Origin of the sequence: Kamptonema formosum PCC 10802 (genome assembly GCF_000332335.1) — a bacterium.
Lineage (GTDB): Bacteria > Cyanobacteriota > Cyanobacteriia > Cyanobacteriales > Oscillatoriaceae > Oscillatoria.
Genome location: NZ_KB235948.1, coordinates 5,304,871 through 5,361,853 on the forward strand (window position 1 = coordinate 5,304,871; position 56,983 = coordinate 5,361,853).

The window sequence follows — 56,983 nt, forward strand, 5'->3', positions numbered from 1 at the left end:
GGGGTGAGGGGTGAGGGGGCGGGGGGTGAGGGGGTGAAAAGTCGAAGCCCTTGCCCTTGCGTATCTTGTTCGAGTAACTTTTAATTGTTAACGGACAGCCCCTCTGCGGTTAAATAGAAGTACCGTCTGGTCAATTCCGGCAGCGTCGCACCGGCAAACTCAGCCCCCTCAACGGAAGCCCCCATTAGCGTTGTTTCGCTCAAGTCCGCTTCGCTCAAATCGGCCCGGTGCAGGCGAGCCCAATTCAAGTTAGCCTTGTAGAGGCTGGCTCGCCTTAGCTTAGCGCCGGTCAAGTCCGCCCCAATCAGACTAGCCCAGCGCAGCTGAGCCCCACTGAGATTGACAGCGATCAGGTTGGCTCCTTCCAGGTTAGCCCTGCTCAGTTTGGCTTCGCTGAGGTTGATGCCGTTGAGATCGCACCCGTTGAGGTCAACTCCATTCAAAAATGCCCCTTCGAGATTCACACCCATCAAGGTAGCTCCGTAGAGCATAGCGCCGCTCAGTCTAGCGCCGCACAGGTTCGCCCAGCTGAGGTTGGCTCCTGTCAGTTTAGCGCTCCGCAGGTTGACGGCTTGCAGGTTAGCCCCGCAGAGATTGGCACTCCACAGGTTCGCCCCTCGCAGGTTAGTCCCCTCGATAGTCGCACCGCTCAGTTTTGCCCTGGGCAGTTTTGCCTTCACCATGAAGGCACCGCTGAGCACCGCTTTGGTGAGATCGGCCTCAATCAGTTTCCCGTCGCCCATTTTGACAAAACTCAGGTTGGCCCAATTCAAGCAAGCCCCACTCAGGTCTGCTTTGGTGAGAGACGCTCTGCTGAGATTGGCTCCCCGCAGCAGAGCGCCGGTCAGGTTAACCCCCACCAAATTCGCTCCCCTGAGATCTGCCCCACTGAGATCTGTCCCAGCAAAGTTCCTCTCTCCTAACTCGTAACGCTTCAGCAGCTCCCGCACTTCCATTTTGTGTTTACTCCCCTACCGCTCGCAATTTATCTCTGAAAGAACCGGCTCACATCCAGCCGCAAACTACTTTCCAGCCCTTTTGCCCGCTCTCAACCCAGCTCTTACCGCTTTTTAAATAAAAATTTAATATCTGTCTTTAATAAAGATTTTACAACAGCCTGCCCTTAGGGTGAGTGTGCGCGCACGATTCTGTTACAAATTTTTTACCGCTGGCCGGTCTGGAAGTGGGCCCGCAGCGGGTTGGGTGCCGGTGTAACGGATCTCAGGAGCAATGAGGATCGCCGAGGGGCGCTTGGGGCGAGAGGATCTCAAGGAATTCGGTGCGCCTTTTACAACAGCCAATCACCCGGATTGTTTTCACTTTCAAAGCGTAAAACCTTTATGGAAAGCTTTGTTTACAGGCTGCATCTTATATTTTTAGTTTTGTACGCTCAGCTTACCGTCCTAAATGGCGATCGGCAAATTGCCCTGCGCCTGAATGGCGCTAGCGCCTTTCACTTCAATCTGGCACCTATCGCAGACACTCATTTGGGTCGAGAGGGTGCCGGTCTGGTTCGTGAGGCTCCGAGACCCGATATCAATTTTGATAGCTCCTGCTGGCTTCATTTTAAAATCCACAGCCAGCGCTTCTGCGGCACCGAGGGCGAGGACACTCCTGAACACGATGCGCTCTCTTCTTCTTTCTTGGCGCTCTACCCTGCGGCAAGTGGAGCCGCGCGTCTATGGCGTTTTGGCGGTTCATAATTTAGAGCCCACATCAATTCGCCAACAGTGTCACAGGATTCTCAAAATATCTCAAATTATATTTTCCTCCATAAAAAGGATATCAGAAGTAGGTTGAACGCGCAAGAGGGTAGAAACCCCTTTTTGTAAATCCCCAAGGGGAAGTGGGGTGCCTTGAGAGCGCACCCCACAGCCCTGACGCTACGGGCGGATGCGCAGTTTGAGGCGAATGGTGCCGGTGACGGAGTTGGGGACTCCCCAGCGACTCAGCGCCCGCTTAATGGGATCGAGCACCGCTGCATCTTGCAGCGTCGAGGCTCTGTCGTCGAGCACAATTCGCCCGACTCGCCGATTGCGGACTGGAAATTCCAGCACGATTTCGCCGCTGACTCCCTGAGGGAGATTCACGTTTTGCAGGTACTGGGTTAAATCGGCAACCGCACTGCCCTCCAACCCATCGGCACTGATAATTTCAATCCGACCGGCAGCTTGGGCCTCGGTCAGGGCCGGCTTTGGTTCTGCCGGCTGTGCCGGCTGTGGAGCGGGGCTGCTGTAAGTGACACCGGCTGCCGGTGGGGCGCTCAGAGGCCGCACAGCTGAGGCGGGAGCCATCCGTGCGGCTGCGCGACTGGAGCGCTCCTCGTCAGCCGCCGGCCCAAAAATTCCCTCATAGCTGACGCCTTCCGGCAGCTCCACCGGCACCTGCACTCGCTGGCGCGTCCCGTCCGGACTGACGCGCACTTCCTCACTGACTGCAACAAAGGCGGTGTATTGAGACAGGAGCCGGTAGCTGAGAGCAGTATCCGTCAAAGCGTCCACGCCGGATTTAGTTTCATTGCCAAACATTTGACTCATCAAATCTTTAATTCGCCACCGGCCCCAGAGCCCGGCGATCGCAGGGTTGCCGGCACCGCTGAAATCGACCTTGAGCGTCTTTTCATAGCGCTTGCCACCAGCCGCGACACCAGTGATTTTCAGCTGCCCGCCGGTGCGGTCTGGCTTGCGCCCAAACAGCACCAGGGGCTGGCTGGCAAACAAATCCGGGGCAGCCCCCGGATAGATATCAGGCTTGCCACCGGCACCCTCCCAGCTGACTCGCACGTCCGCCAGCACAGGATTATTAATCTGGCGGAAAAACCTCTCGGTCACTTCCTGCGTGGGTTCATTTTGCCGTATAATTTGCGCAGTGCCCCGCCCCACTTCCGCAAGCCGGTTCAGCAAAAATCGGTTCACCGAACTGCCCACACCGAAACAGTAGAGCCGGTTTCCGGGCTTCAGCCCGCGCTGGACTTCGGCAATCACCTCGTTTTCATTGCCGATGTAGCCGTCGGTGATCAGCACGGCGCTGCGCAGTCGCCCTTCCTTGGCGGGGGGGAAATTCAGCACCGCCCGCATGCCATTGAGCAATTCCGTACCGCCTTTGGCGTCCAGGCTGTTGATGTAGGCCATTGCTTTCTGGCGGTTTGCCGGCGTGTTGGGCAGGGGTGCCGGTGACAGCTGCTGCGCGGTATTCGCAAAGTCAATAATCGTAAAAGTATCGTTAGGATTCAGCCCGTTAATGAACTTGCGCATCAGTTCCTTGGATTTAACGAGTGGGTCGCCGGCTTGGGAGCCAGAGGTGTCCATCAGGAAAACAACATCTTTGGGGACAATTTCGCTGGTTTTGTACTCGACTGCGGGGATGAGGTAGACGGCGAAATGCCCGCCCCGGCTGTCGGCTTGCGTGAGGACGGTGGCGCGTGTCGTGTCGCCGGCGACTTGATAGCGCAGGATCAGGTCTTTGTTGGGGATGGTGTCTTCTTGGGCGATCGCGACGCGCACGAGATTGCCGGTGCGGTCGGTGCGGATTTTGTGGGAGGGCGATCGCACGTCTGTGACCGGCACGCCGGCGTCAATTTCCACAGTGACGCCGATGTCGTGCCCAGAACGGGTGCCGGGAGGCAGCACCGGCGGGGTGATGCGTTCGGCGTCAGGAACGCGGTCGGTGTTGCCGCCGGGACGGTCGGTGGGGTTGCCCGGGATGTAGCGAGGGCCAACGACCATCGGAAAGACGAATTCGTAGTTGCCGCCTTCAAATTTTAAGCTGTCGGTGTAGCGGATGGTGACATCAATTTGTTCCCCCGGTTTGATGTTAGCGAGGGATTGGGTGAAGATGTTGTCGCGCTCCTGTTCTAAGAGGCCGGCGGTGCGCCCTTCGCGGAGAGCTTGTTCGTAGATTTTTTGGGCTTCTTCTCGTCTTTTGATGTCGCCTTTGATGATGCGGTTCCCGATTTTTATTTCCATGTCGTCCACTGCGGCTTCGTCGGGAAGCGGGAAGACGTAGACGGCTTCTAGGGGGTCTTTGAAGGGGTTTTCAAAGCTTTGGGTGACTTCAACTCGCGAGAGGTTGCCGGCAATTTTGGCTTTGACTTCTGTGTGTTTGAGGGGGAATATTTCTTGTTTACCGTCTTTGGAGAGGACAAATAAGCCGCCGGTGGCGCGGTCTGGTTTGGTTGCCGGTTTGTTGGTGGGGTTGGCTTGGGTTAGGCGTGCGGGTGCCTGGGGGGATTGCCGGGGGGGTGGGGCGGCGGTTCCGAGGGTGCCGGTGAGTAGTGCGAGGGTGGGGAGCAGATAGGCTAATTTCATTGAGGGTTGGGTAGATTGAGCGGGTTTTATTTAATATGACATGGCTGGGGGGGGAAGGTTTCTGGGTTGCGTTTTTTGTAACGGAGGGGTTTGAACCGCCATAGACGCGAAGCGGCTTCCCGCAGTGCAGGACGCCAAAGACGCCAAGGAAGGCGGGGGGTGAGGGGTGGGGTTGTGTGCCACCGGCACGGTTGAGGGGGAGTTGAGGAGTGCTGCTGTTAGGATGGTAGGTGATTGCAGAATCAGCGATGCGGTGTGGGAGGGGAAGGTTGTATGTCAGAGGAGAATTCTGTAGGGAAGTTGGAGGAAAGGGGAATGGGGGTGCCGGTGTTAAGATTGCCGCCGCTGGAGAGTGGCGACCGGCTGACGCGCGATGAATTCGAGCGGCGCTATCAGGCGATGCGGGATGTTAAGAAAGCTGAATTGATTGAAGGAGTGGTGTGTTTGGGGTCGCCGGTGCGCATTGTTAATCATGGCAGACCGCACGCTAAGATGATTCTTTGGTTGGGAGACTGCTGGGTGGCAACGCCTGGGGTGGATTGGGCTGACAGTACGGCGGTGCGTCTGGATCTGGACAGTGAGCCGCAACTAGATGCGCTGCTGCGATTGGATGAAAGCGCCGGCGGACAGTCGCGCACCAGCGAGGATGGCGATGTGGGAGGTGCGCCGGAATTGATTGCGGAAGTTGCTGCGTCTAGCGCTTCGATAGATTTGGGGGACAAGTTAAGGGCTTAGCGCCCCAACGGGGTGCGGGAGTGTATAGTGTGGCCGGTGTGCGACCGGCGTCCGGATTGGTTCAGCTTGAGGGAAGGGGAGTATGTATCTCTTGAAGCGGATGCGGAGGGGGTGGTGCGCAGTGAGGGTTTTCCGGGTTTGTGGCTGTCAGTGCCGGCGCTGTTAGAGGGAGATTTGAGAGGGTTTTGGCGGTGTTGCAGCAGCGGGTGAACACACCTGAACACGGGGCGTTTGTTGAGCGGTTGAGAGGGAGTTAGTGGGGCGATAAGATTGGCGATTTTAACCTTTGATACCCTGGAATTTATTTATCGACGAGATATCTTGAGAGATTTGCCGGCGATTCCTTTGCGCCACCGGCACCTTCCCATTCGAACTGAACCGCAAGAGCCAGCACGGGCATGGGAGGTGCCGGCATTTGCAGGGTGCCGGTGATATTATGTCCGGCAGCACTGTTGTAGGGGCGGGTTTATAGCAGTAGCCACTTAGATTAGAACATTAGACCTTCAGGCTCGGCGGACGCCGTACCTACGTCTATATCGCAGTAAGCATTTAGGAAACCTACATTTCGGCCTCCCTTGCTCCCCTGCTCCCGAAGCTTCTATTGTTCTAACCAATATGACTGCTGCTATATCAATTCTTTGAGCTGCGCTGTAAATATCTAAGGCGTTACCCGCCCCTACCGGGGGTGGGGCGGTTTGATTCATATTCGCAATTGTGGGGGGCGGGTTTATTGATATTCTGCTCTGTGCGGGTTTGATCTCGGCTAAACCCGCCCCTGCAAGCCAGAAATATCTTGGCGCTCACCCGCCCCTACAAGGCTATGTATACAAAACCTATGGAAGCGGACATGATATCAGAGGGTTCTCGCTCCCCTCAGAGATTGAGGGCAGAGGGCAGGCGAGACGCCGCGCCTGCGAATATAGCTCGCAGGGACAGGCATCTTGCCTGTCCCAATGTCCCTGAGGGTCGGAGGGAACGCCTTGTCTGTAGAACGCCCTAGGTGTCTCTACAGTCTATAATATAGACACACAGACCCAATTAGTAATTATTAAAGCTGTGCCAGGAGCTAACTTGAATAAAGCTCAGCAGACTGGATTGCTGGGAGTAAACCGTATAGCGCACCAGGAGCTTATTCTACTGCCGGTGCTGAAAAATGCCCTGAAAAATTTTGTTCTTTTTGAAGAGGGCAAGAAATTGTATCCGGGCGCGAACAACCTGCTGGAAGCTTATGAATCCGATTATTCTCTTACTTTTATGAGAATCGGCAATTTTCTCCGTCTGGGGACGGAAATTGAAGCTTTCACCCGCTCCTACTATATGGAAAAAAAGGGGCTGGCATCACGGGCAGCGCTTGAATTGCATTTCAAACGACTTAACTGTCCGGAAGTGGTCTTTCAGCGGGTGTTGCCGGGCTCCAATCAATCCCTCGCCAACCTCTACAAAACAGAACTGGGAATCGACCTCAAAACTATTCCCACCTTTAAGTCGATCCAGGAATACTTCGTCCACCGGCATCTCTACACCCACAACAACGGGGTCCTAGATACCCATTACCTGAAAAGAATTGAAAAGGTGATGGGCGCAGAGGAGCGAGATCGCATCGAAAGTCAAGCCCTCACGGCTGCCGGTGGGCGAGATATCAATGAGGCGGAAGTTTTTTGCTTTTACCCCATTCACAAACGCTTTACACCTTTGATTCAAGACATAAAAACATTTATCAAAAGTTTGCCTTCCTAATTCTCTCGACCGGCTACAGGGGAATTTCACTCATGACCCAGGATGGCCATACGATGGCGCTTGCTGTAAACTGCCGGTTGGGGATGTGCCGGCACGCTCACCAACACCAGCAAGATCGGAGACCGGCAGCAGAATTCCCCAAACTTCTTGACAAAAAAGCAATTCTGTGGTAAGAGATGCGCTGTAGTGGGAGCTACCATCTCAGACAGAGCGACAAAAAGCGCTCGCCCAACTCCTAAAATCCCGACCCGCACCCAAAAAGGATAAAAAAATGTTATAATAAAAGATCATCCGTCACTTGGGATGCCATCCCACATGAATAGTCCCTAACCCATAGCCACTAGCTCGCAGCCACTATTTTAATATTTCGCGTCGCGTATTGTTCTCAAACAGGAGATGTAGGATAAAATATGTATTCCAGTTTAGAGCGTGTGCCAACTATCCTGGCAGTAGATGATTGCCCCATCACCCAAAAACTAATCGCCCATGTCCTGGGCAGCTATTACCGAGTTCTGGTGGCTAGCAACGCACGAGAGGCACTAGAAAAAATTTATAAGGAACCAATTGACCTGCTATTATTAGATGTTTCCATGCCCGAAATTGACGGATTGGAACTGTGCCGCGCCCTGCGCCAATTGCCCCAGTTCAACCGGCTTCCCATCATTATGCTAACCGCACGCAACAAAGCGTTTGACAGAGTAATCGGCAAGATGGCAGGCGCTACCGAATATTTAACCAAACCCTTTCAGGCAGATCAATTGTGTCAGATGGTGGGGAAGCTTCTCGATGCCGGCGTGCCGGTGGAGTGAGAGAAGACCTCCCCACTTGCCGGTTGAATGAAGAGCGCCAGCTCGACCTATTTTGGATTTTGGATTTTAGATTTTGAATTGAAAAATGGCCTGAAAGCTTTTTAATCCAGAATAAAAAATCCGATGTATATAAACTTGGTATTGCGAGTATTTTCAGTCATTTCGGGGTGCGGTCGCTGAAAAATCCGGCTGCCGGTGTAATTTTTCAAGTTAGGCTTGGCCACAAAGCCAAGCTTGTGCGGGATGGGGTGCGAAAGCGTTCGCCCCCTCGCTGAATGTGCTACAATACAGATGCCAGGAGGAAAGACCATGAGTGCAGTCATTTCCGATGACATCCTAAAGGCAGCAAGAATGTCAGAAGACGAATTAAAGCGAGAAATTGCCATTCTGCTCTACCAGCAAAAGAAACTCAGCACCGGCAAAGCCCGCCGCGAGCGCCGGCATGCATTTCATCGAGTTCCAACAGGAACTCTCCAGACGCGGGATTTGCGTCAACTGCGATGTCGAAGATTTTCTTTCCCGACCTCAATAATCTGCGAGAGTGGGGTGACTTGTGATGAAATTCCAGGGGGTTGGGAGTTCTCCTGACAGCCCAACCCAGAGAACTGATACCAAGTAGGAATAGATAGTATTTTATCCAGCGAATGAAAAGGCTTTACTGCCGCATTTTTCAATTCCATTATCCAAAATCGAAAATCCAAAATTGGTATGATTGCCGCCATCAAGCCGGTGATGGACGATCTAATTACGCTGGCTGGTTTCCGGGCTAACAATCAACTGTACGCTGATATAGCAGTATGCACTTAGGTTAGAACATTAGACCTTCAGGCTCGGCGGACGCCGTACCTACGTCTATATCGCAGTAAGCATTTAGGAAACCTACATTCCGGCCTCCCTTGCTCCAGAGCTCCCGAAGCTTCTATTGTTCTAACCAATATGACTGCTGCTATATCTTGCGGGCTGCGGGAGAGTAGCTGAAGACGCCCCGCATACCGGCAACAAAAATTGCCACCCAATCTTGACAAACTTCCAATAATGCAGTATAAATAGCCGGCACTCCCGCCCAAGGACACCAGCAGGTCGAGGACTGCTGCGACAGCAGACCGGCATCCCCGAGCTGCGGTTACTCTTCTGGCTGATTGGCTTTCACTCTGCGGATGGGAAAATTAGCAATCAGCGCCGTCGCCCGCTGGCTGCTTTCCAGAGAAAACTCCAATCCATCCATCTCCAGTTCAACATACCTCGACACTACTGCCAGGATTTCTTTCTGCATCGACTCAATCATCTCGGGGGAGAGGTCAGCCCGATCGTGGGCGATAACCAGTTTGAGACGGCGTTTGACTTCCTGACGACTGTTGTTTGCACCGGCTCGAAAAAAAAGTCGTTCTAGAAGTTCGCTAATCATGGGTTTTGCGGGGGTAGACGGGGGAGGAGCCATTAGACAATCTTCGAGGAGAACAGCTTGCGAATCCAGGCGAAAAAGCCCTCATTAGTGTTGGACAGGTCAAGAAATTCCACCTTCTCACCTTCCAGGCGTTTGGCGATGTGGTCAAGCGCCGTGCCGGCGAGCGAGACCGTTTCTGTCAATACTAAGGGTTCCCCCCGGTTCGTAGAAACGATCACCTTCTCATCATCGGGGATAATCCCAATCAGCGGAATGGCCAGAATTTCCTGCACGTCCTGCACCGACATCATGTCATTCGCTTGCACCATCCCCGGTCTCAGGCGGTTGACAACCAGGTTAATCCGCTTGATCCCCTGAGCTTCCAGCAAGCCCACCACCCGGTCGGCGTCGCGGACTGCAGCAATTTCCGGGGTAGTGACAATCAGCGCTTCCTTGGCGGCCACAATCGCATTTTGAAAGCCCTGCTCAATCCCAGCCGGACTGTCAATCAAAATATAATCGTACTTCTGGGCCAGCTCGTCAATCAGCTGCTTCATTTGCTCCGGGCTGACGGCATCTTTCATCCGGTTTTGAGCCGCCGGCAGCAGCACCAGTCGGGGCTGGCGCTTATCTTTCACCAAAGCTTGATCCAGCCGGCACTCGCCGGCGATCACCTCCACTGCCGTGTAAACAATCCGGTTTTCCAAACCCAGGAGCAAGTCCAGATTTCTCAGACCGAAATCCGCATCCACCACAGCAACCTGGCGGCCCATTTTAGCCAGAGCCATTCCCAAATTCGCTGTGCAGGTGGTTTTGCCCACCCCTCCCTTACCCGACGTGATGACAATAATGCGACTCATGAAACCGTACAACTCACGAACAGACTGCTGGTGAACAGAGACTTTGCCTTAACTAGACCCACAGAGCGCAGCAAAATCCAACCAACTCATCAAACTGGTTTTTCCAGGATAGAGGCAGTTGAATCCATTGTGCCGGACTCCTCAATTTACCACAGACAGCGATAGCAAATCACTTTGGCTCGCCCCTCAGTTGATTTTTGACAGCAGCTGGCTTCTAGAAAAATCAGCCGCCCTAGTGATGCGAATTCCCTGCCCGCTCACATAAGCCACTTCTGGATGCTGCAGCCCCGGTGGCGGCTCTGGTGCCCGGGCCAAAAAATCGCCAATCCGAAGCTGGGTGGGCTCCATCTGCAGCGCCATAATCACGCAATCCGTCTTCCCGCCGGCACCGGCATGAGCCAAGCCCCGCAGACGCCCCCAAATCAGGATATCTCCGTCCGCCACGATCGATCCCCCTGGATTCACGTCTCCCATCAGGACCACAGTGCCGGGATGGCGGACGTCCACCCCAGAGCGGATGGTCGTTTCCAGATAGAGGGCGTCTGCCATTGGCGCAGCCTGCGCAATCCGTGCCGGCACCAGCGACGCCGGCGAGGAGAACTGCTCCACCGAGTAGCCCGCAGCGGCGGCGGCGACAGCCGTCTGGCGGCGGGTGGTGTGGACTCGCGCCAGCAGCAGTCCGGCTTCGCTGAGGGCGTCCGCCAGGGCTTGCAGCTGGCGGGCGTCCAGCAGCCGGTCTTGCGCCACCAGGCACACTTCTGTGTGCGGCTGCCAGAAGCGCTCGCTGGCATTGAGCCTCAGCTGCATCTGCTGCCACATATCAGGCCAATTGCTTGCCTGTGGCCCATTCGAGCCGGTGCTCTCCGCTTCTGGAGGCAATATTAACAGCAGCCGCCCCCCCTCAGTTTTGAACCGCACTTGTGGGTTGCGATTGCTTTCGGGAGGGGTTTCGGGATCGCTTAACACGAAAGGAACAGAGGAATCAGAACTCATTCAGGTTTCCCTTCAACTGGGTTCCCCAGGGAGTGGGGAGCGCATCGAGAAAGACTAAGTATCAATCTTATCGAGAATTCAGCCATCTTATCATCTCATCCTAGCGGTTCGGGCAATAGAGGATGCCGGCGGCAGGTCTGAGAGCCGGTGGCCATCTCCCCAGCGCACAGGCATCCTGCCTGTGCTATACAAGAGACTATCGGGAGCCGTTCTCACTTGCAAGGAGCGCTTATGCATATCGGTCGTGTGGCGATTGTCGGCGGGACTCACGGAAACGAATTTACCGGTGCCTACCTGATAAAAAAATGGGAAAAGCACCCAGAACTCCTAAAAAAAACCTCTTTTCAAACCCTGGCACTGCTCGCCAACCCTCCAGCCTTTCAGGCAGGGCGCAGATATATTGACCGGGACTTAAACCGCTGCTTTACCCTCACTGACCTGCAAAACCCCACCCTCTCTGCCTGGGAAGACAAAAGAGCCAAAGAACTCAATCAACTCCTCGGCCCCAAAGGCCAACCAAAATTGGCAAAATTTGATTTTATCCTGGACTTGCACAGCACGACGGCCAACATGGGCCTGACTGCCATCCTTCCTGGCCCTCACTCCTTTTACCTGCAACTGGCAGCTTCTCTCAGTTCCATAGAACCCGCCATTAAAATATTATACTATAACCTCAACCAAAGCGAAGATTCCTACTATTTGGAATCCATCTCAGAACGGGGTTTTACCCTCGAAGTTGGCCCCATCCCGCAGGGAACGCTTCATGCCGGCTTGTTTCAAAAAACAGAAGCGCTGGTTTACGCTATCCTGGATTATCTAGAAAAATATAACCTGGGTCAACTGACCCCAGCCAATTCCCCCCTCACCCTTTACCGGCATTTAAAAGTTGTGGACTATCCGCGAAACAAAAATGGGGAACTAGAGGGCATGGTTCACCCGCAGCTTCAGGGCAGAGACTATCAGGAACTGAAAAAAGGCGACCCCCTGTTTCTCACCTTTGAGGGCGAGACGATTTATTATGAAGAGTCCGAAACCGTCTGGCCGGTGTTTATCAATGAAGCCGCCTACTACGAGCAGGGTGCCGCCATGTGTTACACTAAAAAAACCGAAGTTTATTTGTAGGGTGCGTTCCGCACCACCGGCAACTTCACCGGCAGCGCTGTGCGGGGGAGAGCGGGCCAGAAACCCGGTTTCTTGGAGAAACCGAGTTTCTGCGCTCACACATTACCGGCATGGCCCCCGGCTTCTGTTATCGGGCATGATTGCGCCACAAAAATAGGCACCCTCCACGTTGGTGTCCCTGAAAAAAGCGCTGCTCAAATTAGCATCCGTCAGGTTAGCATTTTTCAAGTTGACGCGAAACAGGCTATTGCTGCTCAAATCAGCTTTTGACAGGTCGGCCCCCTCCATGTTAACATCTGTCATCCCGTCAGACCTGAGCATAGCGCCGGATAGCTTGGCATGACTCAGGTTGGCACCCTTCAGGTTGACATCAGTTAAATTGGCACCGGTGAGGTTAGCAATTTTCAGGTTGGCATTTTTCAAATCGGCACCCCTCAAGACAGCACCGCTCAGGTTAGCACTCGTTAAGTCGGCACCAATTAAGTTGGCATTACTCAGGTTAGCACCGCTGAGGTTAGCACCAAATAAGTTAGCTTCCAGCAGCTGGGCGTCTGTCAAGTCCGCCCCCGCCAGGTTAGCCCCCACTAACTGACATCTTATACACCTTTTCGCAGTCTGCAATTGTTGAATAGGGCTGGCGTTTTGAGCCGGCGTTGAAGCAGCTAAGCTAAGAATGGCTGCTAGGGCAAAGATAGTTAGAGTTTTTAGTTTCATAATCCGAGAGCTGGACACACCGGTCGGAAAAACTTGCATTTTAGAATAACCTGCTTTTTGCTGAAACCGCAGCAGTTCCTGGGTGGGGTGCGTTCCCCACACCGGCGACAAAGTAAAGGGCATCTCAGTCATGCGGAACGCACCCTACTATACTTTGCCGGGTGCGCCTTGGAATTCCTTTTATAGCGGTTCTCAGTTGCATAAACTGCGGCCTTTGAAACCCGGTTTCTTTAAGAAACCGGGTTTATCAATACCTCGCTAATATGAGAACCGCTATCATAAGTCCTGGCGGCGCACCCTTTGCTTCTAAAGATGTTTGCTCAACCGGCGGTAAATAGTAGCCAGCGCACCGGCATCGCCCACATTTCCGGGGAAAAGCACCACCGGCAAGTTAGGAAATTGCGGGTGATCTTCTGGCGCGCGCACCACTGAGCAGCCGGCTAAAATTTGGCCCAGGAGCCGCGCCGCCCTCAGCGCCAAGCCCGCACTCAAAACATCATTGGAAGTAATTCCCCCCTTGCTGATTAAAAATCCAATATCCGCCGGCATTGAGCGCACGATATCCATCAGCAGGGCGGAAACCGCCAAACCGAACTGCAGGCGCACTCCCACACTGTCAAAAGTGAGTTCCTGCCGGCTCGTATAAACCACCGGCGTAAAGCCGGCGGCGTGAGCTTGATCAACCCTGTCCAGAGTTGTGGCGAGGATCTCGGATCGCGCTTGCTCCGACTCGTCGAGCAAATGGGCCACATCCACCTCAATCCCCACCACACCCGGCTCTCGCAGCAGGTGTTCCAGCTGTTCCGTGGACTTCTTGACGTGGGAGCCGACGATCGCCGCACCGGGTTTGCCCTCCCGCACATATTGGGCCATATCCTCAGCCGCCACCGGCTGCGGTCCGAGATTGGCGAGGGAGGTCAGGATGCTGGCGGCGCTGCGGAAAAGGAAGCGTTTGCCAAGGCTTGCAGATTGTAACACATCGGCGGCAAATTTGTCAAGGTCTGCCTGGGTTTCGCCATCGACGACGCAGCACTGGTTGCCGGTGAGAGAAGCCAGGCGTTCGGAGGTGCCGGTCCGGATGTCGGAGAGCAAAAATCGCTCAACCGCGCTGGCGGGGATTCGCCCAGAGGTTTTTTCTCCCACATAGTCGGGGAGGTAGCTGTGCCGGTAGCCAAAGACGGAATCGCGGGCGAACTCGGTTTCGTGCACCGGCACCGGTGCGCCGCTCACCATCAGGTAGTGCACGCTGTCGCGGGTGAAGCGCCCCCCCTCGAAAAATGCCGGCACGAGGAAATGGGCGTCAAACGGGCCAAGTTCAGAGGCGATCGCGTCGGTTTCCACGGGGTAATGCCCCCGCAGGGTGGAGTCGGAACGGCTGACGACGAGGAAATCCCGGACCCCTTCAGCCGCAATCGCCTCTTTCAGGTTGTGGCAGACTTCTCGCGTGACTGCGGCGGCGCGATCTGGGGTGAGGGCTCGCGTATTGGTGAGGACAAAGAAAATTGGCGACTCGTCGCGCAACCCCAGGCGCAGGGTGTCCGCATCCCAGCGGGTGAGCAGCAAGCAGCTGTGGACAGTCTGGGAGCCGGTGGGATCGTCATCGAGGACAATGATTTTGGGTTTGCTGGTCATGTTTCAAGTGAGCGCGACGATTGCAATTTTCTCATCTCCTCTGCTTGAATGCCGGTGCCCATTTGCTTGGCTCGATCGAGAAATTGCCCGCACTCACTGGCTCGATGGCGTGTCCCCTCGTTCCCAGGCGGGAGCCGGCTTGCCGAGGGGAAGGTAGAAACCCGGTTTCTTAAAGAAACCGGGTTTCTGGGCCATCGTTCATCCAATTGAGAACCGCTATCTAATACCAGAAACCGGGTTTCGTTGGATTATAGCCCAAAGAAACCCGATTTATTACGGCGATCTCTAGCTCAAACGCTGGTCTTGTAACTTTCTCATTTCCGCTTGGGCGCTGACCGCAATCTGCAGCGCTTCATTCAGCAGTTTGCCATGCTCGCTCGCCCTGTCGCTGACTTGCAAGGCGGTCAGAGCCGTCAGGTTATTGGCAAATAGTTCGGGGTTGCGAGCGATGAAGGATCTGTGCGCCCGGAGAATTCTCTCAGTTCTCAAAGCCCGCACTAAATCCTCTCGCGTCAGTTCCAGGGCGGCAATCACCTTTTCCCTGTCTGTTAAACTGACTTCTGGATTGCCGGCGGCTTCTAGCTGGTCGTTGATGTCTATGGCTTGAATGACATCATTATACCGCTCCACATCCTCAAATAAATTGACAAGAATTTTGTTTCTTAGGCTGAAATTTATTTTTTTCACATCCTCGCCAATTAAGGCCAGAGACGCTAACACATAAGTGGCTATCAAGAGGGGCCGGCTCTCGGGGAAGAGGTAATTTAAGAGAATTCCGCTGACAGCCATTAAAAAAATGATTAAGAGGCTTTGGGCAATTTCCGACAAAAACGTGGGGGGGGTTGGGGGAATCAAGACATTTCCAACCCCCACGCCGGTGAGTCGTCTCAGTTCTCCTTTAGTGATTTGCAATCCTTGCAAGTCAGGTCTCACAGATGGGTGTCCCTCTCCTACGCTAATCTTGACGCTCCCTGTTTCGTCTCTGGGTGCCGGTGTTCCGGCTCGGTGTGCCTGTCTCTACTCTAATATTATAAGGTGCGTCAGCTGTGCCGCACGCTAGTGGTGATGGCTCGCCCTATTGCTGGCACACCCCATACCCAGCCCACCCGGGGCGAGGGGAAAATTTTTAGTTTTTCCCCCTCTCCCTTGATGGGAGAGGGGGGTTAGGGGGGTGAGGGTGAAGATATTTGCAAAAATGAGATGCTCCCCCCGACTTTCTCTAAGTATAGCGAGCCACCGCCGGCGATCGTCTGGGGCGGTGTCCCCAGCGCCAATGCCGGCTGCCCAGCAACCGCCGGCTTGCGGGGGGTGCCGGTGTGCCGCCCACTGCGCAGCACAGGTGAATGCCATCCCGATTCTATTATAGAGCGGTCCTCAATGATTTGTGAAACCTGTGGGGGCCAGAAACCGGCTTTCTGCGCTGTCACAATTCAAATATAGCGGTTCTCAGTTGGATGAACTGCGGCCCAGAAACCCGGTTTCTTTAATCCCCCGGGTTTCTCAGTACCTTTTCATCCAAAATCCGGGCATCCAAAATCCAAAATCGGGATCGGTTTGTCCCGCCAGCCGCAATTTCCAATGCAGCCGGCTGAATCTAATCAATAAGGCAAGATATTACCGCCCTACGCGGACTCCATCGCTTTGAGGATTTTTAGATAGAGGTTTTCTACTCTTTTGGCTTGAATATCACCGAGAGAGGCATAGTGGCGCAAACCAGGAGTCCCATTGATTTCCAGGACGACATAATCTTTCAGCGGATCTGCTATATTGCCGGTGATAATATCCACCCCGCACAATCTCAGCCCCATATCTTTTGTAATACTGACTGCCAACTTGTAAAAGTCTGGATGGATCTCCTCTGTGACATCTACAGCTTCCCCCCCCGTTGTTAGATTTGCATTATCCAAAAGAGACAGCTTAGCGCCTTCCGGGAGGACACTCTCCCAATTCAGATTCTGTTTTTGCAAATTGTTTTGAATTCTATAATCCTCAATATCTACCCTAGCCTTTCTGCTGTTTGTTGCAAATGTCTCCTTTCTTTTTAGGGCAAGTTCCAAAATGCTTGAGGTTCCGTCCCCCAACACAAATAAGGGAATCCTCTCATATGCTGCCATTACTTCATCATCCAGTACCACAATCCTGTAGTCTCTGCCTGAATAAAATCTCTCAACGATTAGAACTGAATCCTTTAAAAAAATTTTTTCAGCGGTTTGATAGTATTCAATTTGGCTGTGAACCTTTGTGACGAGCATTCCTTGCGTGAGGCTGTTGGGCTTTACAATTACAGGAAAGCCAAGGGTTTTAGCAAACTTGAATCCGTCATCTATATTCCTCTTGGAGTTGGCCGGCAGTCTTTCATTGACTTCATCGCTGAAAAAAGTTTTCCCCTCAGGGACATTATATCCCAATGTCTTGAGAAAAGAACTGGCAAAACCTTTATCGGTTGATATTTCTACTGATCCCTGATAATTAATATTTAAAATGTGATGCCAGAAAAAACTTTTCTTGCCATTCTTAAAAGTAATCTGTCCGCCAAAACCGTATTCAGGTTCCCACAGGACTGTAGCTCCTATCATGGGGGCCAGCTTCTGGATTATTTTTGGTACAAATTGTTCTTTTGTCATTGTCGTTTTGGTTGCGCGTTCGATATGGCCCAGGTACATTAAACATCTTGGCAATATCAATATACCACATCCAGATTTTAATGCAAGCACTTCGCGGAACAAGTTTTGTCAGCGCCCCCACCGGCACCCGGCGGCGATCTGCCGGCTCCAGAACCCGCCCCCGCAACAAGCGCGAGATTGTACCACTTGACCGCACTTCGCAACACAGCCGGTGGCAACATTCCAGACGCGCCACCGGCAGGGCCCATCAGCGGATGGCCGTTATCTATTTTCCAGAAATTCATCTACCGTAATTCCCGCCTGTCGAATCAAACTCCTCAGCAACCCTGGTGCTAGTTCTCGATGATTGGGAATTGACAGGATTGGTTTTGAGTCATGCCAAAGAATCATGTGGCTGCCTGTTTGACGATCCAGTACATAGCCAAACATTTCAAACATCTTGACAGCCTCCATGCCGGAAATATTTGATAACCGTCCCATTTATACTACAACTTCCCCGATAAAGGATTGAGATTCCTGGGGGACATACGGCTTGCCATGCTTGGCTCGCACATCAAGATACCCCCTGATGGCATCTTTGATATTTTCTACCGCCTCATCTAGCGTCTTGCCTTGGCTCAGACAGCCAGGAAGCTCGGGGACCTCCGCAACATAGCCTTCGTATTCGGGGTCAAATGTAAAAATCACTTTAAATTTCATAACAAATTCACCGATTTTCTTTTCTGCTGAAACAGTTCTAGCTCTACAGGTAGAGTGAAGAGATTTTCTCTTTATAGCCCGTCCAGGAAATTTACGGTAAGGCTATTATAGCGCATCCAGACTTTAATGCAAGCACTTCGCGGAGCGCGTTTTGTCAGCGCCCCCACCGGCACCACACGGCGAGCCGCCGCGCCGGCACACCCAGTCCTTCTTTCCCCTCACCCCTCCGCAGAGAGTTGGGGGTGAGGGTTGGGGTGGGGGGTGGGGTTTTAAACCTGCCGGTGCATTCCATTAAGAAACTCTCTCCTCGATTCAAGTCGGGAAGGCATTATAACACAGCGCGCCAGCAAATCCAAATCCAACTCCGGCAAAAACTCGCTGCGAGAAAGTTGCTCATACTCCTCCCCGCGAAGCCGGTAGAGAGAGAGCCGGTTATCTTCCCAAAACCAGACCTCAGCGATCTTCAAACGCTTGTACTTTTCCAGCTTATTGATGCCGCCACTGGTAATGACTACCTCAACGGCCAAGTCAGGACGATCTTTTTTGTCCCCTATATAATAGGACTCATCAGGCTCAAAGGATACTTCCCTGCTTTCATCCTCACGAGTCGCACTGCCTACAGGGATGAATTCTATTTCCCTCTCAAAAAAGTAAAGCTCCAGCAAAATAGCTATGTTTTTTTTCAGGTTTTCGTGTGGCTCTCCAATCGTCATAAGCTCCACCCGCCCATCCAGATAAGATATCCGCACACCAGGCACATTTCCAATCACAGCTTGAATCTCCTTGAATTGCTTCCAGCTGTGACGCCCTGGCAAGACAAACCGCTGTTCTTTGACTGCAATTATTTGTTGGGAAACTGGTGCCGTCATACCCTTAGCGCTCCTAGATTGAGGTGCCAGAAACCCGGTTTCTTAAAGAAACCGGGTTTCTCAACTCCATTATAGCTTAATGCAGCAACTCAATCGCACGCTTCGTCAGCGCCTCAGCAGTCAGCCCATTAAACGCCATCAACTCACCGGCACTGGCAGTGGTTTCTCCGCGCTTCCACGCGAAAGTGTCCCGCTTGCAATTCGCGCGCAGCAGCACGGGTTCCAGCATCGCAGAAGCGCCGCCGGTGACCGCAATCAGCGCGTCGCCATCAAACAGCTGGGCAAACCCAGCATCATCCAAAAATCCGCCATCCGCTTCCGAACAAGTATCCCACGCAACATCGTGCGGGCGGTAAAGCCGGCGGGGGCTGACAACGGAAACAATCCGCACGCCAATCCCCTCAGTTTCCAAAAATGCCGCTGCTTCAAACACCGGCATCAGCGTCATGTCGCCAACAACTGCAAACACAACTTTTTTGTCGCCCGCCACCTCTTGCAGCAGCACCGCACCGTCGCGCAAAGCTTGGCGAGTTTGCTCAAAAGTCGTGCGCACCGGCAGCGGCGACTTGCTGGCAGTAATCACAACCCCCTTATTCTTTGTCGCCAGCGCCCACTCGTAGCAAACTTGGATGCTGTTGGCATCGGGAGGGAACAGCGGGAACACATTGCCATTGCGCATCATCGCCGCAAAATAAGCCTCAATTTCCGGACGCTGGTGAGTCCACCCATTGCGCCCTTGCTCCAGCGCACCGGCAGTAAACAGCGTCACCGTAGAAGGAGTCGGGCGGCGCAATTCTGCCATCGCTTGCGTCACCGTCTGCCAAATCGGCAGCCCGTTAATGGCAAAAGATTCATAAGAGCACCAGAGACTGCGAGCGCCCATCAAAGCCAAACCCACAGCCAAGCCGGCGCAAGCGTCCTCACTCAGCGGTTCGTAAACTTGCCCGTTGGGGGTTTGATTGTAAAGCTCATCCGCCGTAGGGTGGATAATCTTCAGGGCTTGGTTAATATTAGCAATTCCCGAAGCTTCATTGCCGTCAGCATTAGTGACGAGGAAGCTGCGGTCGCTCTGGCCAACCTTAGCCACCAAACGCCCCATTGACGTAGTAGCAACCTTCGGATCGCCGCCAATCGCATATTCTTCCAGAGGCAACTCACCCAATTCTGGCAGCGGCAGCACAAATTCCGTCACAGCGGTTTTGGCAGCCGGCCCACCCCCGGCACGCTCAAAATTCGTGCGCACCAACTGCCAACCTTCCGGCGCGAGAGCGCGCCCTTTCAAAGCTTCTGCAATGTGCGGCGCATCGAGCGTGTCCTTGGGATAGAGGTTGTGAGATTTCGCCCCCCGCGCGTGCACGCCGGCACCTTTCAGCTGCTTGATGATAAACGCCGTCCGCGTGCCGCTCAGAGCGGATTTAGCCGCTTTGTCAGCAGCAACGAGCACAGTTTTGGTAAATTCCAGCCGTTTTTCCAGGGAGAAAGCAGTGCTGTCCACATAATCGCCCGGCTGGTTTTTATCGTCAAACTCCTTAGCATCGACCAAGATAACTTCTTCAAAGCCGTTGCCTTTCCAGTAAGCGATCATTTCTTCGCTGGATTTAGTGGAAACCATGCTGTGGTGTTCTTGGCTGTAGCCGTTCCAAACCAGCACCGGCAGGAAATTGGTCACGCCCGCATAGGCGGTGTGGAAGTGCGCCATGCTGCTCATCACATAGGGCTCGCCCATACCGCCGTCGCCGATAGTGAAGGGGAAGAGTTTGTCGCGGTGGAGGAGGGCTGCGGCCATTGCGAAGTGCTGCCCCTGTCCCAGGGGGCCGGCGGGGGCTAGAATGCCGGGGATGTATCCGGAGAGGTGTCCCAAAAGGCCGTGCTTTTCCCGGAAGCGATCGCGCAACTGCTGCACGGTGAAAATCCCCATGTCCTCCAGGGAGCGGTCGAGGAACATGGCGCTGTAAAAGCCGGGGGCGTGGTGGCCCACTTCCGTAAGAATGTTCTTGTAGCCCAGCATGACGAGGGCGGCGTGAGCTTCCGCAGAGCTGGCAAATCCGCCCGGGTGTCCGGAGGCTTTGCTGCCGGTGATTTGCAGGGTGAGGTAGCGCAGGGCGTCGGCAGCCAGGAGAGTCTGGAAGGCAGCGGCAGGAGCTGCGGGGTCTGCGATCGCAGCGCGGCCTTCTGCGATCGCGGGGGCTTGGCCGTAAGTCTCGAACCCGGGAAGGGCTTCGCCGAAATATTGAATCCCCTCACAAAATGCCGGGGAAGCTTGGGTGGCCGCTTGGGTCGGTGTGGTCATGCTGAATACCCTAAATGACAGTAATGCTGGGAGCGATTTAACAAATATTTTATGGGTTTTGGGACTTCAGAATTTAAAAAGCTAATTAATCTTGCTTTTGCTTCCGATTAGAGGGCGCTATCGCTCTCAATCGGAAATTTTCCTGGGAGGGGGCGGGGAGTGGGGAATGGGGTGATGGCAGTTGGGTCCAAAGGCCGGCACGTTTCAATCCCGTTTCCGGGATTGCTGCTGGCCACAAATCTTCTCCTCCTACCCCCTGCTGAAATCATTGTCGCATTGATATGGGCTGCGCTTGCACAACCCTTGATGCGGAGCACCGGCACTACCGCAGGCATTGCACTTAACAGACGGCATCTGGGGAGTTATACTGGAGTTGCCCGCTGACGCCGGTGCGCGACAAGCTGCTGCCAGCCCTGGACTGGGGGATGACCCAGACTGTGATGGCCATTTTCCCACTGCCGCAACTTCCGCTCTCTGTCAGGTTTCGCGCTCGGTTTGCCCCCGGGGATCTGATTGCCTTTCCTCGCGTCACCAGATGGCTGGATGGGGATTGCGGGCGGCCAGTTTGCTCTTGTAACGGTGCGGGTTCCGTGTGTTTATTGCACCGGCTGATCCGGATCTCTCTTAGCCGGCTCGCTCAAGAGTCGGAGCGGTTTTTGTGCGGGCAATTTTCGCCGTTGGAGTATTTGCCGTTTGGGTTGGGGGTGAGACAAGTGTGTCGATCTGGCGCGGGCTCAGTTGCGCTGGCTCGCCGGCGCAACGCGGCTGACCTGGCGCGGGCTCACCGGCAGGTAGTGTGACGGTGGCGGCGGGTGCGCCGCCGCAACAATTGGCCCTCTTGCGTGCCGGTGTGCCGCCGGCTCGCCAGCCACCCCTTCTTGCCGGTGACGGCACTCTGCCAGTGCTGATTTTGGAACATAAAATCCGAGTGAACACTGGCTCTATTGTGAGTTGAGCGCAAAGTTTCTTAAAGATACAGCAACGACTTGCCGCCGTCCCACGGCTAAAATACACAAACTTATCAACCGTAAATTGTCGCACTTTCCGCCCCGGTTCCCCGTGGCGCTCCTGCGCGCGAGCCGGCTCACTTGCGCGGCTCCGAGAGATCAATCAGAATAAAAAAGGCAGACACAAAACTTAAGCTTTCTCTCATATTTATATATACTTTCCGTTAATGAGCGCCCTCCCCTCTCCCAATGGGCTGCTGCCTGAACAGCCACCCTTCGCTTCCCCCTCACCGCCCCTGACTCGCATCCTCAACCGCCTGCAGCCGACGCCGGAAACCATTGTCATGATTTTGGCAGTGCTGATTGGCGGCAGCACCGGCATGGGAGTCGTCACCTTTCACTACCTGATCCACCTGATCCACAGCCTGACGATGCAGGATTTGATGGGAGTGATTTTTCCTTGGGGCCCTTGGACACTGGCCTTAGCTCCCACCCTCGGCGGAATCATCATCGCCCTGATGCGCTGGCGCTCGCCAGACTTTGGCCCAGGCATTTCCTCAATGATTGCAGCTGTCGAGCAAGCATCGCGCACCGTGCCCCTCGCCCTCAGACCGGTCACAAAAATGGTGGCTGCTTCCGTTTCCCTGGGAACCGGCGCGTCCTTAGGGCCAGAGGGGCCGAGCGTAGAAATTGGAGCCAACTTCGGCATGCTCGTGGGGCAGGCGATCCACGTCTCCCAAGAGCGGCAGCGCTTGCTCCTGGGTGCCGGTGCCGCAGCCGGTTTAGCCGCTGGGTTCAACGCCCCGATTGCCGGCGTGTTCTTTGCCGTGGAAGTCGTGCTGGGCACAACCTTTGTCACCTCAGCCGTCAGCGTCGTGCTGCTGGCGGCGGTGGTGTCGGCTTTAATCGCTCAGATTGGGCTGGGTTCGCAGCCGGCTTTCACCCTGCCGGACTATGCTGTCCGCTCACCGCTGGAACTGCCCCTGTATGTGGGCTTGGGCTTGTTGGCCAGCATCGTCTCCCTCGCCCAAACCCAGTCGATTAAGTTCGCTCGGCGCTGCTTTCAAGGGGATCTGCCAGGGTTGAGCTGGTTCCGCCGGGTTCCGAAGTTCATCCATCCCGTAATTGGCGGAGCCTGCGTCGGCGTGGTGGCCCTCAAGTGGCCGCAAATCATGGGCATTGGCTACGAAACCATAGAAGCCATGCTGCAAGATGTGGAGTTTTCCCAGCAGCTGCTGCTAACCCTCCTGGGACTAAAGCTGGTGATGACAGCGATTAGCCTCGGCAGCGGATTAGTCGGTGGCACGTTTGCCCCATCCATGTATCTGGGGGCGTCTTTAGGCTCAGCTTACGGAAAAATCCTGCCGGCTGTTCTGCCAGCAATTAGCCAGAATATTGCGGCACCGCCGGCTTACGCGATGGTGGGCATGGCCGCCGTGCTGGCGGCGAGCGCCCGCGCTCCCCTGACATCTATATTATTGCTCTTTGAGCTGACGCGAGACTACCGGATTGTCCTGCCCTTAATGGCTGCAGTGGGGCTGAGCGTCTGGCTGGTGGAGCGCTTGAAGCCAGCCCAGACTGACAGCGCGAAATTCCAGCAGATGGGGCTGAATATCGAGCAAGATTACAATCGGGAGCTGTTGCAGAAAATTACGGTTGCGGAATTGATGCAGCCCGCTTTGCTCCTGCCTGCAACCATGACGGTGATTGAGGCCGGTCTGGCTTTGACGAATAATAACTGCCACAGCGGTTTGGTGATTAATGAGGCAAAAAGGCTGATTGGGATTATTACGTTGCGAGACGTTAATCGCGTCCTCTCACGAGTTAAATCGGATTCTCTGGAGAGTTATTTAGCCCACCAGAAGATTGCTGACCTCTGCACTACTGACATCTTGTTTGCATACCAGGACGAGCCGGTGGCTGAGGCCCTAGACCGCATGGCAGCGCGAGGCTTGCACCAGCTGCCGGTGGTCGATCGAGACAATCCTTATGAAGCTTTGGGGTTGCTGGACGAGCAGGGAATTTCCCTGGCCTCTCAGCTGGCTGTGACGCGAGATGTCATGCGGGGTTACTGCGCCTTGCCAGCACTCCCTGAGAAAGAGCAGGAGGTGGAGCGAGTCAAGCAGCCGGTGTGAGTCTAAGAAACCCGGTTTCTTTAAGAAACCGGGTTTCTCAGCACCTCGCTATATTAACGGATAAAATACCATACCGCCGACAGGCGGGAGGCGTCAGCCCCAGTTTTTTTGACTGCCCCACTTTTCAGGCGTCCCCGTCAAGTGGCACTTCTGTGCTAGAGAGGAGCCACTGCAATCAGGGAGCCGATACTTTTTTGCTAACAACCTTTAACAGTCGCTAACAAATACTGTAGGGGTGGGTTTATCAAAAATGTCTCTGGGAAGTTGAGATGCTGGTAAACCCGCCCCTACTTTAGCTCTCAACCAAGGCGTATCAGCCAATGCCCGCAGTCAAATCCCACGATCACTATACATGAAAGCAATCTAGATCCCATTTACCACTTTATAAAGTTAAAGAAACGGGTATCTAAACTCAGGAAACTCAGGAAAGTCCACCCACCTTTGGTTTTTAGGTTAAGATGGCTCCCTATTTTAAGGCAACCGTCCGCCTTTGGTTCTCGGGCTAGTGCCGGCTGCCTTAAGCAAAGTATAGCATACAATGGCTAAGCGGAACGCTCTCAAGGGCTGCTGCTGGTAGCCCCCCTCAGAAGCGGAACTGTGCCACTGACTCCGTGTAGTGGATGGGCAGAACACACTCGAGATTCTCGTGGGGGCGAGGAATCAGGTGGTAGGAGAGCAAAAGCTGCTCCTGAGTGTTCACTCTTTTTACTGACTCAACCCCAGCCGCCACTGAGGTTTGCACCTCAGAGACATCCCCCCGGACAATCACTGTGTAGCGGGCGCTGCTAACCTTTTCCATCCCAACCAGCGTCACGCGGGCGGCTTTGACCATCGCGTCAGCCACCGCCAGCGCCGGCGGAAGACCTTTTACTTCAACCATGCCGACTGCAAATGGCATAGCGCTTTTCTCCTGAATCAACGGCATCTGTCAGTCTAATTGTACGATTCACCGGCTGCGGAAATTCACTAGGCACAGGGACCGGCACGCTTTCCTGCCCCTACAGCGCCACTCTTGCCGGCCTATGCCCCGCAAGCTGGGCCACTAACGCGCCCGATACGCTTGCCAGAAATAGAAGCCGGTCGTGGCAAAGATGGGAGCATCCCGGTTGTGCAAAGAAGCCCATATGAATGCGACAATGATTTCACCAGGGGGCAGGAGGAGAGGATTTTTGGCCAGCGAATCTTTGGAAACGGGATTGAAACGGCACAAACCCCACACCCAGTCCCTCCGCCTTGCCCAAAGCCACCTGGACCGTCCCCCACGCCACCCACGCAAACAGGCCGATCAGTTCCGCCTTCAGCCAGCTCTTGCAATTCACCAGCCAGCCGGTACTGTCGCGCCGCATTCTCCGAGGTGATTGGCACCGGATAATTAAACGTGTGGGGGAACCGGCTCAGTACCGTCAGCCCCATATAAATAGCAGCGCTCAAGGCGGGGAACAGCCAGAGTATGGCCTTGGCACCCCAGCCATCCGGCATTCCCGACAGGCCAAAATGAACCGGAATCACCGGCGGAAGCGCTTTCCAGGATTGGACTGGGAGGGCGACGCTCAGCACCGTGCCGGCAGCTGCTACAATGTCAAGCACTGTCGCAGCCGGTGAGCGCGGGATGGAGAGGATGGGCCGGTTTGCTTGCTTGTCCGTCACAGTCGGAATGATGGCTTGGGCGTCGGTTTATACTTTAAAGATAGCCAATTGACATTCCCACCGGCAGCCGGCACCCTTGAAGTTTTCCCATCTAAAATCTAAAATCTAAAATCTAAAATCTAAAATCGGTTAGAATCCAAAGCAGGTCATGCAGAAAATATTGTTTTCGTCCCTGCCGGTAGCCACCTATGATTGCCACAGAAAAACAGCAGCGCAACTGGAAACCAATTATTAAGCAATTTGAAGCCGCCGTCGGGAAAACCGGCGTCGTCCAGCGAAAAGAAGAGTTGCTCACCTACGAGTGCGACGGACTGCCCAGCTACCGCCAGCGACCGGCAGTTGTCGTCCTCCCCCGCACCACCGAGGAAGTGGCAGAAGTCGTGAAAATATGCGACCGCAACCAAATCCCCTGGGTGGCTAGGGGTGCCGGCACCGGCCTGTCGGGAGGTGCCTTGCCGGTGGAAGACTGCGTGCTGGTGGTCACCGCCTTGATGCGGAAAATCCTCAAAGTTGACCTGGAAAATCAGCGCGCTGTCGTCCAACCGGGGGTGATAAATAACTGGGTGACGCAAACTGTCAGCGGTGCCGGTTTCTACTTCGCCCCCGATCCGTCCAGCCAAATTGTCTGCACAATTGGCGGCAACATCGCTGAAAATTCCGGCGGCGTACACTGCCTGAAATACGGCGTCACCACCAACCACGTTTTAGGGTTAAAATTGGTGCTGCCGGATGGTTCAATTGTAGATGCCGGCGCGGAGATTCCGGAAATGCCAGGCTATGACCTCACCGGCGTGTTTGTCGGTTCCGAAGGCACCTTGGGCATCGCCACAGAAATCACCCTGCGCATTCTCAAGACCCCGGAATCGATTTGCGTGCTGCTGGCAGATTTTACCAGCATTGAAGATGCCGGTGCCTCCGTTTCCGACATCATCAGCGCCGGCATCATTCCCGGCGGCATGGAAATCATGGACAACCTCAGCATCAACGCCGTGGAAGATGTTGTCGCCACCGGCTGCTATCCCCGCGACGCGACTGCTATACTGTTAGTAGAAATCGACGGCTTAGAAGTGGAAGTCGCCGCGAACAAGCAGCGCGTTGCCGAGATTTGCAAGAAGAATGGGGCGCGGAACATCACAACAGCAAGCGACCCAGAAACCCGCCTGAAACTGTGGAAAGGGCGCAAAGCGGCCTTTGCCGCAGCCGGACACATGAGTCCGGATTATTACGTACAAGATGGGGTAATTCCCCGCACGCAGCTGTCGTATGTGCTGACAGAGATTGAGGCGCTGTCGCAGAAGTACGGCTACCGGATTGCGAATGTGTTCCATGCCGGTGATGGCAATCTCCACCCACTGATTCTTTTCGACAATTCAGTTCCTGGTGCGCTGCATGTCGTGGAAGAATTGGGCGGAGAAATTCTCAAGCTTTGTGTGCGAGTTGGGGGAAGCCTTTCTGGGGAGCACGGCATTGGGGCGGACAAGAAGTGCTACATGCCCGATATGTTCAGCGAGACGGATTTAGAAACCATGCAGTGGGTGCGGGAAGTGTTTAATCCTAAGGGGCTAGCAAATCCGGGGAAGATGTTCCCCACGCCGCGCACCTGCGGGGAAGCCGCACGCGCTAAGATGGCGAAGAAGATTGAGGGGGCGGAGGTGTTTTAAAAGGTTACTTTGTTTTAAAACGCTACCTCGTTTGGGAGGCTCCGCCTCCCCCCCCCCTCTCCGTCAACAACCCTCGTTCCCAGGCTCCGCCTGGGAATGCCTATTGGGAGGCTCCGCCTCCCCCCTCCTTCCCCTGACCAACTCTCGTTCCCAGGCTCCGCCTCCCCCCTCCTTCCCCTGACCAACTCTCGTTCCCAGGCTCCGCCTGGGAATGCCTATTGGGAGGCTCCGCCTCCCGTCACAAATCGAGCAATTCCACCGGCAATACCCCAGGCTGACCGATGTAATTGCGATAGCTGGAATACCGCCAGTGAGCCGGCTCGTCTACATAACCGCGCCTGACTGGATTATTGTGAATATAATCCAACTTTTGTCTAAACATTTCTTCACTCAGGATAGCCTCCGGATGAAATCCTTCTTGCCAAACCTGATAGTCTTGGTCGGTTTTATGTTGGAGTTTAGAGAACTTGAGCTGTTCTAGTATATGATTGGCCCGTTTGGCTTTAAGTAAGTCAATGATAGACCGCGCCGTGAAAGACTTAAAATTCCCGATTTCTTTTGACAAATTTGCAGCCGCTGCGAGCAGGTGGAGATGGTTTTCCAGAATCACATAACCGTACAGTGCCAGACGGTGCTGGCGTTGCAGAAAGGAGAGCGAGTCTAGGACAATCTGTGCTAGCTCAACTTGGCCGAACAGGGGCATCCAATTGACTGCTGTGCAGGTGATAAAATGGGAATGGTTTTCTAGTACGTGATAGCGGCTGCGTCCCATTGTGTTACCTTCCTCTGAAAATCGGTGAGGCAGAGCCTCTAGAATAGCGTTCCCAGCCTGAGGCTGGGAACGAGGGTGAGGGGGAGTCCCGGAACGAGAGTGAACGATTTTGCGTCACTTGGGGGCGCTTATCGGGGCTTTTCCCAGGGTTATTGAGCAATCAGGAGGCAGAGCCTCTAGAATAGCGTTCCCAGCCTGAGGCTGGGAACGAGGGTGAACGAGGGTGATAGCGAGGGTGATATGTTAATGAGGGGTTATGCAGACGGATTGGCTCTAAAATCCAGATGGGAGTCTTTGCTGCGGGAGTTTCAGGTTGAGAGAAGCGCCGGCAAGAAAGTCTTCTTTGAATTGGTAGCAGCCTATTGCAGCGAATGCCGGTTTTATCACACGCTGGGGCATATTCAGCACGTTTTAAATACAATTGAAGGGATGTCAGCGCTCGCCCGAAACTTGCCGGCAATACAGTTTGCGGCTTGGTTCCATGATAGCATCTATGACCCGAAGGCGCAAGATAATGAGGAGAGAAGTGCTGAATATGCGGCAGCGGTGTTGATCGATTTAGGGGTGCCGGCTGGTACGGTAGAGGCGGGGGCTGAGATGATATTATATACCAAGCGCCATGAAGCGCCGGTGGGCGATACTGACAGCTACATCCTTCTAGATGCGGATTTGGCTATCTTGGGGGCGGATGAGGGGGAATATCGGTTTTATGCGGAAGGGATTCGGCGAGAGTATTGCTGGCTGTCTGAGGGAGAGTACCGGCAGGGGAGAATCCGCGTGTTGCAGAAGTTTTTGCTGCGCGAGAGGATATATTATACGGAGCGCATGTTTGCGGAATTAGAGGGAAGGGCTCGGCGGAATGTGCGGGATGAGATAGAGGGTTTGAATTTGTAAAAGATGGAGGGAGATTAAGAGGCAGAGCCTCTAGAAAGGCGTTCCCAGCCTGAGGCTGGGAACGAGATTTAAGCCCGCGCAGGCGGGCTTTGTTTGTATAGCCGCGACTTCCAGTCGCCCGGTGAATAACGAATGGCGTCCCCCACAAATGAGCCAAGGGACGAGGGGTATTAAAAGCCCGCGCAGGCGGGCTTTGTTTGTATAGCCGCGACTTCCAGTCGCCCGCTGAATAACTGCAGCGCTTTCAACCGGCTCTCACCTCACTCAACTGTGCGGCACCCCACCGGCAGCCTCACACTAAAGGTCGTGCCGGCACCCAATTCCGACCGCACGGAGATTTCTCCGCCGTGCAGATCCACAGCCCTTTTGACAATTGCCAGCCCCAAACCCGTCCCCGGAATTTTGCCGACATTGGCAGCCCGGTGGAAAGACTCAAAAAGGTGCGGCAAATCATCTGAAGGAATGCCAATCCCTTGATCCGCAATCTCAAAAACAGCCTCACCACCCTCACAGGAAAGTGACAGCCGCACCGTCCCTCCTTCGGGAGAATACTTAACAGCATTCGAGAGCAAATTGCCGAGAATGTGGCGCAACAGTTTTTCATCCAGGCAAGGGAGCTTTTGCCCTCGGTGGCAGGGGTAGGAGCCGGCCTTGTGCCCGCCCCGAGCGCGGGAGCTTGAAGAAGTCCTCTTCAGCGCTTCTCTGTCCTCCAGAACCCCTGCAGCGAAACTCTGACTCACAAAGCTGATACTGTGCCCGCAGCCGGCACTCAATTGCATCTGTTCCAGCAAATCGCGGCAGAAAGCTTCCACATCCACCGGCGCGGGGTTGAACTCCAGTTTTCCCGCCTCCGCCCTGCCAATCACCAGCACATTTTCTAGCAAATCAGTCATCTGTCGAGCCGCTACCTTAATCCGGTGGAGATAGTCGCGCTTTTTCTCCTCAGTTGCCAGACTGCCGAAATTTTCCAGCAATTCAACAGACATAATAATGCTGCAGAGCGGGTTGCGGAACTCGTGAGACACCATCGAGACAAAGCGGGACTTGAGTTCGTTGAGCTCTTTTTCAGTTTCCAAAGCCTTGCGCAGTTCGGCGTCTGAGTGCTTGCGCTCAGTGATATCCTCCGCAATGCCGGCAATTCGATAAATCTCACCCGACTCGTTGCGAACGGGAAAAGCGCGAGAGCCAATCCAGCGAACTGACCCATCGGGGAGCACAATCCGATATTCTTTCTGAACCGGCTCTCCCTGCGGCAGTTGCTCGACCGCATTTCTGACAGCCTCCCGATCTTCAGGATAAACCGCCTCCAGCCAAGAAAGCGGCTCCTCGTACAAACTCTCGAAGCTGCGACCCCAAATTTCCTTGTAAGCGGGACTGACGTAAAGCAGCTGCTTGCTATCCGCCGATCTGATCCAGAAAACCTGATGGATATTTTCCGCCAGCTGGCGGAAGCGCTCCTCGCTAGAGCGCAGCGCCAACTGCGCCTCTACCCGGTGCGTGATGTCTTCCACCACACCCAAAATATACAGGATCTCCCCCGCCCGGTTGCGGATCGCCATCAAAGAAAGATTCACCCACAGAATTTCTCGGTTCTTGGTAATGTAACGCTTCTCCAACTGAAAGCTGTCAGTCTCCCCCTGAAGCACCTGCTCCAGAAAGGGCATTTCCGCTGACATGTCTTCCGGATGAGTGATATCCGCAACACTCAGCGCCGCCAGTTCTGACTCCGTGTAACCCAACATCTCGCAGAACGCCCGATTCACCTTCAACAGGCGGAAGTCCGCGTCAGCGAGAGCCATCCCAATCGGGGAGCGCTCAAAAATTCTGCGGAATCCTTGCGCTTCCGATCTTCTCTCTCGCTCCGCTCGCGCCGCCACAAGGGCTGCGCCGGCCCGCTCAACCGCAAAAGCCATCTGGCTAGCGACAGTTTCAGCCAGCTGCACTTCTTCTTGACAAAACTCGCAGACTGTGCTGTAAAAAAGCGCAAAGTTTCCCAGCAGCCGGCCTTGAAAGACCAGGGGAAAGAACCCGACAGCTCGAATCCCCTCCTGCAGCAGGACCGCCCGCAGAGGCTCCAAAGATATCTGCGCTCCCACATCAGAGATCAGCAGGGATTGCGGGTTCCGAGCACCAACCCTGGCCAGAAAATAATCTTCAACAGCCTTGCGACACCGGTCGGAAAGCCCGCGCCACTGTTGGAAGCGCCCGACGCCATCATCCTCAACCAGCAAAATGCCGGCACCAGAAACCCCCAGAGAGTCCTGCAAACCGCTGAGTGCGGCTTCGTAAATCTCCTCAATCGGTGCCCCTCGGCTGAGGGCACCGGCCACTTGATAAAGCGTCTGGAGTTGGGTTTTGCGCTGGCGGAGGGCCTCCTGCGCCTGCTGCCGGCGGGCCATCTCGAGCAATAGCTGCTCCTTCACCCGCCTCAGCTCAGCGGTTCGCTCCGCAACTCTGATTTCTAGTTCGTCATACGCCTTTGGTAACGCCTCCTCCCCTTGCGTGAGCCTTGTGATGTCGCGGGCAGAGCCCTCAACGGCGATCGTATTGCCGGCGAGGTCGCGCACCGGCACGCTGCGGTTTTCCATCCAGATCACCCTCCCGTTTTTATCTATCCAGCGCAAAACAAGCACCCCGATCGAGATCTCCCGACTGCACCACTCCTGCAAAAGCCGCCGGCGATCGGCTAGGCGCAATCTTCCAATCCAAATTGGAATCGGCGCAGTCCTCCACCGGCGTGTGGCCCGCGAGCGCTTGTACCGCGCTCGCTGATGTACTCTTTGCCGCGAGTGGGAGTCAGGCGATCGCCATAAATAATCTCTGGGGCGCTGTCAGCTAGCTGTCGGAAGCAGGCGGCAGTTTCTCGCACTTGGGCGAGTGCGGAACGCTTTTCGTCACGCAGTTGTTTCGCTCGCAGCGCTGGCGCGACTGCGGGCCCGAGTTGCGCCAGCCGGTCTTTTGGCAGGCAGTCAGCAGCACCCCGCTTCACGCACTCTACCGCAACTTCGGCGTTCCTGCTGCCGGTGAGGCCCATCGAGGGAATGTCTTCGCGGCTCTCCTGCAATACCAACTTAGGACAGATAGTATTTTTTCCAGGGGCTGGAAAGCCTTTACAGCCGCCTTTCTCAATCCAAAATCCCAAATCCCAAATCCAAAATTGGCATAAAAGCTGCATTGGCGCATCAGAGCCGTCAAATTGCGGCATCTCGCACTCGGCTTCAATCGCCTCGCAACTCCCACCTAGCAGAGCCGGCAAGTCCGCCTCGGGTTCGAGGCGCACCCAGTCGGGACCGCACCGGCACCGGCGCAGTTCGCCTATCATCAGCTCGGCGTCTTCTGGCGAATCCTCAACAATCAAACTGCGGATGGGAGTGGACATCATGTGCGATTGTGAAACAGAACTGCGATCTCTCGCTGTTGGTTGGTGGGGACAGCAGCTCCAAGCAAGGCTCGGCTAATATCGGCCAATCACAAGCCGGCACTGCGGATCGCTGCTGCTAACTTTTATGGAGTGACTGAGCCCCAACCCTTAACCCCCAGCAGCGTGGCGGTAGGACGGCAGCCCAGACGCACCGGCAGCCGCACAGCCGCACGGAAATTTTTCATCTCCCCCGGGCTTGATGTGCGGCGATCGCTCCAAAACGAATATCAGGCTAGCCCTTTTATTCTTTATGGTGTCAGAAATCTTACCCGTCTCAACCCGATTAAACCTGTATAGCCGGTAACTGCGCTCGCCTGCTCGGCCTCTGCGCTGCCTTTTGGGCAACTCTTGCGCGGCTAGTGGCTCGCACGCCCGCACTTCCCCTAAAATGCTTTTAACTGCGACCCTCACCGGCACAATCAAGATAAAAATCTTTCTCCCCCTCTCCCCCTCCCCCCTTCTACTGTCAAGACAGAGATTATCACCTTGGTCACTCAAACTCCCCTCGCCCCCCAACTCGAAAGCATCGCCGGTGCGGCAGGCGTCGTGTCCCGCGCACAGCTAGAAGCGCCTCTGGCGAACGCACTCGCTCAAACCCTCACCCCAAACACCCAGATTGACTGCACCGCCAAACCCAACACCCAGGCGGAACTTGCCGAAATCATCGCCCTAGCTCACCGCAACCGCTGGGGCGTCTTGCCCTGCGGCAGCGGCAGCAAGCTCAGCTGGGGCGGCCTTGCAGGCGGTGCCCGCTTCGCTGTCAGCACCGAGCGCCTCAACCAGCTCATCGACCACGCCGCCGGCGATTTAACCGTCACGGCGGAAGCGGGGATGAAATTTGCCCACCTGCAACAAATTTTAGCCAGCCTCGGTCAATTCCTCGCCCTCGACCCGGCGTTCCCCCAAATGGCCACCCTGGGCGGCATTGTGGCCACCGGCGATTCCGGCTTCCTGCGCCACCGCTACGGCGGCGTCCGCGACCAGCTGATCGGCTTTTCCTTCGTCCGCTCCGATGGCCAGATTGCCAAAGCCGGCGGGCGCGTCGTCAAAAATGTTGCCGGTTACGACCTGATGAAACTGTTCACCGGCTCCTACGGCACACTTGGGATTATCTGTCAAGTCACTTTTCGCGTTTATCCGCTGCCGGCGGCGTCGCAAACCGTAGCGCTCACCGGCACTCCTGACGCCATCGCCCGCGCCGCTCAAACCCTGCTAGGCTCCGCTCTCACTCCCACCGCCGTTGAGCTGCTCTCTCCCCAACTGGTGGCTTCCTGCCTCGGGAAACCGGACACCGGCTTGCTCGTCCGCTTCCAGAGCATCCCGGAAAGTGTCCAAGAACAGTCAGCAAGGCTGCTGGAAGTTGGCCAAGCGCTGGGGCTGGAAGGCTCCACCTGTTTGGGCGATGGTGAGGCGCAGCTGTGGCAAAAATTGAGAGAGCAGCTGGACGCACCGGCAGCAGAGCCAGCCATTCTTTGCAAAATAGGAGTCAGACCGAGCTTAGCTGCCGGTGCTCTCAGCCAGCTCTTGGCTCTTTTATCCCCGTCGGGTGCCGGTGCGATCCACGCGGGAAGCGGACTGGGGGTGTTGCGGTTTGCCGGTGAAAACCTCACAGAGCGCGTGTTAAAAATGCGGTCTGCCTGCCAAGAAAAAGGCGGATTTCTGACAGTGTTACAAGCGCCGGTTTCGGTCAAGCAACAGCTGGATGTCTGGGGTTACACAGGCAATGCACTTGATTTAATGCGGCGGATTAAGCGGCAATTTGACCCCGAGAATATTTTGAGTTCCGGTCGTTTTGTGGGGGGGATTTAATTAGCCTCGTTCCCAGGCTCCGCCTGGGAACGCACAGCAGGAGGCTCTGCCTCCAGTCTCCCACTCCCCACGCTGAAACGATCAACCGGCAATTGTCGGGGCGGCAGAGCCGCCTCCATCTGCATTCCCTGGCAGAGCCAGGGAACGAGATCAATGCGGGTATAATAAAAGAGGGTATCGGCGTTTATCCTTGTACTTCTGCGGTAAAAATCACCTCTGTTGAATCTGATGCAAACTATAGAAAATCCTGCAACCAACCCAGAGCCGGAAAATCTCAGCGGGTTTGATGTCAAGCACCCTCCGGAGCCAAAACTGATTGATACTTGCGTTCACTGCGGGTTCTGTCTGTCTACTTGTCCGAGCTATCGGGTGATTGGCAAGGAGATGGATTCGCCGAGAGGGCGGATCTATCTGATGGACGCGATTAATGAGGGTGAGGCTGAACTCGGCAACGCCACAGTGCCGCATTTTGATTCTTGCTTGGGGTGTCTCGCCTGCGTGACGGCTTGCCCGTCTGGGGTGCAGTATGATAAGCTAATAGGGGCGACTCGCCCGCAAGTTGAGCGAAATTATGAGCGCTCTCTGCCAGACCGGCTGATTCGCGCCCTGATTTTTAATCTGTTCCCCTATCCCAGCCGGCTGCGCCCTTTGCTGGCTCCTCTATTTTTATATCAGAAATTGGGGTTGCAGAAGGTTGTGCGCTCCACCGGCTTGCTGAAAAAAGCATTCCCCCGCTTGGCGGCGATGGACTCCATCCTGCCAGAAGTGACGCCCGACACGTTTCATGAGCCTTTACCGGAAGTGATTCCAGCGCAAGGGGAAAAGCGCTATCGGGTGGGGGTGATTATCGGGTGCGTGCAGCGTCTGTTTTTCTCGCCGGTGAATGAAGCGACGGTGCGGGTTTTAACGGCGAATGGCTGTGAGGTGGTGATTCCGAAAACCCAGGGCTGCTGTGCGGCGCTGCCGGCGCACCAAGGGCAAGAAGAACAGGCTCAAGCTCTGGCGCGGCAGATGATTGACAGCTTTGAAGATACGGGCGTTGATGCTATCATTATAAATGCTGCCGGTTGCGGGCACACGCTGAAGGAATACGGTCACATCCTGCAAGATGACCGGAAATATCGGGAAAAAGCAGAGGAATTTTCAGGCAAGGTGAGAGATGCGCAAGAGTTCCTGTGCGAAATCGGTTTGACGGCAAAACTTTCGCCGCTGACGGATGGAGAGTTGAAGGTCGTGTATCAGGATGCCTGTCACCTGTTGCACGGGCAGAAGATTAGCCTGCAACCGCGCCAGCTGCTGCGGCAAATTCCGGGGGTGAAGCTGCGGGAGCCGGTGGATGCTGCAGTGTGCTGCGGCAGTGCGGGGGTGTATAATATGATGCAGCCAGAAGTTGCGGATGAGCTGGGCCGGCAAAAAGTTGAGAATCTGCTCAATACGGGTGCGGATTTGATTGCGTCGCCCAATCCGGGGTGCTCGCTGCAAATTAAGAAGCACCTGCAGCTGCAAGGGAAGGAGATTCCTCTGGCGCACCCGATGGAATTGCTGGATTGCTCGATTCGGGAGGTGAAGCTTCAGACAAGTTAAACGTAAGAAGGCAAATTATATCTGCCTTGGCGTTTTGGGGTTGATTGCTGCAAAAAGTGAAAGCGTAGAAACCGGGTTTCTTCCAGAAACCCGGTTTCTATCAAACCGGCACCAAAGTCGTCTTAACTTGCGGCTGGCGCTCACCCGCGATCGCCATCGCCATACTTGCCGGTGCCGCTAAAGTCAAACCACGGCGCACCGGCTTAACTGGGCGGCTGTCAGCCATCGCCATTTCATAGCGCGACACAATTGTAGCCAGTGCCAGCTTCATTTCAAACAGAGCAAAAGCCATGCCAATGCAGCGCCGGTTCCCGCCGCCAAACGGCAAATATTCATAAGGAGAGAATTGCTTTTCCAGAAAGCGCTCAGGCTTGAAACGCTTCGGTTCCGGATAGATATCCTCCCGATGGTGAGTCATGTAAATATTGCCAATTACCACCGCACCAGGCTCAAACTCCCAGCCCCCAATTTTTACCGGCGCTTTCACTTTCCGGGGGAAAGTCAGCATCGCCACAGGGTAAATGCGCAGGGTTTCCGAGCAAACCGCATTGAGATAGGGAAGTTTAGCCACTGCATTTGGGTCTAGATCACCGCCGAGAGAATCTAATTCACTCAGAAGCTTCTCGCGCACATCCGGGAGAGTGTGAATCCAGTACAGCGCCCAAGTGAGAGCAGACGCAGTAGTTTCGTGACCGGCAACAAGCAGAGTGATCAACTCGTCGCGCAACTCCCGATCTGTCATCGGCTGACCCTCTGCATCTACTGCAGACATCAGCAAAGAGAGAATATCAGTGCGAGAGGGATCTGGCTGTTCCCGGCGCTGCTGAATTTCAGCGTAGATGAGATTGTCAATTTGCTGCTGCTGGCGGAGGAAGCGCCCCCAGGGACTCCAAGCACCTAAATCCCGCTGCAGCCAGGGCAAAAATAGCAGGGCGGAACTCCAGGGAGAGCTGATAGAATCAAGCATGGAAGTGAGAAGTGAGCGCAGTTGCTCAAAACGCTCGCCCTCGTGCATGCCAAATACAGCGTCTAAGATAACCCGCAGGGTGATTTCTTGGGTGGCGGAACGGACTGGGAAGGGTTTGCCGGCACTCCGCTGGGAAATCACTGCCAGAGTGATGTCGCAGATGAGATTGCCGTAAGCCCGCATGCGCTCGCCGTGAAAGGGCGGCGTCAGCAGCTGGCGCTGGCGCTGGTGGCGAAAGCCATCCAACAAAATCACTGACTGATCTCCCACCAGAGGTCGCAAAATCCCGTTTACCTCACCGGAGGCAAACAGCTTGGGATCTGCGGTAAAAAGCTCTTGAATTGCCCGCGGGTCACTCAACATGACAAATTCAAAGGGTCCCAACCTGGCTGTGAAGGTGTCACCGTGCGCTTTTGCCGATGTCTCCAGGTACTCCAGGGGGGAAGCAATCCACTGGAGTTGCTGTATCAAGGGTAGCGTCTGTGGCCCAGAAGGCAGTTTCATACAGGCTTTACTTTTTTTAAAGGATTTTCCCTTTTTAAGCTAGCAGAAGTTCCTGAAAATGGGTAGGGATCTGGGAAAATCTGCCGCCCGATTTGCAGTAAGCGCTAAAGTGCTTATTTAAAAGTGGGGTGTGAGGACTTTAGTCCTCAGTGCAAACCGGGGGAAGAGAAAATGTTTGTACTGAACCCTTTAGTGCTGATCCCGGTGCGATCTCGCCGGCTACTTCCCATTGCAAGGGAGAAAGAAACCAGGTTTCTGAATAAAGTTTAGTCGTTAGCGGTCAAATTTTCAATGGCTTGCCCCACTTTTTCTAATAAGCTCGGCTCTGGATTGGCTTCTCTGTATTCTTCTAAATTCTCTCGGTAAGCCTGCTGCATACTTTGAAGGCTCTCAGCGTCTTCTACTGCCTCTTCGTAAGCCTCTTGGCGATTTTCAGGCTGCCGGTCGGGGTAGGTGGGGGCGACTATTTCCGTCCGGTCGGGCTGACGGTCAGCGGCGGTCGCTGCATACCCGGGCTGAGCGGAGAAAAGGAATAAACCTGACAGGCTGATTAAACTCCCTAGAGAGAGCGCTAGAGAGAGAATCAAAAAGCTCTTGCGCAAGGTTTGTCCCAGAGATGATAAAATACGCTGCATGTAAATTGTCTCCTTGCTTTTTGGGAATTTGTGCTTGGTAGATATAACAAGCATCTTACGCGCCGGTAAAGAGCAGCTACCTCCATCGAAAGGTAGATTAAAGCGATCGAACTCCCGTCGGGGGCAGCAGTCCGGAAACCGAATTTGGCCGGCTGCCGGCTCGCAGCGGGCAAAATTTTCCAAAAAATTATAGATTTTGGGGCTAAAAATCCTGTTGTTCGCCGGGGCGGTTTTATAAAAATTATCTGCTTTATGCGGGCATTCCCCCTCAACCCTGTGGGGCGGGGTTATAAATATTTTCTGGTTTTTCCAGACATTTCTAGCTGTAGGGTGCGTTCCCTCTAGGAGCGCCCAACCGCGCCAGAAACCCGGTTTCTTAAAGAAACCGGGTTTCTCAGCATCTCACTAATATGAAAAACGCGATATATCTGTCATCAAACGCAGCTACAGCCACTGCTGCTGAATCTTCACGCTCCGACTTTGCATGATCTGTTCAAACAAATCAGTTGGCAGCGCCCGCTCCACCGGCCACACTCCGGGCTGCTTCAACTGGCCAGAAAGCAGCAGTTCGGCAATCGTGCCGGTGCCAATGCCGGTGGCAACTGCAGCGCTTTCATGTACGGCGGACGACACAAAACAGGCCGGTTTGCCATCCTTGCGACCGGCAACTTCAGCGCGAACCGCCACCCCAGTGCCGGTGAACAGATTCGTAACAGCCGTCATCCGGTAGCTGACGGCGGATAAAAACTCAATAACGCCCTCATTCTTCAGCCAGCTTTTCGGCCACCAGTTAGCGACCATCCAGGTCATGTGATTGTAAAAATCCGGAAGCGTGCCGAATTTTGTAATCACCGTTTTGACGGGAAAAGATTCAGGCAGCGTCATGGATTCTGGCATATCAAACCAGTAGACGCCGGTTTTGCCATAAGGCGGCGGAAACTCAACCGTTTCCCGCTCGCTGTAGGGCGTAACTTGCTGCCACTTCCCATCCACCCAAACGTCAAACGGCTCTTGCAAACCCAGAAAAGTCGTGCGCATCACCGTCACGCCGGCACCGCCAGAACCCGCCACCACATAAGTCAGGTGAATGCGTTCCGCCTCAGAAAGCTGTTCCACGCCTTGGCGCACCAAGCTGTTAGAAACCCCCGGAAAAATGCCGGTGTTGACAATCGCCGTCACACCGGCAGCTTTGGCCGCGTCGCCGAGGGCCAGAGCTCTGCGAGTAAAGCCACGACTGTCGCTGACATCGGCATAGTTGACGCCAAGCTTAATGCAAGTCTCCAGAACGCTGGCATCGCGGTGGTGAAATGGGCCCGCACAGTGGACGACCAGGTTAGAAGAAGCTATCGCCTGGCGCAGCGCCTTCTTATCCGCCAAATCCAAAGCCAGATACTGGACTCCGGGAGCTGGCATCGCCTCCGCCCCAGTCGCTGGACTCCTGCCGGTGATGGTAATCTGCGCCTGCGTGTGGGTGGCCAGGTCTTGCGCGACACTGCTGCCAATCCGCCCTCGCCCCCCAAGAATCAAAACCCGGTCTGTCATGGTTCGAGAATCGGTAACTCTAAGTTCAGTTCACCATTTTGCAGCCAATCGGTTCATCTGTAGAAAGGATGACTTTGTTAGAGTCTTGGCAAGCGTAAAGGTCTACTGCTTGCAGAGTCCGGTACAGGCCGTGAAGGGCGGCTTCCCGCTCGGGCGTCCCTTGCGGCAGCCGGTGCGGGGCGGCTTTCCCAAGGCTAGAGTGCGGTAAGACCGCTTCTGGAAAGGAAGGGTAGCCGTTTGCCCACTTAGGGCACGGACGTAGGACAGGCGTCTCGCCTGTCCCTGTCTCTACTAACAAGTGAGATGCCTTGTATTAAACTGACTGTCTATTGCTATATGTAGAAAAGCTATTTGTCACGCACATTACTCATACCAACCGAAGGAAACGTCGCCGGCACCGGCATCTTACAGGAATGGCTGGGCGCGAGGGAAGAGCTTAACAAGATATGGAGTTTGTTGGACAAAGCGGACGAAACTCTGCCAGCGCCAATCGTGAGTATTTTAACAGATTTGACAGGACGCAAGCTGCCACCGGCACTTGCCGGCGACGCACCTGAGTTCGGTGAGGTATTGAGGGCGAGCGGGGAGGGGCGTTCTGCGCCCTCATGCGGAACAGCTGGTGGCCCACTGAGGGGAACAGGAGCTGAGTTGGACATCAGCCTCCCGGAAGCACCTCACCCCAGCGGCGGGCCCGCCACAGGACAGCTCTCCTTTTCATGTCTTAACCTGCAGACTGCATAAGTTACAGGTGCGGGTTCTATATATAAGGAGAAGCATACAGAAAACGACTGAAATTGATAGGCTGTCCCTATGGCTACTGACTACGTTCTATTTATACACGGTGTTAATACCCGCCCCAAAAATGATAAAAAGCCCAACTTTGCAGGCAAACTGATGGAACTCATCCAGGAATGCCAGGATAAGTTGACAGCCCCCCCAAATGAACTGAAAATGAAGTCCCTAGATTGGTATGAGGTGATGCTGAGCGCCGAGAACAATCTCCTAGAGAGTTTCCAGCAATCGCGAGATTGGGATAAGTTCTGGTTTAAAGACTTCCGCAAAGCAGTAATCTTGCCGTTCGCCGGCGATGCGGTTCTTTATACCAGCCGCTATATCGGTTCGGAGGTCGTCAGAAAACTAAAAAACCAGGCAGAAATTTTATTCGATAACCATTACAATCCAGAACAAGACCGCCTGCATCTAGTCACTCACAGTTGGGGAACAGTCATCCTTTTTGATATCCTATTTGCAGGCCGGTGGGATGACACAGAAATTCCCGGATCTCAGGATGTACGAGACATTCGCAACATGCTATTTGGGGTGAAACCCAATCCCACAAATGGCATTCGCATCGCCAGCATTCACACGATGGGCTCGCCCCTTGCTCTCATCAACCTGATGAACATCAAGGGCGTAGAGAAGCAAAAATATCCTGACAGCCCGCCACAGTTCACCCACGACATTACTAAAAACTTGAGAGGTCTGCTCGAGAATCTTTATAACGCTTGCCAACAACCGCTGTTCTGGAAGAACTACGCTCACCCGGGCGACCCCATAGCCTACCCTCTAGTTCCTGTCCTCCCCAATCTGCTAGATGGCCAGAGCAAATTCCTCCATATTGAAGACAAGATCGTCAGCGGTAGCGGATGGTCACAATTGGCAGCCCAACTGGTGTCCGACACACCGCTAGCCTTGCTGATAAACGGCCTGAGCGCCCACGACAGCTATTGGTACAGCCCGCAAGTAGCAGAGGAAATCTTCAAGACCATTCAGCAGGCCCCTTCTTCTAAGGAATCGCAGGTTTCTCGTCCCTTGGCAACAGCTGGTAATTTCAACCGCTAAAGTTCAAGGATGGACGCAGATATAGGAATTCCCCTCGTTCCCAGGATCTGCCTGGGAACGCTGCTCGCTTAGGCTCTGCCTCCTGTCTCCAACAAGTAGCATTATTAGCCTAACAGCTTAGTGCTATAAAGGGCGCTATAGCGTTTATATTTAAGTTGCCAAAGGGCAGGAACCCGGTTTCGCGGCCCAGAGCTTTAAGAAATCTTAAAATCCAGTGTTAAATGCGGCCTTTAAGCAACTAATAAATGCAATTTCGTGGGCATTATCTAGACCCCATAATTAGGAAAATTAAAGAATGAAAAATCCTGAATTTTACTGCAATCAATAGAAGCAAACTTTTACCTCAAAATATTGTTGAAGCTATAGTATTTTTATAGACATAGCAGCAGTCATATTGGTTAGAAGAATAGAAGCTTCGGGAGCGGGGGAGCAAGGGAGGCCGGAATGTAGCTTTCCTAAATGCTTACTGCTATATAGACGTAGGGCAGGCGTCCCGCCCCCCCTGAAAGTTTAATGTTCTAACCTAAGTGCATACTGCTATAAAACCCCCTTTACGTCCGGGTTTTTAATCCAAAATCCAAAATCTAAAATCCAAAATTCGTATCAGAGAGTTCTGAGCATCGTGAGCGCGTCTGAGCGACCGGCTCCTGCGCGTGGGAGAACACGCGAGGGCAGTTGCGTCCAGGCATTCCGGAAATCGAAACGTCCGGATCGGTTCCCGCGCCGGTCGCTCTTTTCGCCGCACTCCGCCACCTCCCTTCCCAGTTCCCACACCCTGCGATCCCGCTCTCCCCGCCTGCCCGCTCCCTTTGCATCTCTTAACATAAAACCTGCGGAATTTGCGCACGATACCAGCAATTAAAGGATTAAGTGCCGAAAAAATACTGAAATCGGCGAGGAGCAGCAATGGCTACTGACTACATTCTGTTTGTGCACGGCGTCAACACCCGTCCACAGGGGGACTTTTTCACCTACAGCACCCGTCCGAATCCGCAACAGTCCACCTTCGCCTCGAACTTGATCGCACTAATCGAAGGCGGCAATAAGGATTTGAGCCTGACTCTAAAAATGGAGAGCCTCCACTGGTATGACGTGATGTTGGGTGCAGAGCGGCAACTGCTAGATTGGTTTTCTGCCTCGCCAGATTGGAATAAATTCTGGTTCAAAGAGTTCCGTCAAAAGCAAATCCTGCCGTTCACCGGCGATGCCGCTCTCTACATCAGCCGCTATATCGGTTCCGATGTTGTAGAGAAGCTCAGAGAGCAAGCTGAGACATTCTTGAAAGGATGTAACCCAGAACAAGACCGCCTGCACCTGGTCACTCACAGTTGGGGGACAGTCATCCTCTTTGATATCCTATTTGCGGGCCGGTGGGATGATCCAAAAATCCCCGGCTATGAGAGCGTGCGAGCCATTCGCAGTATGATATTCGGCGTCGCTCCCACGCCAAATTATGGCATTCGTATCGCCAGCATTCACACGATGGGATCGCCTATCGCTATCGCCAATCTCATCAACGTCAGGCGGATACAGAAAGATTCTGGTGAGGAATTGACAGATGATAAAATAAAGGAAATATTCACCCACGATATTACTCTGGGCTTGGAGAAGCTACTGCAGAGCCTTTTTTACGCAAACGGGAACAGAAAGCTACCGTGGCGGAACTTCGCTCACCCTGGCGATCCCATCGCCTACCCTCTGGCGACCGTCATCCCCAATTTGCTAGATGGAAATAAACAATACCTCGACATTCAAGACACACTCACCAGCGGCGGCGGATTATTAAAATGGGCTGCGCAATTCGTAAGCGAAACATTTCTAGCCTTAGTCAACGGCGGCAGCGCCCACATGAGCTATTGGAAGAGCCAGCAAGTCGCTGAGGAACTCCTTAAAACCATTCAGCAGACCCAAAAATTTTCTCGCTCCCAGCTAGTAGGAGCGGGGGCAATTGCGCCCCCCCAAAACGAGATGTAGGAGGCTCTACTTCTCGCAAGTGCCGGCAGTATAGCAGTAGCCACTTAGATTAGGACATTAAACCTTCAGGGCAGGCGTCCCGCCTGCCCTACGTCTATATCTCAGTAGTAATATGGGTTAGGACAATAGGAGCTTCGGGTGCGGGGGTGCAAAAGAGGCAGAAATGTACTAACCTAAGTGCCTACTGCTATAATATCGTTTCGGGCTGTTTGGGACTTGTTATAGAAATTTTTGATTTTAGATTTGGGATTTTGGATTGAAAATCCAGACATCAAGGGGCTTTTTAATGGCCAAAATTCTCTAGTGTTTCTCATATTAGTGAGGGACTGAGAACCCCAGTTTCGTAGGGGCGTTGTGGCACGACTGCCCTCTTCCGGGTATCTGGGCTGGAGTTCATTCAACTGAGAACCGCTATAGCGAGTCTAAATGATTTGCGCAACTGCTGGGGGCCCAGACTCCCGGTTTCTTTAAGAAACCGGGGGTCTGAAATTTACACGAAGGTTATTGAGGCGCTCTATGTCGGACAAGCGCTCCCTCCGAGCCAATCTCTTATTCCCTAGAGAAACGAGAGAAACAGTGATTGCCGGCAGCCTAGAGAATTCGGAATACAGATTCTACCGTTGATTTGAGAGACTTCTGCGCATCCTTCAGCGTCTGGGCAATGGGCTGCTGCGCGTGCAAGAAAACGCGAGCGCAGTTGCGTCCCGGCATTCCGGAAATCGAACCGCCCGGATGGGTTCCCGCGCCGGTGAGGAACAGACCCTCAATGGGGGTTTTGTAATTAGCCAACTCCGGCAGAGGGCGCAAGAAAATCATCTGCTCGAGCGTCATGTCGATGTGGTAGTGGTTTCCCTTGAAAGAACCCAGACGCGCTGACAGTTCAGCTGGGCTTTCCACGCGGCGGGCTATTATAGCGTTCTTGATATTCGGCGCATATTCTGCCAGCTTGTCAATACAGCGATCTGCAACTTTGTTCTTCAATTCATCCGTCCAGCCGGTGCCATTCAGCCCAGTCCCCTCCGCACCGGCAACCTCATAGGGCGCAAAAAACTCAATCCAGAGCGTGTGCTTGCCCTGGGGAGCCATCGAAGAATCGAGCGCAGTCGGCATCACCACATACATCGAAGGGTCAGAATCTGGAATCTTCCCCAAAATAGGCTCAGAGTGAGCCAGTTCAATTTGCCTCACCGAATCCGCAATCAGAACAGAACCGATCAGGTACTTATCCTGATGGTTGTGGTGCGGGAAGCGCAGCGGTTCAGAAAGCGCCAAATCTATCTTCAGGAGGCTGTCATTATTGTTGACAATCCGGCGCTCGAGCCGCTCTCGCAAATCCGGATCGGCGGCGTCGGCATCGCTGGCGTCCATCAAGTGCAAAAACAGCCGTTTGGCGTCAATATTAGAGATAACGCCCCGCGTCGCCCGGTATTCCGTGCCGCCCCTGACCCGCACGCCGGCAGCTCGCCCGTCATCCACCAAGACTTTCTCAACCGTTTGCTCAGTGAGGACCGCACCGCCCGAGCTTTGCACCAAATTGAGCAGCGCCTCAGTCAGCGCGCCGGTGCCGCCTCGGGGTCTGGCCATACCCGGATTGTGGCGCATCGCCATCATAATCGCACCAATTGCCAGGTTTTTTTGCGAGGGAGGCGCACCGAGTTCTGACGCCAGTCTGGCGAGTGGCGCTTTGATAAACTCCTCATCAAACCACTCGCTGAGCAGATCCTCAGCGCTGGTGAGCATCGTGCGGAAAAAGTCCAGCGTCTTGTCGGGGGAACCGATGACCGAGAATAAATCTTTCAGCTTTTTAATGTCGTAGTTGCCAGCGATATCTACCACTGATTTTGGCGGCGCGTTGAACATGGGAATCATAGCGCCAATCGCCCGCTGCCAGAAATCCGTGTATTCGCGGTATTTGCGGGCGTCGCGCTCGCTGTAGCGGGCAATTTCGGCACAAGTCGCCTCAACAGAGCGGTGAGCTAAAAAGTATTTGCCATCCGGATGCGGGCAAAACACCACAGGATCGCAGTACAGATATTCCAATCCGTACTTGGTCAGCTCTAATTCCTCCACCACCGGCCCCAAGTGTATAAATTCGTGGTCAATAGCGCAGAGGTTGAACTTAAAACCGGGTGCTTCCTCAGGCATAGCTTCCTCGGTGGTTGCCGCACCCCCGGGGACAGAACGCTTTTCCAGCAGCAGCACGCTGTACCCAGCTTTGAGCAGGTAAGCGGCACACACGAGCCCGTTGTGACCGGCTCCTATGATAATAGCGTCATACGTTTGCATGGCATCAGGCTCCAAGGATGGGAGATGATTGCTCCCATCTTACAAAAGTTAACAATTTTAGATATCTGCCACGCGACAGAGATAGCTTCTGGCGGAAGCAACCTGAGAGTGACAGAAGGAAGAGATGCGGGGAGCCATTTCTTTCAGGAAATTCTAATGAAACTAGATTTGCGGAGATTTTACAAAGCATGCAACCCCAGCCAGAGCCTGCTCCAGAAAAACGATCCTGAGAACCCTTACTATATCGATTTTTCCCCGGTGCGAGGTCGCCAGCTGGTTGAGGAATTGAAGGGAACCATCACGCAGGCATCACCGGATGAACCAACCTGCCAGCTGTTTGCCGCACCTGCCGGTTCCGGAAAGTCCATAGAACTGACCCGACTGAAGGCGGAGTTGGAGGAGCGGGGATTTCACGTGGTTTATTGCAAGGCGACGCGGTATTTGAATCTGGGGGATGTGGATCTCAGTGATATTTTGCTGATGGTTGCCCGTCAGGTGAGCGAAAGCCTCAACAAGATAAAAAGCGACCTGGAAGCCGGCGAAATGGGAGCGCTGCTGAAAAACCAGACAGAGCAGTTGCTGCCGCACACCGGCGCTGAGGGGGCTGTCGGATCTTCGCTATTTGGCGGAAGTGGTAAAATTGCTCCTAGAAGCAAAGATACTTTGGATCTTGTTTGGCGGTTGAGGATGTACTTGGAACCTCGCACCAATTCGATTTTGAAAAGCATCAACCAAGAACTGCTGGAACCGGCAGCGGTGGAGTTGAAGCGACTGGGCAAAAAAGGACTGGTGACGATCGTAGATGACCTGGACAGAGTGGAGAACCGACGCCTGCCAAACGGACGCCTCCAGCCAGAATATCTTTTTGTCGATCGTGGGGAGCAGTTGCGCAAACTAAACTGCCACGTCGTTTACACCGTTCCCCTGACATTGGTTTACTCGAATGAGTTGGGAAAACTCACCGGCAAATTTGGTGCCGAGCCCCAGGTATTGCCAATGGTGCCGGTGCGCCGGCGAGATGGCACGCACTGCGAAGAGGGAATGGCGCTGCTGCGACAAGCGGTGCTAGTGAGAGCTTTTCCTGAGGCTCCCCCAGAGCAGCGGCTGAGTTTAATTACAGAGGTGTTTGACAGTCCTGAAACCCTAGACCGGCTCTGCCGGATTAGTGGCGGTTATGTCCGCTACTTGCTGGGGCTAATCTATCGCTGTCTCCAGAAAGAAAATCCACCCATCCCGCGTCAGTGCCTGGAAACTGTGATTCGGGAGCGCTGCCATGAGCTGGCGCGAGCTATTGACGATGAGCAGTGGGAGTTACTGCGTCAAATCGCCGCCGACAAAACGGTCAGCAACGAGACAGAATATCAAATCTTGCTGCGCAATATGCGCGTGTTTGAATACCGGGACGAGCGAGGGCGCTGGTTTGATGTCAATCCTATTTTGGCAGAATCTCACAAATTTAAAACTGCCCCCGGTCAATACTGATACATCTAATTTAGATAGTGAAATATCGTCCCGCTTTCCGCTAGCGAACTTACCTGGAGACATTTAAAGCAATTTAATAGTATATGAGCTAGATATCAAGCTATTTTCTCCAGCTAAATTGCAATCACAGGCTAATTGAGTGAGATTTTTTAGGCGTGCGATCCCAAGCTGGCGCGAAGTTTAGAGAATCCCGACGCCCTGTAGTGTATCGATTTGCTGCCGGTGCGGGGACAGCCACCTCCGCCCTTGGACCGGCCACTGGGTTTACAGTCCCAATATCCGATCGCTTCTGGCCAAACTAACCGCAAGGGCGGAACTGAAAACTGGGCACAGGGCAGCAAAACCAGTGCCCCATGCCCGATGCCCCATGCCTTGCGCCCTGTGCCCTGCGCCCGAGGCTCGATGTCCACTGCCAGAGTCACTTCCCGCCCTCACATCAGACCATTAAGATAACAGGCAGAATCTTAAATTCTTCCTGAAATTCTTCTACTTCTGGGTCAGGCGGGGTGAGACTTGGCGCACTGCTCACCGTGCAGGTGTTTGGAGAAACCGCCGGAACGCCGGCACTGCTGCTGAACAGATCCGGTGCCGGTGTGGCCGCTGTCAGATGGGGCTGTTGCCGGAGGTCAACGTGCCTGTCATCCGCAGAGATCGCCGCAGGGACAGCGCTCTTAATTTGAGTCTGGTTTCGCAGCTGGTTGGTATACTCAACCCGCTTGGATTTCGCCTTGATGTAGGCGGTTGTCCCTTCCGGAATCTGTTGCAGCAATTTCAGGGCAGCGGCAAAATTGCCGGCATTCGCCTGGCTGTAGGCTTGTTGCAACAATTGGTCAGCACTGACGCGCCGCTTTTGGGTGTAGTCAACTAGCTTGGCTTGCCCCTGCTCGTAAGCTGAAGTCCCCTTGGGAATCTTTTTGATCAACCTGATCGCGCCGGCAAAATCTTTCCCGGCGGCCCTCTTAGAGGCCGTTTGCAAAAGTTGACTAGCGTTCGCCTCCATCTTGAGGTGGCGCTTTTTGCTGTACTCAGCAATTTTGGCTTCCACCTTGGGATAGTCTGGCACTCCTTTGGGGATATTTTGGAGAACCCTCAGGCCCAGGCTAAAATCTCCCCTCGCGACCTCGTAGCTAGCTTGTTTCAGGGATTTCTGGACTTCCCCCTTGCTTTTGGGTGCCGCTTTTCGGATAAATGGATCTATCTTCTTCTGCCAGTAAGAAATTTTCGGAACCCGCTCAGCTTCGTTAAAGACATCCAGCCACCGGCTCTCCTTAAAAGCTTTTTCAACCACCTTGACTCGCTCGCCGGCTTGCAGCCAGTTCCGCTGCCACTCCTTGATAGAGTCGCGAGCGTCATAATAGGCAGAACTGTATGTGGGAACTGATTTGGCCAGAGCGACTGCTTGCTGGTAGTTTCCCTCCTGATATTGTTCTTTGGCCAGCACAAACGTATCTTTCCCCGGATCTAGGGGAGGAGCCAGCACCAGATTGTACATTGCAAACGCTACAGCCGCAGCATTGCCGGCCATACCGATGACAATTCCAATCAGTGCCACCACTCGGCTGAGGGATCTCGAAGCACTGGGGCGATCTGTCTGAGACAGGGCCGGTGCTGCCTCCTCAGCGCTGGGCGCTTCTGCTGAACTGCTCAGTAAAGGTAAGAGTTCGAGTTCTGCCGGTTCTAACTCCGGACTGCCCTGGGGCTGCACTTCCGGGCTGCCGGACTGGTGAGTCTCTTGACTGGCCGCAGGGTGTCCGGCGCTGACCTGCAGAAAAGTCGATTCCTCGGTACCCGCAAGCTCTTCGAGGGCTTGCAGAACCTCAGTTGCAGATTGGGAGTGATTTGTGTCATATTGATGCACCATATTATTGAGTATAGCAACCAGCCGAGCACTGGCGGAGGCCGGCACGAGCTGCTCCCAACGGTTTTTTTCCAGTTCTGCTGTTAATTGATCGGCACTGAGCGCCGTCAGCGCTTGCATGCCAATCAGGGACAGCGCCCAAATATCACCCTCCGGACTGGGCCTGCCCCCAACTGGCTGGCTGGCACCAGTTGAAGGGGTGGGCGCGCCCAAAATGTCGGTGGCACAGTCAAAAGATTCTCCGGACTCCAGAGTCTCTGTCCCGACGCTGCCAAAGTCAATCACAACTAAGCTGCCGTCACAGGTGCGCCGGATGATTTTGTCCGGCTTGAGATGGCCGTGAACTGCCCCCTGCTGGTGAGCCAATTCCAGAATCTTCAAAACTTTTCGCAGCAGATGGACAACCCGCTCTTCTGTCCAGGGTTTGCCAGGAATCAGTTCCGCACTTAGCGGAGTTCCTTCCATCAATTCTCGCCCCTGGTACGCTTGGTACTTATCAAAACAGGCTAGCATCTTGGGAATCTCCTCCCGGTCGCTCAGTGTTGTCACAGTTTCTGTTTCGCTGGTGAGCTTACGCCTAGCTGTTTGCAAGCTGCCAGAAGCTCTATCAGGAAGCTTCTGCAGTTTAACAAGGCTCTCGGGATCGCCGGGAACCTGTGTGTCCAAGGCTAGGCTCGTTCTGCCCGGGTTCGCGGCGCTTATAACCCGGACAATTTTGTAAAGTCCGTCCAGTAACGTCCCGAATGGAGAATTCGACATGAATTTCGACATACAACCACTTCCCACACCAGATCATCTGAAAATCCCGCACTTTAATTTCTGCACGCGCTTGCCCTCCGCCAACAAATGAACTACCACGGCGTCGCGATAAAAACGGAGCGGGGCGGGGCGCTCTGTCTCGCGCGCACTGTGATTCAATCAAAGGATTTCCCTTTACAAACTTAGGGGCCTAGACTTTTAATCTCTGCTTTTTAAGACGCTTCCCTTAAAAGTCTTGAATCAAATTCACTCTTCCATTATAAAGGCAGTCTCTCAATCCTGGCAACTAAAAGTTAGGGCGTTACGCCACCGAAAGTGCTGGCAGGTAAACCCTTTTAATTGCCCGCACTAGCCTGAAACTGTTCGGCAGGACTGACTCGAACCCAGGTTAGATGAATTCAAAAATTCCGCTTTCTGCTGTCCCCTCGAGCCGGCCAGCGCCCGCGAATGTCAGGCCCATTGGGCTCGCCTTGCGCCTGACCAACAGGGACTCAAGCGTAGCAATTGGCACCGCTAATGTGAGTGAGGCTGCTGTCTCGTGCTTAGCGCAAACTTTTCCTTGAACAATTTCCCCCATAAGTCGCTGGCGTTGCGGCGGTTAACGTGATGCCCCTCTTGTTGCAGGTTTTGGCCATCCGGTCGTCCTTGAGAAAACTCTGGGATTTGGCGCTCCCCGGCTGTCCCGACAGGGGTGTAGGGCTGACCCCATGCGGGGCTACACCCTTATTTCTACCATTTTGGATATCGAGTTGACTAGAGGGTTAACTTAAATGTGGGGCAAAGCCCTATCCCGACAGGACAGGCGTGCACCTTCAGCCCGAGGGCGTCAAGCGGTCAGCTCTCATGCCGGCAGGAGGGGGGTTGCATTCGCTCCTCCCGGGATCGACTCCCGCCGGCAAGACAAGCTAATGGGCGAAAAACTGCTGGCTAATAGTAAGGGACAGAGATTTTTTCGCCGGCAGTCCTCAGGCTGAGAAACGCCAGTTGCTCACACTTAACTAACCCAGGACTTTCCCTATCTTTCAGCCCACCACTTCTTTTTCCGGAACGGGAATAATGCTATGATATTCGGTTAATTACTTACACTATAATTCGGTGTCAGGTGTTAGGTGAAAGAGTGGGGGCTTCGGTGTAGCGCCAAGTGGGGTGTCCCTCTCCCCCTAAACCACCCCCGAACTCCCAGACCTTCCTGAAACCTAAAACCTGCCCCCTCTTTTTTAATAAAAAGTAATCCAACACAATTGATATAATGGGGTGTGAGTGAAGCGCCTGATTTGTCTGAAAAAATATAATCTCTCTCAATTTTTATAGCAGCAGTCATATTGGTTAGAACAATAGAAGCTTCGGGAGCTCTGGAGCAAGGGAGGCCGGAATGTAGGTTTCCTAAATGCTTACTGCTATATAGACGTAGGGCAGGCGGGACGCCCCCCTGAAGGTCTAATATTCTAACCTAAGTGCATACTGCTATATCCCATCAAAAATTGAAAACTTCTCTCTCAGGTTCTTGTCTTGGCGCTCATTCACGGCGGCAGTTTATAAAAAAAAATGCCGCTCAATTGTACCCGCAATCGGGGAAATATTAATAGCAAAAAACAGACTCTATCGGTGAAAGAAAAAAGCTGACACGACTCCAATGGGGAGAGCTATTCATGCCAGCCTTTGAAAGCTCCCTCTACACCTCACAAGAGAGAGGGAAGTTCCCGCGCCCCACCCAGATGTGGGGAGCGCAAATGCGAAAGTCCTCTTCGCAGGAAAACGCAACCTGAGTTAAGACCGAGACTCCTCGCCGCCGGCAGCCGGAGAAACAGTCTGGGACATACCGGCACGGCTGCTAATTTCCACAAGGGTAGAGGGTGCCGGCTGCGGATCGGGCGTCCCGGTTGAGGCAGCACTCCCAGCCGCCGGCACTGCCGGTGCGGCCAATTCCTGTCCAGCCTTCAGGCGCTGCTTTTCTTTATACTCAACCAGCTTGCCTTGAACCTTAGTGTAGACTGCAGTTTCCTTGGGAATCTTTTGCAGATAGCTCACAGCGCCGGCAAAATCTTTCACCTCCGCCCGGCTGTAAGCGGTTTGCAACAGTTGCTGAGCTTCTCCCTCAAGCTGGAGGCGCTGTTTTTCCCCGTACTCAACAATCTTCAAGCGAGCGACTTTATGGGCGGACGTACCTTCAGGAATCTGTTTCAGAGAATCCAGCGCCCCGGCAAAATCTTTGCTGGAAGCCCGGTTGTAGGCTTGTTGCAACACTTGCTGAGCTTCCGCCTCGATTGCCGGCCCGGCTTCTTTTGCTTGATGCTGCTCTAGCGCCGTACTGGCAATGTCGGTGTGCTGAGCGGATGTGGAAAACTGGAGCAAATAGCCTCCCACCGCTATCGCCAGCAGATTAATTGCAACCCCGACGCTAATTGCAGTCCGCGCCGATGGCTCAGGGGAGAGATCAGCCGGAATTTGAGGTGGCTGCGAGCGCTGGGAAATGCATTCAGGAGTGTTCGCCACCTCAATGCCATCCTTCGCTGTCTGGTGCGGGACAGCGCTTTGGCCGCACCCAGCCTCTGTGGGGACATCGCCTGCTTCCCCTTTCAAGCTCACGATTGCCCGCAAAAAGCTCAAGCGCCCCTGTCCGTCATCCTTCAGGTGGTGAACCACTAGCCGGTCGCCGGTCTTTTCTTGGCGATTCCATAACAATACACTCGGATTGCAGTCTGTTTCCGATGGGGTAAAGTTCTGCTGCGCCGGCACCCCCCCGACTGCGCCCATCACCACCGAAGCGCTGATTTGCCTTTGCTGATTCAACTGAGAAGTCTGGGCGTCTGGCTCAACTCCCAGGTCCATCACAACTAACCGGCTATCCGGCTGGGCACTGTACTCGACAGCTCTGTCGCCCCACAGCACATGCCTTAACCTTGGGTCAGTTGGCTCACTCTTCGACACGAATTTCGGCATACAACCTCTTTCGAGATAGATCCACGGTATTCCCCGCCTGTCTTGTTAGAAGGCGGGCGATACGTTCTAACATAACCTCAGGGACAGCAAAGCCAGGACATCCAGGCCAGACTTTGCTGGAGCGAGAAGCCGCTGCCAGTGCCCGGAAATCCCTGCATTTGCCGCATCAGAAGCCTCAAAATGGCAAGCTAATGTGAAAATTTTCACTCTGGCTACCTTGTTTCAGGAACAAGTTTCTCCATCGCCGGCTGCCGGTGAAACCGGCGGTCAATTTTATAATTTTCGCTTGATTACTTTTTCTTTTGCTGCGGGCGTTCCCAGTAGCGTTCCGCTTTGCGGAACGCACCCTACAATATCCTCCCTCGGAAAGGGAGTCTGGAGGCTCTGTCTTCTTCCCTTCCCTTGAAACGAGGCAGAGCCTCCAAAGGGGCGTTCCCAGGCTCCGCCTGGGAACGAGAACAGTATTCAACCGGAAGTGATATTATTTGCCGCGCCGCCGGCGGAAGTGTTGATGCCGCAGGGCGGCCTATTAACATAGTAATCAAACGTAAATTACAAAAAGAAACAAAAGGGCTACCCGCTGCTGAATTCCCCCTCCAGGTAGCCTTTGATACCAGAGCTAAGGGCGCGGATTGCTCTGTCCTTGGGCCTCACCGGCTTTGCCTGCGGAACTCACCACATAGGGGGAGGAGATGGCAGCCACACTGCCGGTGGTGGCCAGCGCCTGGTAGAGAAAAGCCGCCACCTCCGCCCGCGTAGCGACCTGTTTGGGATTGAGTGCGCCGCGATTGGGATAGTTAACCACCATACTCCGCTCTGTAGCCGCCGCTACCCAGCTGCGGACATCCCCAGGAATAGCACCGGCATCGCTGTAGACTTTCAGCACAGTGTCAGTAGAGCCTTTGGGAGAGTAATTCAGTCCCCTGGCCAACTCCACCAGCACCTCAAGCCGGTCGAGCTTTTTGTCGGGGTTGAAGGTGTCGCCCTGGAAAAAGCCCATCTCATAAGCGTCCCGGATGGCGCTAAAGGCCCAGTGGGAAGCCGGCACGTCCTTAAACGCCACCGCCTGCCGGCTCAAAATCGGTTTGAACGCTCTGCGAATCATAGCTGCAAATTCAGCTCGCGTCACCGGCGCGTCAGGTTGGAAGTTGCCGTCGAGAAACCCTTTGATTATCTCTTGCGCCGCCAGTTCGGCAATAAAATCTTTCGCCCAGTGGGAAGCCGGCACGTCCGCAAAAGTCACCTGGATTTCCTTGCTGACCCCTTTTTCCCGATACTTGGCCATCAACTGGCTGACTTCGTAAGTTGAGGTGCTTTTATTACTCAGTTTAACTGCCTCTACCAGTTCCCCCGGTTTTGCCTTCAAAGTCGGTGCCAAGTCCGATGGGAACACGTCTGCCGTCCGGTTGAGGGCGGAAAAAGGGCCACTAGCCAAGGACGGCGGATAAATGCTGCTGCTGGGAGAAGGCGGCAAACCTTTTCCCTGAAACTGGCCGGTGTTAATATTCCGCACGTTGCTGACAAAGGTGACTCGTTCGGAACCGGCAGTCGAGCCGGTGATTTGTGTGAAATAGTCGTAAGTGCGGGTGCTGGCATCAATGGTGCCGTCAGAGTTCCTGTCAATCCCATATACAGTTCGCACCACGCGAGATTCTGCCGGTTTTTCCGGGAGAATCAGCTGAATTGCGGCGTTTTCTGGCAATATTTCCAATTCGCTCAAGCCAATTAGGCGGTTTTCCAGATCGTACAGGCGCACCACAACCCGGTCGCCTGCATACAGACCTCGCATGAATTTAGCCCGCTGGGAAGGCTGGTATCGGAAGTCGCCAATAAACCGCTCCCGCAAATAGCCGGTTATTTGTTTGGCTTTTAGGGACAGCCGCACAGTGACGTTGGATGGAGTCCCAGAGGGTTGCAAGATGGCCAGACTGAATTCCCCTGGGCCGATCGTCTGGGCGCTGCTGCCGGCAGTTGCCGGTTGCGCGGGTTTCTGAGTGCCGGTGCCGGTGGCGGGTTTCTCGGTGCCGGTGCCGGTGGCGGGAGTCTGGGTGCCGGTGGCGGTGGCGGGTTTCTCGGTGCCGGTGGCGGTGGCGGGTTTCTCGGTGCCGGTGGCGGTGGCGGGTTTCTCGGTGCCGGTGGCGGTGGCGGGTTTCTCGGTGCCGGTGGCAACTAGCTCGGCAGTTGGGGTTTGGGCAATCACGTCGTAGTCCTGCAGCGCCTCCAGCTGCAGCTGTTTCCAGCGCTCTTCTCCGTTGAGATCGTACCGCACCCGCACAACCGCTTTCAGTTCTAAGTTGGCCAGATCCACCTTCTCACCCAGCCCCCGCCGCACCTGCGACAGGGGAATCACTTCTGGCTCCAAGGCCACCTGCTGGGCCGAGCTGGCGATCGCCCTCGCGCCGGTGCTGGTATAAATGGGCACCCACTGGTCATTTTGACGGGCGAACAGTTCGTAGATAGCGTTGGCGCTGGTTGTTTCTGGTTTTTGGAGGACGTTGAGCTGGATAATTAGAGCGGTTACTTCTTGACCGGCACCCACCAGCCGCCCCAGTTTGAGAGCAGCCTCCCAACCCGGTTGGGTTTGCGACAGCAGGGGGGCGATTTCCCGCTCAGGTGCCGGCTGACCGGCTGGCAAGCGCTGCCTAGTGCTAGCACCGGCTGTTGATGTTGCAAAAGATACAGTGGCTAAACCTAAGGCAGCTAGAGCAAGTTTTGCAGTTTTGTTCATAAGGGTATTGCTCAGTTAGGTTTGAGAGAAATCACAAACTGATACCCTCAATTTTAGGTGCCTCGCGCAATTGTCGGATGAATCCGGCACCCCAACCCCCTCCCCGCATGCGGCTACTGTTTATAGACATCTTGGGTATGTGACCACAGAAAGCCCCTCACCCCCCCAGCCCCCCTCTCCCACAAGGGGAGAGGGGGGAGAAAGAGGGCTGTACAACTTCATGAAAAATTGGCATAACAGGGATTTGTGTATAAACCAAAGCCGCTTGCGGGGAGGGGGAGTAAGAGGAGGTTTAGGTAAGCCGACAAAATTTCAATCCTGCTTCTACTGTGCGAGCGCAAAACTATCAGCCGGTGGCGGATGGCGAGGGGATGCCGGTGACTGTCAGATTGAATTCATCTTAGGAATTTCCAGATATAGCGCGTCTAAATCCTTCGTGTAAATTTCAGAAACCCGGTTTCTTTAAGAAACCGGGTTTCTGGCAACCCAGCGATTGCGCAAATCATTTAGACCGGCTATAGGGAAGGGGGATAAGAAAGGTGCCTGCCTTTGCAAGCTGCAATGCGCTACATTACCGGTGGAGAATTCAGCTCTAATTCAGGAATTAATTGATCGCCTGAAATCGAAAAACTAGGGTGTTTTTGTAGTAAGTATCCGCTGTTGACGTTGCCCAGTATAAGAAACCCGGTTTCTTTAGGCTTCAAATCAGATTGCCGGTGCAGTCGCGACTTTTTAGGTTATAATGATAAGGAATCGAGAACTTCCCGAAGTAGGGAGCTGAGAATATGCCGGTCGAGCTGACTGTTGAGACAAGCCCCGAAACCGCCGTGGCTGAGGAATGGGAACCCCCCATGCCGCCAACGGATTTAATATTTGATGATGGAGAACCTTTGGAGAGCAACCGTCACCGCATCGCCATGAACGCCCTAATCCGGTCATTGCGGCAAGCTTGGGCTGATCGCAATGACTTCTTTACCGGCGGCAATATGTTTATTTACTACAGCAGCGCTCAGGCTCGCAACCGCGACTTTCGAGGGCCAGATTTCTTTGCCGCACTCAATGTGGATGGGACAAGAGAACGCCTCGGCTGGGTGGTGTGGGAAGAAGACGGTCGCTATCCGGATGTGATTGTAGAGCTGATGTCTCCAAGCACAGCCCGGATAGACACCGGTAAAAAGAAGGATATTTACGAGCGGATTTTCAAGACAGCCGATTATTTTGTGTTTGACCCGTTTGAGCCTAATTCCTTGCAAGGGTGGCATTTGGATGCTTCTCAGCGCTATCAGCCCTTGGTGGATTCTGAGCGGGGGTGGCTGTGGTGCGAGACTTTGGGCTTTTGGCTGGGAACCTGGGAGGGGACAATAGATGGGGAGCCGGCGGTGTGGTTGCGGTTTTACGATCGGGAAGGCAATTTAGTGCCGTTACCGGAGGAAGCCGCACAGCAGCGGGCTGAGCGAGCTGAACAGCGGGCTGAGCGAGCTGAACAGCGGGCTGAACGTCTCGCCGCCCAGTTGCGGGCGATGGGAGTAGATCCGAATAGCGTCTAGGGGGAAGGGCTGTTGTGGGCGTGCCGGTGGCCCACATGCAGGCCGGTGGGCTGGCAGTTGGGAATTGCCAGCCGAACTGCCTGACGGTGCCGGTTTACACTTGGTCTAGTGTGTGATAATACGGAGGATGAGATTGCCGGTGTGATTAAGCCATTGATGAGGGTGATACCTTATGGTCAAATCATGTGGGAGGCGGAGCCTCAGACTAAGCTTTCCCAGGCGGGAGCCTGGGAACGAGTTAAATTAGTTGTGGATACATTACTATCGGTTGCGC

General features: G+C 54.3%; 53 protein-coding genes and 1 pseudogene (1 of these 54 cut by a window edge). 18 read left to right on the plus strand and 36 right to left on the minus strand.

All coding sequences use genetic code 11. The annotated features are described in order from the left end of the window. Window positions 1–80: 80 nt before the first annotated feature. The 3 genes from OSC10802_RS0123285 to OSC10802_RS0123295 form a co-directional block, all read right to left on the minus strand. Window positions 81–956 (minus strand): pentapeptide repeat-containing protein, encoded by an 876-nt coding sequence (locus tag OSC10802_RS0123285; RefSeq protein WP_017719177.1) that lies wholly within the window; start codon window positions 954–956, stop codon window positions 81–83. A gap of 447 nt (window positions 957–1,403) precedes the next feature. Next, window positions 1,404–1,622, minus strand: coding sequence for a hypothetical protein (locus OSC10802_RS0123290; RefSeq protein ID WP_017719178.1), 219 nt, complete (start codon window positions 1,620–1,622; stop codon window positions 1,404–1,406). 261 nt (window positions 1,623–1,883) lie between these two features. Continuing rightward, entirely contained in the window at window positions 1,884–4,307 is a 2,424-nt protein-coding gene (locus tag OSC10802_RS0123295) for a VIT domain-containing protein (RefSeq protein WP_017719179.1), read from the minus strand. 315 nt (window positions 4,308–4,622) lie between these two features. On the opposite strand from OSC10802_RS0123295, the pseudogene OSC10802_RS41420 reads away from it, so the two are divergent. From OSC10802_RS41420 to OSC10802_RS0123310, 4 genes and pseudogenes are all read left to right on the plus strand, one after another. Next, a pseudogene (locus tag OSC10802_RS41420) lies at window positions 4,623–5,299 on the plus strand (Uma2 family endonuclease). Between the two features lie 799 nt (window positions 5,300–6,098). Next, complete coding sequence (locus OSC10802_RS0123305) at window positions 6,099–6,779, plus strand: hypothetical protein (RefSeq protein WP_017719181.1); 681 nt, start codon at window positions 6,099–6,101, stop codon at window positions 6,777–6,779. A gap of 32 nt (window positions 6,780–6,811) precedes the next feature. Further along, a complete protein-coding gene (locus OSC10802_RS53215; RefSeq protein WP_198525174.1) occupies window positions 6,812–6,952 on the plus strand; it encodes a hypothetical protein in 141 nt (46 codons plus the stop codon). A gap of 237 nt (window positions 6,953–7,189) precedes the next feature. Then, the gene (locus OSC10802_RS0123310) at window positions 7,190–7,588 is read left to right on the plus strand and encodes a response regulator (RefSeq protein WP_017719182.1); all 399 of its coding nucleotides are present in this window, start codon (window positions 7,190–7,192) and stop codon (window positions 7,586–7,588) included. Between the two features lie 101 nt (window positions 7,589–7,689). On the opposite strand, the gene OSC10802_RS0123315 is transcribed toward OSC10802_RS0123310, so the two are convergent. Beyond that, window positions 7,690–7,899 (minus strand): hypothetical protein, encoded by a 210-nt coding sequence (locus OSC10802_RS0123315; RefSeq protein WP_026098732.1) that lies wholly within the window; start codon window positions 7,897–7,899, stop codon window positions 7,690–7,692. On the opposite strand from OSC10802_RS0123315, the gene OSC10802_RS46535 reads away from it, so the two are divergent. Next, window positions 7,898–8,176, plus strand: a complete 279-nt coding sequence (locus OSC10802_RS46535) for a UPF0175 family protein (protein WP_232731737.1) — start codon at window positions 7,898–7,900, stop codon at window positions 8,174–8,176. The genes OSC10802_RS0123315 and OSC10802_RS46535 overlap by 2 nt on opposite strands. Window positions 8,177–8,711: 535 nt before the next feature. Here OSC10802_RS46535 and minE read toward each other — a convergent pair. From minE to minC, 3 genes are all read right to left on the minus strand, one after another. Then, window positions 8,712–8,993, minus strand: coding sequence for a cell division topological specificity factor MinE (minE, locus tag OSC10802_RS0123330; protein ID WP_017719185.1), 282 nt, complete (start codon window positions 8,991–8,993; stop codon window positions 8,712–8,714). A gap of 32 nt (window positions 8,994–9,025) precedes the next feature. Continuing rightward, on the minus strand, window positions 9,026–9,832 hold the full coding sequence (gene minD / locus OSC10802_RS0123335; protein WP_017719186.1) for a septum site-determining protein MinD: 807 nt from the start codon (window positions 9,830–9,832) through the stop codon (window positions 9,026–9,028). A gap of 186 nt (window positions 9,833–10,018) precedes the next feature. Then, window positions 10,019–10,825, minus strand: a complete 807-nt coding sequence (minC, locus tag OSC10802_RS0123340; protein ID WP_017719187.1) for a septum site-determining protein MinC — start codon at window positions 10,823–10,825, stop codon at window positions 10,019–10,021. A gap of 231 nt (window positions 10,826–11,056) precedes the next feature. Here minC and OSC10802_RS0123345 point away from each other — a divergent pair, with 231 nt between their 5' ends. Continuing rightward, window positions 11,057–11,947: an aspartoacylase gene (locus OSC10802_RS0123345; protein ID WP_017719188.1), complete on the plus strand. Its 891-nt coding sequence runs from the start codon at window positions 11,057–11,059 to the stop codon at window positions 11,945–11,947. A 102-nt stretch (window positions 11,948–12,049) separates the two neighbouring features. Here OSC10802_RS0123345 and OSC10802_RS41425 read toward each other — a convergent pair whose 3' ends face one another. Further along, window positions 12,050–12,793 carry a pentapeptide repeat-containing protein gene (locus OSC10802_RS41425; RefSeq protein ID WP_017719189.1) on the minus strand — a complete coding sequence of 248 codons (744 nt, stop codon included), beginning with the start codon at window positions 12,791–12,793 and terminating at the stop codon, window positions 12,050–12,052. Window positions 12,794–12,967: 174 nt separating this feature from the next. Beyond that, a complete protein-coding gene (locus OSC10802_RS0123355) occupies window positions 12,968–14,293 on the minus strand; it encodes a four-carbon acid sugar kinase family protein (protein ID WP_017719190.1) in 1,326 nt (441 codons plus the stop codon). Here OSC10802_RS0123355 and OSC10802_RS54745 point away from each other — a divergent pair. Next, a complete protein-coding gene (locus OSC10802_RS54745; protein WP_155968269.1) occupies window positions 14,292–14,450 on the plus strand; it encodes a hypothetical protein in 159 nt (52 codons plus the stop codon). The genes OSC10802_RS0123355 and OSC10802_RS54745 overlap by 2 nt on opposite strands. A gap of 128 nt (window positions 14,451–14,578) precedes the next feature. On the opposite strand, the gene OSC10802_RS0123360 is transcribed toward OSC10802_RS54745, so the two are convergent. The 10 genes from OSC10802_RS0123360 to OSC10802_RS55805 all read right to left on the minus strand — a co-directional run bounded on the left by OSC10802_RS0123360 (window position 14,579) and on the right by OSC10802_RS55805 (window position 21,011). Beyond that, complete coding sequence (locus OSC10802_RS0123360; protein ID WP_026098733.1) at window positions 14,579–15,226, minus strand: hypothetical protein; 648 nt, start codon at window positions 15,224–15,226, stop codon at window positions 14,579–14,581. 230 nt (window positions 15,227–15,456) lie between these two features. Then, window positions 15,457–15,720: a hypothetical protein gene (locus OSC10802_RS50820; RefSeq protein ID WP_155968271.1), complete on the minus strand. Its 264-nt coding sequence runs from the start codon at window positions 15,718–15,720 to the stop codon at window positions 15,457–15,459. 195 nt (window positions 15,721–15,915) lie between these two features. Further along, window positions 15,916–16,917: a cyanophycin synthetase gene (locus OSC10802_RS0123370; RefSeq protein ID WP_026098734.1), complete on the minus strand. Its 1,002-nt coding sequence runs from the start codon at window positions 16,915–16,917 to the stop codon at window positions 15,916–15,918. 77 nt (window positions 16,918–16,994) lie between these two features. After that, window positions 16,995–17,201: a hypothetical protein gene (locus OSC10802_RS50825; RefSeq protein WP_155968273.1), complete on the minus strand. Its 207-nt coding sequence runs from the start codon at window positions 17,199–17,201 to the stop codon at window positions 16,995–16,997. Further along, window positions 17,179–17,397 (minus strand): type II toxin-antitoxin system HicA family toxin, encoded by a 219-nt coding sequence (locus tag OSC10802_RS54750; RefSeq protein WP_026098735.1) that lies wholly within the window; start codon window positions 17,395–17,397, stop codon window positions 17,179–17,181. The genes OSC10802_RS50825 and OSC10802_RS54750 overlap by 23 nt, the downstream gene beginning before the upstream one ends. Then, entirely contained in the window at window positions 17,398–17,616 is a 219-nt protein-coding gene (locus OSC10802_RS41430) for a type II toxin-antitoxin system HicB family antitoxin (protein ID WP_017719195.1), read from the minus strand. It abuts the gene before it with no gap. Between the two features lie 154 nt (window positions 17,617–17,770). Beyond that, window positions 17,771–17,908, minus strand: coding sequence for a hypothetical protein (locus OSC10802_RS50830; RefSeq protein ID WP_155968275.1), 138 nt, complete (start codon window positions 17,906–17,908; stop codon window positions 17,771–17,773). Continuing rightward, window positions 17,886–18,485 (minus strand): Uma2 family endonuclease, encoded by a 600-nt coding sequence (locus OSC10802_RS0123385; protein WP_017719196.1) that lies wholly within the window; start codon window positions 18,483–18,485, stop codon window positions 17,886–17,888. Before OSC10802_RS0123385 ends, OSC10802_RS50830 begins: the two co-directional genes overlap by 23 nt. Window positions 18,486–18,561: 76 nt before the next feature. After that, on the minus strand, window positions 18,562–20,775 hold the full coding sequence (locus OSC10802_RS0123390; RefSeq protein WP_017719197.1) for a phosphoketolase family protein: 2,214 nt from the start codon (window positions 20,773–20,775) through the stop codon (window positions 18,562–18,564). Window positions 20,776–20,882: 107 nt separating this feature from the next. After that, entirely contained in the window at window positions 20,883–21,011 is a 129-nt protein-coding gene (locus OSC10802_RS55805; RefSeq protein WP_255349165.1) for a hypothetical protein, read from the minus strand. 153 nt (window positions 21,012–21,164) lie between these two features. Here OSC10802_RS55805 and OSC10802_RS0123395 point away from each other — a divergent pair, with 153 nt between their 5' ends. Then, the gene (locus OSC10802_RS0123395) at window positions 21,165–21,575 is read left to right on the plus strand and encodes a hypothetical protein (RefSeq protein WP_017719198.1); all 411 of its coding nucleotides are present in this window, start codon (window positions 21,165–21,167) and stop codon (window positions 21,573–21,575) included. On the opposite strand, the gene OSC10802_RS50835 is transcribed toward OSC10802_RS0123395, so the two are convergent. Further along, window positions 21,557–21,694 (minus strand): hypothetical protein, encoded by a 138-nt coding sequence (locus tag OSC10802_RS50835; RefSeq protein WP_155968277.1) that lies wholly within the window; start codon window positions 21,692–21,694, stop codon window positions 21,557–21,559. The two genes, OSC10802_RS0123395 and OSC10802_RS50835, sit on opposite strands and share 19 nt — an antisense overlap. 255 nt (window positions 21,695–21,949) lie before the next feature. Between OSC10802_RS50835 and OSC10802_RS0123405 the strand changes: the two genes are divergently transcribed. Then, window positions 21,950–23,857, plus strand: coding sequence for a chloride channel protein (locus OSC10802_RS0123405; RefSeq protein ID WP_017719200.1), 1,908 nt, complete (start codon window positions 21,950–21,952; stop codon window positions 23,855–23,857). Between the two features lie 583 nt (window positions 23,858–24,440). On the opposite strand, the gene OSC10802_RS0123410 is transcribed toward OSC10802_RS0123405, so the two are convergent. Together OSC10802_RS0123410 and OSC10802_RS46540 are read right to left on the minus strand one after the other, a co-directional pair. Next, the gene (locus tag OSC10802_RS0123410; RefSeq protein ID WP_026098737.1) at window positions 24,441–24,755 is read right to left on the minus strand and encodes a carbon dioxide-concentrating mechanism protein CcmK; all 315 of its coding nucleotides are present in this window, start codon (window positions 24,753–24,755) and stop codon (window positions 24,441–24,443) included. A gap of 122 nt (window positions 24,756–24,877) precedes the next feature. Next, on the minus strand, window positions 24,878–25,504 hold the full coding sequence (locus OSC10802_RS46540; protein WP_071593339.1) for a DUF1648 domain-containing protein: 627 nt from the start codon (window positions 25,502–25,504) through the stop codon (window positions 24,878–24,880). 188 nt (window positions 25,505–25,692) lie between these two features. Between OSC10802_RS46540 and glcD the strand changes: the two genes are divergently transcribed. Further along, on the plus strand, window positions 25,693–27,165 hold the full coding sequence (gene glcD, locus OSC10802_RS0123425; RefSeq protein ID WP_017719204.1) for a glycolate oxidase subunit GlcD: 1,473 nt from the start codon (window positions 25,693–25,695) through the stop codon (window positions 27,163–27,165). A gap of 238 nt (window positions 27,166–27,403) precedes the next feature. On the opposite strand, the gene OSC10802_RS0123430 is transcribed toward glcD, so the two are convergent. Continuing rightward, entirely contained in the window at window positions 27,404–27,937 is a 534-nt protein-coding gene (locus OSC10802_RS0123430; RefSeq protein ID WP_026098738.1) for an REP-associated tyrosine transposase, read from the minus strand. Window positions 27,938–28,183: 246 nt separating this feature from the next. Between OSC10802_RS0123430 and OSC10802_RS0123435 the strand changes: the two genes are divergently transcribed. Beyond that, window positions 28,184–28,831 carry an HD domain-containing protein gene (locus tag OSC10802_RS0123435; RefSeq protein WP_044171412.1) on the plus strand — a complete coding sequence of 216 codons (648 nt, stop codon included), beginning with the start codon at window positions 28,184–28,186 and terminating at the stop codon, window positions 28,829–28,831. 260 nt (window positions 28,832–29,091) lie between these two features. Here the strand turns inward: OSC10802_RS0123435 and OSC10802_RS44705 are convergent, their stop codons facing one another. The 3 genes from OSC10802_RS44705 to OSC10802_RS0123450 form a co-directional block, all read right to left on the minus strand. Further along, window positions 29,092–31,464 carry a PAS domain S-box protein gene (locus OSC10802_RS44705; protein WP_255349200.1) on the minus strand — a complete coding sequence of 791 codons (2,373 nt, stop codon included), beginning with the start codon at window positions 31,462–31,464 and terminating at the stop codon, window positions 29,092–29,094. 53 nt (window positions 31,465–31,517) lie between these two features. Further along, on the minus strand, window positions 31,518–32,213 hold the full coding sequence (locus OSC10802_RS0123445; RefSeq protein WP_155968281.1) for a hypothetical protein: 696 nt from the start codon (window positions 32,211–32,213) through the stop codon (window positions 31,518–31,520). A 147-nt stretch (window positions 32,214–32,360) separates the two neighbouring features. After that, entirely contained in the window at window positions 32,361–32,750 is a 390-nt protein-coding gene (locus tag OSC10802_RS0123450) for a hypothetical protein (protein ID WP_155968283.1), read from the minus strand. On the opposite strand from OSC10802_RS0123450, the gene OSC10802_RS0123455 reads away from it, so the two are divergent. Together OSC10802_RS0123455 and OSC10802_RS0123460 are read left to right on the plus strand one after the other, a co-directional pair. Next, on the plus strand, window positions 32,739–34,061 hold the full coding sequence (locus OSC10802_RS0123455; RefSeq protein WP_017719210.1) for an FAD-binding oxidoreductase: 1,323 nt from the start codon (window positions 32,739–32,741) through the stop codon (window positions 34,059–34,061). The genes OSC10802_RS0123450 and OSC10802_RS0123455 overlap by 12 nt on opposite strands. Window positions 34,062–34,289: 228 nt before the next feature. Next, window positions 34,290–35,645, plus strand: coding sequence for a (Fe-S)-binding protein (locus OSC10802_RS0123460; RefSeq protein WP_017719211.1), 1,356 nt, complete (start codon window positions 34,290–34,292; stop codon window positions 35,643–35,645). A gap of 100 nt (window positions 35,646–35,745) precedes the next feature. On the opposite strand, the gene OSC10802_RS0123465 is transcribed toward OSC10802_RS0123460, so the two are convergent. From OSC10802_RS0123465 to OSC10802_RS50840, 4 genes are all read right to left on the minus strand, one after another. Further along, window positions 35,746–37,116 (minus strand): cytochrome P450, encoded by a 1,371-nt coding sequence (locus tag OSC10802_RS0123465; RefSeq protein WP_017719212.1) that lies wholly within the window; start codon window positions 37,114–37,116, stop codon window positions 35,746–35,748. Between the two features lie 266 nt (window positions 37,117–37,382). After that, complete coding sequence (locus OSC10802_RS0123470) at window positions 37,383–37,751, minus strand: hypothetical protein (RefSeq protein ID WP_017719213.1); 369 nt, start codon at window positions 37,749–37,751, stop codon at window positions 37,383–37,385. Window positions 37,752–38,195: 444 nt separating this feature from the next. Further along, complete coding sequence (locus tag OSC10802_RS0123480; RefSeq protein ID WP_017719215.1) at window positions 38,196–39,293, minus strand: saccharopine dehydrogenase family protein; 1,098 nt, start codon at window positions 39,291–39,293, stop codon at window positions 38,196–38,198. A 25-nt stretch (window positions 39,294–39,318) separates the two neighbouring features. Then, entirely contained in the window at window positions 39,319–39,591 is a 273-nt protein-coding gene (locus tag OSC10802_RS50840; RefSeq protein ID WP_155968285.1) for a hypothetical protein, read from the minus strand. 53 nt (window positions 39,592–39,644) lie between these two features. Between OSC10802_RS50840 and OSC10802_RS0123485 the strand changes: the two genes are divergently transcribed. From OSC10802_RS0123485 to OSC10802_RS0123495, 3 genes are all read left to right on the plus strand, one after another. Continuing rightward, entirely contained in the window at window positions 39,645–40,034 is a 390-nt protein-coding gene (locus OSC10802_RS0123485; protein ID WP_017719216.1) for a hypothetical protein, read from the plus strand. 69 nt (window positions 40,035–40,103) lie between these two features. Further along, entirely contained in the window at window positions 40,104–41,135 is a 1,032-nt protein-coding gene (locus OSC10802_RS0123490; protein WP_017719217.1) for a hypothetical protein, read from the plus strand. A 906-nt stretch (window positions 41,136–42,041) separates the two neighbouring features. Further along, entirely contained in the window at window positions 42,042–43,109 is a 1,068-nt protein-coding gene (locus OSC10802_RS0123495) for a hypothetical protein (RefSeq protein ID WP_017719218.1), read from the plus strand. A 591-nt stretch (window positions 43,110–43,700) separates the two neighbouring features. Here OSC10802_RS0123495 and crtO read toward each other — a convergent pair. Then, window positions 43,701–45,395, minus strand: coding sequence for a beta-carotene ketolase CrtO (crtO, locus tag OSC10802_RS0123505; RefSeq protein ID WP_017719220.1), 1,695 nt, complete (start codon window positions 45,393–45,395; stop codon window positions 43,701–43,703). A gap of 156 nt (window positions 45,396–45,551) precedes the next feature. Here crtO and OSC10802_RS0123510 point away from each other — a divergent pair, with 156 nt between their 5' ends. After that, window positions 45,552–46,877, plus strand: a complete 1,326-nt coding sequence (locus OSC10802_RS0123510) for a P-loop NTPase family protein (RefSeq protein WP_026098740.1) — start codon at window positions 45,552–45,554, stop codon at window positions 46,875–46,877. Between the two features lie 149 nt (window positions 46,878–47,026). Here the strand turns inward: OSC10802_RS0123510 and OSC10802_RS50845 are convergent, their stop codons facing one another. From OSC10802_RS50845 to OSC10802_RS44710, 4 genes are all read right to left on the minus strand, one after another. Further along, window positions 47,027–47,299 carry a hypothetical protein gene (locus tag OSC10802_RS50845; protein WP_155968287.1) on the minus strand — a complete coding sequence of 91 codons (273 nt, stop codon included), beginning with the start codon at window positions 47,297–47,299 and terminating at the stop codon, window positions 47,027–47,029. A 14-nt stretch (window positions 47,300–47,313) separates the two neighbouring features. Next, on the minus strand, window positions 47,314–49,506 hold the full coding sequence (locus tag OSC10802_RS0123515; protein WP_155968289.1) for a protein kinase domain-containing protein: 2,193 nt from the start codon (window positions 49,504–49,506) through the stop codon (window positions 47,314–47,316). A gap of 1,755 nt (window positions 49,507–51,261) precedes the next feature. Then, window positions 51,262–52,434, minus strand: a complete 1,173-nt coding sequence (locus OSC10802_RS0123525; protein WP_155968291.1) for a hypothetical protein — start codon at window positions 52,432–52,434, stop codon at window positions 51,262–51,264. A gap of 619 nt (window positions 52,435–53,053) precedes the next feature. Further along, entirely contained in the window at window positions 53,054–55,162 is a 2,109-nt protein-coding gene (locus OSC10802_RS44710; RefSeq protein WP_017719225.1) for an S-layer homology domain-containing protein, read from the minus strand. Window positions 55,163–55,947: 785 nt separating this feature from the next. Here OSC10802_RS44710 and OSC10802_RS57050 point away from each other — a divergent pair. After that, on the plus strand, window positions 55,948–56,709 hold the full coding sequence (locus OSC10802_RS57050; protein WP_017719226.1) for a Uma2 family endonuclease: 762 nt from the start codon (window positions 55,948–55,950) through the stop codon (window positions 56,707–56,709). A 261-nt stretch (window positions 56,710–56,970) separates the two neighbouring features. Here the strand turns inward: OSC10802_RS57050 and OSC10802_RS44715 are convergent, their stop codons facing one another. Next, window positions 56,971–56,983 carry the 3' end of an FG-GAP-like repeat-containing protein gene (locus OSC10802_RS44715; RefSeq protein ID WP_017719227.1) on the minus strand. The gene runs 1,592 nt beyond the window's last position, so 13 of the gene's 1,605 nt are visible here — the last part of the coding sequence; its start codon lies off the right edge, out of view — the gene reads right to left on this strand; its stop codon occupies window positions 56,971–56,973.

What these genes read in the sequence shown, in the direction of transcription:
- OSC10802_RS0123285 (WP_017719177.1), bottom strand. Translation starts at nt 956, where the DNA reads ATGGAAGTGCGGGAGCTGCTGAAGCGTTACGAGTTAGGAGAGAGGAAC.
- OSC10802_RS0123295 (WP_017719179.1), bottom strand. Translation starts at nt 4,307, where the DNA reads ATGAAATTAGCCTATCTGCTCCCCACCCTCGCACTACTCACCGGCACC.
- OSC10802_RS53215 (WP_198525174.1), top strand. Translation starts at nt 6,812, where the DNA reads ATGACCCAGGATGGCCATACGATGGCGCTTGCTGTAAACTGCCGGTTG.
- OSC10802_RS0123310 (WP_017719182.1), top strand. Translation starts at nt 7,190, where the DNA reads ATGTATTCCAGTTTAGAGCGTGTGCCAACTATCCTGGCAGTAGATGAT.
- OSC10802_RS46535 (WP_232731737.1), top strand. Translation starts at nt 7,898, where the DNA reads ATGAGTGCAGTCATTTCCGATGACATCCTAAAGGCAGCAAGAATGTCA.
- OSC10802_RS0123315 (WP_026098732.1), bottom strand. Translation starts at nt 7,899, where the DNA reads ATGGTCTTTCCTCCTGGCATCTGTATTGTAGCACATTCAGCGAGGGGG.
- minE (WP_017719185.1), bottom strand. Translation starts at nt 8,993, where the DNA reads ATGATTAGCGAACTTCTAGAACGACTTTTTTTTCGAGCCGGTGCAAAC.
- minD (WP_017719186.1), bottom strand. Translation starts at nt 9,832, where the DNA reads ATGAGTCGCATTATTGTCATCACGTCGGGTAAGGGAGGGGTGGGCAAA.
- minC (WP_017719187.1), bottom strand. Translation starts at nt 10,825, where the DNA reads ATGAGTTCTGATTCCTCTGTTCCTTTCGTGTTAAGCGATCCCGAAACC.
- OSC10802_RS0123345 (WP_017719188.1), top strand. Translation starts at nt 11,057, where the DNA reads ATGCATATCGGTCGTGTGGCGATTGTCGGCGGGACTCACGGAAACGAA.
- OSC10802_RS41425 (WP_017719189.1), bottom strand. Translation starts at nt 12,793, where the DNA reads ATGACTGAGATGCCCTTTACTTTGTCGCCGGTGTGGGGAACGCACCCC.
- OSC10802_RS54745 (WP_155968269.1), top strand. Translation starts at nt 14,292, where the DNA reads ATGTTTCAAGTGAGCGCGACGATTGCAATTTTCTCATCTCCTCTGCTT.
- OSC10802_RS0123355 (WP_017719190.1), bottom strand. Translation starts at nt 14,293, where the DNA reads ATGACCAGCAAACCCAAAATCATTGTCCTCGATGACGATCCCACCGGC.
- OSC10802_RS0123370 (WP_026098734.1), bottom strand. Translation starts at nt 16,917, where the DNA reads ATGACAAAAGAACAATTTGTACCAAAAATAATCCAGAAGCTGGCCCCC.
- OSC10802_RS50825 (WP_155968273.1), bottom strand. Translation starts at nt 17,201, where the DNA reads ATGAATTTCTGGAAAATAGATAACGGCCATCCGCTGATGGGCCCTGCC.
- OSC10802_RS54750 (WP_026098735.1), bottom strand. Translation starts at nt 17,397, where the DNA reads ATGGGACGGTTATCAAATATTTCCGGCATGGAGGCTGTCAAGATGTTT.
- OSC10802_RS41430 (WP_017719195.1), bottom strand. Translation starts at nt 17,616, where the DNA reads ATGAAATTTAAAGTGATTTTTACATTTGACCCCGAATACGAAGGCTAT.
- OSC10802_RS50830 (WP_155968275.1), bottom strand. Translation starts at nt 17,908, where the DNA reads ATGGAATGCACCGGCAGGTTTAAAACCCCACCCCCCACCCCAACCCTC.
- OSC10802_RS0123385 (WP_017719196.1), bottom strand. Translation starts at nt 18,485, where the DNA reads ATGACGGCACCAGTTTCCCAACAAATAATTGCAGTCAAAGAACAGCGG.
- OSC10802_RS0123390 (WP_017719197.1), bottom strand. Translation starts at nt 20,775, where the DNA reads ATGACCACACCGACCCAAGCGGCCACCCAAGCTTCCCCGGCATTTTGT.
- OSC10802_RS50835 (WP_155968277.1), bottom strand. Translation starts at nt 21,694, where the DNA reads ATGTTCCAAAATCAGCACTGGCAGAGTGCCGTCACCGGCAAGAAGGGG.
- OSC10802_RS0123405 (WP_017719200.1), top strand. Translation starts at nt 21,950, where the DNA reads ATGAGCGCCCTCCCCTCTCCCAATGGGCTGCTGCCTGAACAGCCACCC.
- OSC10802_RS0123410 (WP_026098737.1), bottom strand. Translation starts at nt 24,755, where the DNA reads ATGCCATTTGCAGTCGGCATGGTTGAAGTAAAAGGTCTTCCGCCGGCG.
- glcD (WP_017719204.1), top strand. Translation starts at nt 25,693, where the DNA reads ATGATTGCCACAGAAAAACAGCAGCGCAACTGGAAACCAATTATTAAG.
- OSC10802_RS0123430 (WP_026098738.1), bottom strand. Translation starts at nt 27,937, where the DNA reads ATGGGACGCAGCCGCTATCACGTACTAGAAAACCATTCCCATTTTATC.
- OSC10802_RS0123435 (WP_044171412.1), top strand. Translation starts at nt 28,184, where the DNA reads ATGAGGGGTTATGCAGACGGATTGGCTCTAAAATCCAGATGGGAGTCT.
- OSC10802_RS0123445 (WP_155968281.1), bottom strand. Translation starts at nt 32,213, where the DNA reads ATGATGTCCACTCCCATCCGCAGTTTGATTGTTGAGGATTCGCCAGAA.
- OSC10802_RS0123460 (WP_017719211.1), top strand. Translation starts at nt 34,290, where the DNA reads ATGCAAACTATAGAAAATCCTGCAACCAACCCAGAGCCGGAAAATCTC.
- OSC10802_RS0123465 (WP_017719212.1), bottom strand. Translation starts at nt 37,116, where the DNA reads ATGAAACTGCCTTCTGGGCCACAGACGCTACCCTTGATACAGCAACTC.
- OSC10802_RS0123470 (WP_017719213.1), bottom strand. Translation starts at nt 37,751, where the DNA reads ATGCAGCGTATTTTATCATCTCTGGGACAAACCTTGCGCAAGAGCTTT.
- OSC10802_RS0123480 (WP_017719215.1), bottom strand. Translation starts at nt 39,293, where the DNA reads ATGACAGACCGGGTTTTGATTCTTGGGGGGCGAGGGCGGATTGGCAGC.
- OSC10802_RS0123490 (WP_017719217.1), top strand. Translation starts at nt 40,104, where the DNA reads ATGGCTACTGACTACGTTCTATTTATACACGGTGTTAATACCCGCCCC.
- OSC10802_RS0123495 (WP_017719218.1), top strand. Translation starts at nt 42,042, where the DNA reads ATGGCTACTGACTACATTCTGTTTGTGCACGGCGTCAACACCCGTCCA.
- crtO (WP_017719220.1), bottom strand. Translation starts at nt 45,395, where the DNA reads ATGCAAACGTATGACGCTATTATCATAGGAGCCGGTCACAACGGGCTC.
- OSC10802_RS0123510 (WP_026098740.1), top strand. Translation starts at nt 45,552, where the DNA reads ATGAAACTAGATTTGCGGAGATTTTACAAAGCATGCAACCCCAGCCAG.
- OSC10802_RS0123515 (WP_155968289.1), bottom strand. Translation starts at nt 49,506, where the DNA reads ATGTCGAAATTCATGTCGAATTCTCCATTCGGGACGTTACTGGACGGA.
- OSC10802_RS0123525 (WP_155968291.1), bottom strand. Translation starts at nt 52,434, where the DNA reads ATGCCGAAATTCGTGTCGAAGAGTGAGCCAACTGACCCAAGGTTAAGG.
- OSC10802_RS44710 (WP_017719225.1), bottom strand. Translation starts at nt 55,162, where the DNA reads ATGAACAAAACTGCAAAACTTGCTCTAGCTGCCTTAGGTTTAGCCACT.
- OSC10802_RS57050 (WP_017719226.1), top strand. Translation starts at nt 55,948, where the DNA reads ATGCCGGTCGAGCTGACTGTTGAGACAAGCCCCGAAACCGCCGTGGCT.